The organism is Methylobacterium variabile, from assembly GCF_001043975.1.
In the GTDB taxonomy this organism is placed as follows: Bacteria; Pseudomonadota; Alphaproteobacteria; order Rhizobiales; family Beijerinckiaceae; genus Methylobacterium; species Methylobacterium variabile.
Genome location: NZ_LABY01000150.1, coordinates 1 through 55,182 on the forward strand (window position 1 = coordinate 1; position 55,182 = coordinate 55,182).

Annotated in this window: 54 protein-coding genes (1 of these 54 only partly in view); 15 read left to right on the plus strand and 39 right to left on the minus strand. The window is 70.3% G+C overall.

Annotated features, from left to right (window positions below; all coding sequences use genetic code 11):
• Positions 1-17: 17 nt before the first annotated feature.
• From tssF to tssA, 7 genes are read right to left on the minus strand one after another with little or no spacing between them, the layout of a single operon-like run.
• Complete coding sequence (tssF, locus tag VQ02_RS20345) at positions 18-1,841, minus strand: type VI secretion system baseplate subunit TssF (protein WP_048446039.1); 1,824 nt, start codon at positions 1,839-1,841, stop codon at positions 18-20.
• Between the two features lie 25 nt (positions 1,842-1,866).
• Entirely contained in the window at positions 1,867-2,361 is a 495-nt protein-coding gene (gene tssE / locus VQ02_RS20350; RefSeq protein ID WP_048446040.1) for a type VI secretion system baseplate subunit TssE, read from the minus strand.
• Complete coding sequence (locus tag VQ02_RS20355; protein WP_048446041.1) at positions 2,358-3,143, minus strand: type VI secretion system accessory protein TagJ; 786 nt, start codon at positions 3,141-3,143, stop codon at positions 2,358-2,360. Before VQ02_RS20355 ends, tssE begins: the two co-directional genes overlap by 4 nt.
• Before the next feature lie 37 nt (positions 3,144-3,180).
• The gene (tssC, locus tag VQ02_RS20360) at positions 3,181-4,734 is read right to left on the minus strand and encodes a type VI secretion system contractile sheath large subunit (protein WP_157080729.1); all 1,554 of its coding nucleotides are present in this window, start codon (positions 4,732-4,734) and stop codon (positions 3,181-3,183) included.
• Positions 4,731-6,233, minus strand: a complete 1,503-nt coding sequence (gene tssC, locus VQ02_RS20365) for a type VI secretion system contractile sheath large subunit (RefSeq protein WP_048446043.1) — start codon at positions 6,231-6,233, stop codon at positions 4,731-4,733. The genes tssC (VQ02_RS20360) and tssC (VQ02_RS20365) overlap by 4 nt, the downstream gene beginning before the upstream one ends.
• A 1-nt stretch (position 6,234) precedes the next feature.
• On the minus strand, positions 6,235-6,747 hold the full coding sequence (tssB, locus tag VQ02_RS20370) for a type VI secretion system contractile sheath small subunit (protein WP_048446044.1): 513 nt from the start codon (positions 6,745-6,747) through the stop codon (positions 6,235-6,237).
• A gap of 30 nt (positions 6,748-6,777) precedes the next feature.
• Positions 6,778-7,950: a type VI secretion system protein TssA gene (gene tssA / locus VQ02_RS20375; RefSeq protein ID WP_048446045.1), complete on the minus strand. Its 1,173-nt coding sequence runs from the start codon at positions 7,948-7,950 to the stop codon at positions 6,778-6,780.
• Positions 7,951-8,140: 190 nt separating this feature from the next.
• Between tssA and tssH the strand changes: the two genes are divergently transcribed.
• From tssH to VQ02_RS20395, 4 genes are all read left to right on the plus strand, one after another.
• Positions 8,141-10,786, plus strand: a complete 2,646-nt coding sequence (tssH, locus tag VQ02_RS20380) for a type VI secretion system ATPase TssH (protein WP_048446046.1) — start codon at positions 8,141-8,143, stop codon at positions 10,784-10,786.
• 320 nt (positions 10,787-11,106) lie between these two features.
• Positions 11,107-11,676 (plus strand): hypothetical protein, encoded by a 570-nt coding sequence (locus VQ02_RS37365; protein ID WP_157080730.1) that lies wholly within the window; start codon positions 11,107-11,109, stop codon positions 11,674-11,676.
• Positions 11,677-11,962: 286 nt separating this feature from the next.
• Positions 11,963-12,442: an Hcp family type VI secretion system effector gene (locus VQ02_RS20390; RefSeq protein ID WP_053080470.1), complete on the plus strand. Its 480-nt coding sequence runs from the start codon at positions 11,963-11,965 to the stop codon at positions 12,440-12,442.
• A 557-nt stretch (positions 12,443-12,999) separates the two neighbouring features.
• Positions 13,000-13,308 carry a hypothetical protein gene (locus VQ02_RS20395; RefSeq protein ID WP_425339913.1) on the plus strand — a complete coding sequence of 103 codons (309 nt, stop codon included), beginning with the start codon at positions 13,000-13,002 and terminating at the stop codon, positions 13,306-13,308.
• 104 nt (positions 13,309-13,412) lie between these two features.
• Here the strand turns inward: VQ02_RS20395 and VQ02_RS20400 are convergent, their stop codons facing one another.
• A complete protein-coding gene (locus VQ02_RS20400) occupies positions 13,413-14,462 on the minus strand; it encodes a LysR family transcriptional regulator (RefSeq protein WP_048446048.1) in 1,050 nt (349 codons plus the stop codon).
• A 114-nt stretch (positions 14,463-14,576) separates the two neighbouring features.
• Between VQ02_RS20400 and VQ02_RS20405 the strand changes: the two genes are divergently transcribed.
• Genes VQ02_RS20405 through VQ02_RS20415 form a run of 3 tightly spaced genes read left to right on the plus strand, consistent with a single transcriptional unit; the run spans position 14,577 to position 17,123 of the window.
• Positions 14,577-15,812 (plus strand): ABC transporter substrate-binding protein, encoded by a 1,236-nt coding sequence (locus VQ02_RS20405; protein ID WP_048446049.1) that lies wholly within the window; start codon positions 14,577-14,579, stop codon positions 15,810-15,812.
• Positions 15,813-15,814: 2 nt separating this feature from the next.
• Positions 15,815-16,537 carry a nitroreductase gene (locus tag VQ02_RS20410; protein WP_048446050.1) on the plus strand — a complete coding sequence of 241 codons (723 nt, stop codon included), beginning with the start codon at positions 15,815-15,817 and terminating at the stop codon, positions 16,535-16,537.
• Position 16,538: 1 nt separating this feature from the next.
• The gene (locus VQ02_RS20415) at positions 16,539-17,123 is read left to right on the plus strand and encodes a DUF4863 family protein (protein WP_083469335.1); all 585 of its coding nucleotides are present in this window, start codon (positions 16,539-16,541) and stop codon (positions 17,121-17,123) included.
• A 588-nt stretch (positions 17,124-17,711) separates the two neighbouring features.
• Here VQ02_RS20415 and VQ02_RS34835 read toward each other — a convergent pair.
• From VQ02_RS34835 to VQ02_RS20455, 8 genes are all read right to left on the minus strand, one after another.
• Entirely contained in the window at positions 17,712-18,017 is a 306-nt protein-coding gene (locus VQ02_RS34835; protein WP_053080471.1) for a LysR substrate-binding domain-containing protein, read from the minus strand.
• Positions 18,018-18,088: 71 nt separating this feature from the next.
• Complete coding sequence (locus tag VQ02_RS20425; protein WP_048446052.1) at positions 18,089-18,667, minus strand: NADPH-dependent FMN reductase; 579 nt, start codon at positions 18,665-18,667, stop codon at positions 18,089-18,091.
• 125 nt (positions 18,668-18,792) lie between these two features.
• Complete coding sequence (locus tag VQ02_RS20430; protein ID WP_048446053.1) at positions 18,793-19,092, minus strand: YciI family protein; 300 nt, start codon at positions 19,090-19,092, stop codon at positions 18,793-18,795.
• A gap of 14 nt (positions 19,093-19,106) precedes the next feature.
• On the minus strand, positions 19,107-20,006 hold the full coding sequence (locus VQ02_RS20435) for an NAD(P)-dependent oxidoreductase (RefSeq protein ID WP_048446054.1): 900 nt from the start codon (positions 20,004-20,006) through the stop codon (positions 19,107-19,109).
• Between the two features lie 114 nt (positions 20,007-20,120).
• Positions 20,121-21,404: an MFS transporter gene (locus tag VQ02_RS20440; RefSeq protein WP_048446055.1), complete on the minus strand. Its 1,284-nt coding sequence runs from the start codon at positions 21,402-21,404 to the stop codon at positions 20,121-20,123.
• 90 nt (positions 21,405-21,494) lie between these two features.
• A complete protein-coding gene (locus VQ02_RS20445; RefSeq protein ID WP_048446056.1) occupies positions 21,495-22,358 on the minus strand; it encodes an intradiol ring-cleavage dioxygenase in 864 nt (287 codons plus the stop codon).
• Between the two features lie 60 nt (positions 22,359-22,418).
• On the minus strand, positions 22,419-23,486 hold the full coding sequence (locus VQ02_RS20450) for a maleylacetate reductase (protein WP_048446057.1): 1,068 nt from the start codon (positions 23,484-23,486) through the stop codon (positions 22,419-22,421).
• A gap of 2 nt (positions 23,487-23,488) precedes the next feature.
• Entirely contained in the window at positions 23,489-23,794 is a 306-nt protein-coding gene (locus VQ02_RS20455) for a Dabb family protein (RefSeq protein WP_048446058.1), read from the minus strand.
• A 117-nt stretch (positions 23,795-23,911) separates the two neighbouring features.
• Between VQ02_RS20455 and VQ02_RS20460 the strand changes: the two genes are divergently transcribed.
• Together VQ02_RS20460 and VQ02_RS20465 are read left to right on the plus strand one after the other, a co-directional pair.
• Positions 23,912-24,856, plus strand: coding sequence for a LysR family transcriptional regulator (locus VQ02_RS20460; protein WP_048446059.1), 945 nt, complete (start codon positions 23,912-23,914; stop codon positions 24,854-24,856).
• Between the two features lie 605 nt (positions 24,857-25,461).
• Positions 25,462-26,247: an IclR family transcriptional regulator gene (locus VQ02_RS20465; protein WP_048446060.1), complete on the plus strand. Its 786-nt coding sequence runs from the start codon at positions 25,462-25,464 to the stop codon at positions 26,245-26,247.
• Positions 26,248-26,284: 37 nt separating this feature from the next.
• Here the strand turns inward: VQ02_RS20465 and VQ02_RS20470 are convergent, their stop codons facing one another.
• Together VQ02_RS20470 and VQ02_RS20475 are read right to left on the minus strand one after the other, a co-directional pair.
• The gene (locus VQ02_RS20470) at positions 26,285-27,091 is read right to left on the minus strand and encodes a sugar phosphate isomerase/epimerase family protein (RefSeq protein ID WP_048446061.1); all 807 of its coding nucleotides are present in this window, start codon (positions 27,089-27,091) and stop codon (positions 26,285-26,287) included.
• Between the two features lie 173 nt (positions 27,092-27,264).
• Positions 27,265-27,891, minus strand: coding sequence for a nuclear transport factor 2 family protein (locus VQ02_RS20475; protein ID WP_048446086.1), 627 nt, complete (start codon positions 27,889-27,891; stop codon positions 27,265-27,267).
• Between the two features lie 416 nt (positions 27,892-28,307).
• Between VQ02_RS20475 and VQ02_RS20480 the strand changes: the two genes are divergently transcribed.
• Positions 28,308-29,375, plus strand: a complete 1,068-nt coding sequence (locus VQ02_RS20480; protein WP_048446062.1) for a Gfo/Idh/MocA family protein — start codon at positions 28,308-28,310, stop codon at positions 29,373-29,375.
• Between the two features lie 132 nt (positions 29,376-29,507).
• Complete coding sequence (locus tag VQ02_RS20485) at positions 29,508-30,869, plus strand: MFS transporter (RefSeq protein WP_048446063.1); 1,362 nt, start codon at positions 29,508-29,510, stop codon at positions 30,867-30,869.
• Positions 30,870-30,937: 68 nt separating this feature from the next.
• On the opposite strand, the gene VQ02_RS20490 is transcribed toward VQ02_RS20485, so the two are convergent.
• Positions 30,938-31,609, minus strand: a complete 672-nt coding sequence (locus VQ02_RS20490) for a TetR/AcrR family transcriptional regulator (RefSeq protein ID WP_425339914.1) — start codon at positions 31,607-31,609, stop codon at positions 30,938-30,940.
• A 70-nt stretch (positions 31,610-31,679) separates the two neighbouring features.
• On the opposite strand from VQ02_RS20490, the gene VQ02_RS20495 reads away from it, so the two are divergent.
• Both VQ02_RS20495 and VQ02_RS20500 read left to right on the plus strand, forming a co-directional pair.
• On the plus strand, positions 31,680-32,507 hold the full coding sequence (locus VQ02_RS20495) for an alpha/beta fold hydrolase (protein ID WP_053080472.1): 828 nt from the start codon (positions 31,680-31,682) through the stop codon (positions 32,505-32,507).
• 104 nt (positions 32,508-32,611) lie between these two features.
• Positions 32,612-33,511, plus strand: a complete 900-nt coding sequence (locus tag VQ02_RS20500; RefSeq protein WP_048446064.1) for an alpha/beta fold hydrolase — start codon at positions 32,612-32,614, stop codon at positions 33,509-33,511.
• Positions 33,512-34,026: 515 nt separating this feature from the next.
• Here the strand turns inward: VQ02_RS20500 and VQ02_RS20505 are convergent.
• The 13 genes from VQ02_RS20505 to VQ02_RS20565 all read right to left on the minus strand — a co-directional run bounded on the left by VQ02_RS20505 (position 34,027) and on the right by VQ02_RS20565 (position 46,017).
• Complete coding sequence (locus VQ02_RS20505; protein ID WP_245239799.1) at positions 34,027-34,788, minus strand: SDR family NAD(P)-dependent oxidoreductase; 762 nt, start codon at positions 34,786-34,788, stop codon at positions 34,027-34,029.
• Between the two features lie 466 nt (positions 34,789-35,254).
• Positions 35,255-36,043: a crotonase/enoyl-CoA hydratase family protein gene (locus VQ02_RS20510; protein WP_048446066.1), complete on the minus strand. Its 789-nt coding sequence runs from the start codon at positions 36,041-36,043 to the stop codon at positions 35,255-35,257.
• Between the two features lie 12 nt (positions 36,044-36,055).
• The gene (locus tag VQ02_RS20515) at positions 36,056-37,207 is read right to left on the minus strand and encodes an acyl-CoA dehydrogenase family protein (protein ID WP_048446067.1); all 1,152 of its coding nucleotides are present in this window, start codon (positions 37,205-37,207) and stop codon (positions 36,056-36,058) included.
• 12 nt (positions 37,208-37,219) lie between these two features.
• Positions 37,220-38,284, minus strand: coding sequence for an acyl-CoA dehydrogenase family protein (locus VQ02_RS20520; RefSeq protein ID WP_157080732.1), 1,065 nt, complete (start codon positions 38,282-38,284; stop codon positions 37,220-37,222).
• Between the two features lies 1 nt (position 38,285).
• Complete coding sequence (locus VQ02_RS20525) at positions 38,286-39,071, minus strand: enoyl-CoA hydratase/isomerase family protein (protein ID WP_048446068.1); 786 nt, start codon at positions 39,069-39,071, stop codon at positions 38,286-38,288.
• Positions 39,068-39,943, minus strand: a complete 876-nt coding sequence (locus VQ02_RS20530) for a MaoC/PaaZ C-terminal domain-containing protein (protein ID WP_048446069.1) — start codon at positions 39,941-39,943, stop codon at positions 39,068-39,070. Before VQ02_RS20530 ends, VQ02_RS20525 begins: the two co-directional genes overlap by 4 nt.
• A 14-nt stretch (positions 39,944-39,957) precedes the next feature.
• Positions 39,958-41,106 (minus strand): acetyl-CoA acetyltransferase, encoded by a 1,149-nt coding sequence (locus VQ02_RS20535; RefSeq protein WP_048446070.1) that lies wholly within the window; start codon positions 41,104-41,106, stop codon positions 39,958-39,960.
• Between the two features lies 1 nt (position 41,107).
• Positions 41,108-41,491 carry a Zn-ribbon domain-containing OB-fold protein gene (locus VQ02_RS20540; RefSeq protein WP_048446071.1) on the minus strand — a complete coding sequence of 128 codons (384 nt, stop codon included), beginning with the start codon at positions 41,489-41,491 and terminating at the stop codon, positions 41,108-41,110.
• Complete coding sequence (locus VQ02_RS20545) at positions 41,484-42,521, minus strand: branched-chain amino acid ABC transporter permease (protein WP_063838501.1); 1,038 nt, start codon at positions 42,519-42,521, stop codon at positions 41,484-41,486. Before VQ02_RS20545 ends, VQ02_RS20540 begins: the two co-directional genes overlap by 8 nt.
• On the minus strand, positions 42,518-43,387 hold the full coding sequence (locus tag VQ02_RS20550; RefSeq protein ID WP_048446072.1) for a branched-chain amino acid ABC transporter permease: 870 nt from the start codon (positions 43,385-43,387) through the stop codon (positions 42,518-42,520). The genes VQ02_RS20545 and VQ02_RS20550 overlap by 4 nt, the downstream gene beginning before the upstream one ends.
• Positions 43,384-44,115: an ABC transporter ATP-binding protein gene (locus VQ02_RS20555; RefSeq protein ID WP_048446073.1), complete on the minus strand. Its 732-nt coding sequence runs from the start codon at positions 44,113-44,115 to the stop codon at positions 43,384-43,386. Before VQ02_RS20555 ends, VQ02_RS20550 begins: the two co-directional genes overlap by 4 nt.
• Positions 44,112-44,903, minus strand: coding sequence for an ABC transporter ATP-binding protein (locus VQ02_RS20560; RefSeq protein WP_048446074.1), 792 nt, complete (start codon positions 44,901-44,903; stop codon positions 44,112-44,114). The genes VQ02_RS20555 and VQ02_RS20560 overlap by 4 nt, the downstream gene beginning before the upstream one ends.
• Positions 44,878-46,017 carry an ABC transporter substrate-binding protein gene (locus VQ02_RS20565; protein ID WP_053080473.1) on the minus strand — a complete coding sequence of 380 codons (1,140 nt, stop codon included), beginning with the start codon at positions 46,015-46,017 and terminating at the stop codon, positions 44,878-44,880. The genes VQ02_RS20560 and VQ02_RS20565 overlap by 26 nt, the downstream gene beginning before the upstream one ends.
• Positions 46,018-46,139: 122 nt before the next feature.
• On the opposite strand from VQ02_RS20565, the gene VQ02_RS20570 reads away from it, so the two are divergent.
• Positions 46,140-47,225, plus strand: coding sequence for an SDR family oxidoreductase (locus VQ02_RS20570; RefSeq protein WP_048446075.1), 1,086 nt, complete (start codon positions 46,140-46,142; stop codon positions 47,223-47,225).
• Positions 47,226-47,334: 109 nt separating this feature from the next.
• On the opposite strand, the gene VQ02_RS20575 is transcribed toward VQ02_RS20570, so the two are convergent.
• Positions 47,335-48,597: a CaiB/BaiF CoA transferase family protein gene (locus tag VQ02_RS20575; protein ID WP_048446076.1), complete on the minus strand. Its 1,263-nt coding sequence runs from the start codon at positions 48,595-48,597 to the stop codon at positions 47,335-47,337.
• A gap of 156 nt (positions 48,598-48,753) precedes the next feature.
• Between VQ02_RS20575 and VQ02_RS20580 the strand changes: the two genes are divergently transcribed.
• Positions 48,754-49,563, plus strand: a complete 810-nt coding sequence (locus tag VQ02_RS20580) for an IclR family transcriptional regulator domain-containing protein (RefSeq protein WP_048446077.1) — start codon at positions 48,754-48,756, stop codon at positions 49,561-49,563.
• A 188-nt stretch (positions 49,564-49,751) separates the two neighbouring features.
• On the opposite strand, the gene VQ02_RS20585 is transcribed toward VQ02_RS20580, so the two are convergent.
• The 6 genes in view from VQ02_RS20585 to VQ02_RS20610 are tightly spaced (at most 35 nt apart) and all read right to left on the minus strand, a layout consistent with a single transcriptional unit that may run on beyond the window.
• Positions 49,752-50,672 (minus strand): SMP-30/gluconolactonase/LRE family protein, encoded by a 921-nt coding sequence (locus tag VQ02_RS20585; RefSeq protein ID WP_048446078.1) that lies wholly within the window; start codon positions 50,670-50,672, stop codon positions 49,752-49,754.
• A gap of 35 nt (positions 50,673-50,707) precedes the next feature.
• Entirely contained in the window at positions 50,708-51,592 is an 885-nt protein-coding gene (locus VQ02_RS20590; protein WP_048446079.1) for a crotonase/enoyl-CoA hydratase family protein, read from the minus strand.
• On the minus strand, positions 51,582-52,637 hold the full coding sequence (locus tag VQ02_RS20595) for a phosphotransferase (RefSeq protein ID WP_048446080.1): 1,056 nt from the start codon (positions 52,635-52,637) through the stop codon (positions 51,582-51,584). The genes VQ02_RS20590 and VQ02_RS20595 overlap by 11 nt, the downstream gene beginning before the upstream one ends.
• Entirely contained in the window at positions 52,630-53,868 is a 1,239-nt protein-coding gene (locus VQ02_RS20600) for an acyl-CoA dehydrogenase family protein (protein ID WP_048446081.1), read from the minus strand. The genes VQ02_RS20595 and VQ02_RS20600 overlap by 8 nt, the downstream gene beginning before the upstream one ends.
• Before the next feature lie 32 nt (positions 53,869-53,900).
• A complete protein-coding gene (locus VQ02_RS20605) occupies positions 53,901-54,899 on the minus strand; it encodes an NADPH:quinone oxidoreductase family protein (RefSeq protein ID WP_048446082.1) in 999 nt (332 codons plus the stop codon).
• Positions 54,899-55,182: the final stretch of an acetate--CoA ligase family protein gene (locus VQ02_RS20610; protein WP_048446083.1), read on the minus strand. The gene runs 1,870 nt beyond the window's last position; 284 of the gene's 2,154 nt are visible here — the last part of the coding sequence; the start codon falls outside the window, past its right edge; it ends in the stop codon at positions 54,899-54,901. The genes VQ02_RS20605 and VQ02_RS20610 overlap by 1 nt, the downstream gene beginning before the upstream one ends.

Sequence of the window (55,182 nt, forward strand, 5' to 3'; positions counted from 1 at the left end):
GTCGGGAGCCGGACGGCTCACAGCAGCACCTGCGCTCCCGCGCGCGGCGCGAACCGCGCCACCGTGCCGGACCGCCCCTGCAGCACCGCCTGCGTGCGCGTGAAGGAGTTGACGGTCGCATGCAGGGCGAGGAACCGTTCAAGCACCGCCGCGAGCAGGTAGAGGCCGCCGCTGGCCCACAGCCCGCGATCGAAGGTGAGCGTGACGTCGAGCCCTCGGCAGAAGCTCCCGAGCCGCGCGCCCGGCACCCGGGCGGTCGCCTCGCTCGCGCTCACCTCGAGCAGGGCCGCTATCGCCGCCCGGGTGTGCGGCGTATCGCGAACGTCGTAGAGTTGCAGCATGTCGCGCATCGCCGCGGCCGCATCCGCTCCGCCGACGATCGACAGGTGGCCGAGCGAGAGATGCGAGATCAGCCTCCAGTTGCGCTTCCGGCGCAACCGCGGACGCCAGCTCGCCGTCGGCGCGGTCAGGCAGGTGATCCGGGCGATCGAGCTGAGGCCCTCCGCCGGAAACAGGCGCGGCTGCCCGACGCCGAACGGCAATTGCGCCGGCAGGTCGCGGCTGGTGCAGGTCGCGTCGACCGACAGGACCCGGTCGGCCGGGCGGTTGACCTGCAGGTCGGGATCGAAGGGCGCGAGCAGGACGTCGCTGCCTCCGAGCCCGTCGGTGGCGTCCCGCCGCACGATCGCGTAATAGCCGGCGGTCGGCTCCTCGCCGCCGAGCGCGGCGGGCCGGCGGTAGAACGGGCGCCAGGGCCGGCCCGCGCCGTCGTCGGCAACCTCGTGCACCGCCTCGACGCTCCACACCTCGTAGGCCTTCGGACGCCGATAATCGGGCAGGATCGGGTACTCGGTGCGGGTGCCGTCGAGGGTGATCGGCTCGCAATGCCGGGTGAACAGGTTCACGATCGGCGTGCACCCGAGCGCGAGGCAGTCCGGCCGCAGCCGGCGCTCCAGCTCCGGCGCGGCCTGGTCGAAGTACACGAACAGGTCGAGCCGGTCCGAATCCTGGATCAGCGTGCGGGCGTCGAGGCCGACGAGATCGACGAACAGAAACTTCTCGGGGAGCGCGAAGTACTCGGTCAGAAGACGGAAGCCCTCGAAGGAACGCGCCGTCCACGGATAGAGCGCCTCCTCGGGAGCGAAGCCGGCCGGTCGGATGCTGTCGGGCGGCAGCAGCGTCGGGCGGTCGTCGTTGGGGCCGTCGGCGAGCGCGACGCCCGCGACGTGCCCGCCCAGGAGTTCGTAGAGCGCCAGCGCCTGCTCGATCGGCCCGCGCAGGAACACCCGCAGGGCCCGCGGCTCCAGTTCGGCGAAGGTCGCCTCGGGATCGGTCAGCCGCAGGCTCACCCTCAGGCTGGCGCGTGCCCCCTGCGCCCGGGGGTTGACCGGAGCGGCCAGCGGCAGGCCGGAGAGGCGAACGGCCTCGATCTCGATCGGCCAGAGCGTCGTCGCGTAGGCGGTCCGGAAACGGACGGGATCGCCGGCGACGGGCTCGCTCTCCAGCATCGTGCCGGCCGGGATGGTCACCGGAACCCGCAGCTCCGGCTTGCAGGCGAGCTGGACGATGGCCGCGGAGGGCACCGGCGCGAGGGCGTGCGGGGAGAGGACGCCGAGCAGCGCGTCGGTGATCTCCGGCAATTCGTCATCGAGCCGCTGCTGGACCCGGGCCGAGAGGAACGCCACCCCCTCGAGGAGGCGTTCGACATGCGGATCATCGATGATGTCGCCGTTCAGCCGCAGCCGGCCGGCAACCTTCGGGTGGGCGTCCGCGAAACCCTGCGACAGGTTCCGCAGCGCGTCGAGCTCGCGGTTGTAGGCAGCGAGAAATTCCTCGTCCATGCTCCGTCCTCGCGGTCCGACCGCGTCAATCCTCGCGGGTCGGGCGCACCACGATGTCCGCCGTCGTGGTGTCGACCAGGGTGTCGAAAGCGATCGCCTCGGGCAGCGGGTCGATCAGCAGCAGGGCGTCGATGTGCAGCCGCAGCACCGCGCGCAGGGGCGTCGGCGCGTCGGCGATGCGCACCTGCACCTGGGCGAGCCGCGGTTCGAAACGGCGGATCGCGTCCTCGATCTCGCGGCGCAGCCGCTCCTGCCCGGCCGGATCGTTGGAGGCGCCGGCGGTGAGATCCGCGACGCCGTAACCGAGCGGCGAGCGCTCCAGCGCCGGCCAGGACGGCGTCCGCCACGGACGCCGCGCATTGAGCAGGTGCTCGATGTCGCGATGGACCGCGGCGCGGACGATGGAGATCGCCTCGGACACGCCGTGCGGGGCGTCCTGCAGGCGGTCGGGATGCGCGTCGAGGAGCCGGTCGAGCACGGAGAGGCGCGGCTGGAGGCCGCCTCGGGGCGGGAGGCTCATGCGAACTCGACCGTTCGCAGGTCGGTGATCGCCAAGCCCTCGTCGCCGACGAGGAAGATCCGTTGCCCGCAGCCCCGCACCGGGGCCTGCGAGCTCCATTCGGTCCGGCGGCCCATCCGCAGCTCGTCCTCCGCCGCAGGCGTGTCGTAGAGGGCGGGCAGGTAGACGTCTCCCTGGAGGCCGTCCCGCACGATCATCGTGCAGCGCCGCCAGAACAGGTCCCGGGGACGCCGGGGCGGGTGAAACTCCATGCTGACGAGCCGCGCCGCCGGGATCCAGTAATACCGGCCGGTGGTCGTCAGGACTTCCAGGCTGCCGCCGGCGAGATCGTCGGCATCGCGGAAATCCTCGACCTCCCGGTCGTTCGCGACGCAGCGCGTCGCCGTCCGGGCCGCTTCCGCCGCCACCGCCGCGGCCGCGGCCGCGGCTTGGTCGCCCGCCCGCAACGCGACGACCATCGCCAGCGCGGCCTCCTGGTCCGGCGTCGGGCCGTCCACGAAATCCGGCAGACGGCCCTCGGTTCCGAGCTGGCGCCGCGCGGTTTCGGCCCGGAGCAACTGCCGGAACTCGGCGACCGCGAGCGCGCTGTCCGGGTCCAGCGCCTCGACGGCGGCGACCAGGGCATCGGCCCGCTCGAACTCCGCCGCAAACAGCAGGAATTCCGCCAGGAGCAGGCGCGCGGCGACATCGGTCGGCGCCTGCTGCACGGCTCGTCCGGCCGCCGCGACGGCATCCGCGAGGCGCCCTTGCCGGAAATGATGGCCGGCCTCCGTTCCACTCATCGGCCGATCTCCTTTGTGAACAGAATCCCGCGGTGTCTTATCGAGCGGCCCCGGCGGCGGCGAAGCCGGTCACGAGCCGGAACGTTGTCGAGACGTCGTCGAGCTGGTACGAGGGCTGCAGGTGGACGACGCAGCCGTAGGAGCCGGGACGGCCCGGCATCTCCCGAACCTGCACGGCGCTCGAGAGGAGGGGGTAGCGCGCCCGGCTCTCGGCGGAGGCGCCGGCACTCAGGTTGGTGTAGCCGGCGAGCCACCGCCCGAGACGCCGCTCGATCGCCTCCGCATCGACGAGGGACCCGGTCAGTTCGCGGCCGAGCACCTTCACGTAATGGGCGAAGCGCGAGACGCACAGCATGGCGCTGATCTGCGCCGAGACGCGCCGGTTCGCCTGGGCCGAGGTCGGTTCACGGTCCGGTGCATCGGGCGGGTTCGCCTGCAGGCTGCGGACGGAGGCGAAGGCCGCGCCGCCGTGGGGCAGGGTGTTCAGGGGCATGAAGCCCGCATCCACAAGGTCGCGCTCCTGCCGGTCGGTCAGGGCGAGATCGACCGGCGCCCGCGCCCAGCGGGTCTCCGCGCCGAACACGAAATCCTCGTGGGGCAGGTCGAGCACGAGGCCGCCGCCGACCCGGTCGGTGTCCACGCCGCGCACGTCGGCCGGCCACCCATAGGTCAGGACAGCGCGTCCCACGACCGCCGCGAAGGCGTAGCCCGCGACGAACCACGTCCGCTCGGCCGGACCTGGCGCATCCTCGACGTACCAGCGGCTGGCGATCGCGCGCGACCAGGGCGCACGGGCCAGGATCCGGGGCATCGTCGCGCACAGGAAGCGGGCCTCCTCGCGGCTTGCGAGGACCCGCCAGCGCCGGTGGTCCTGGCCGTTCAGGAGCGCCGTCACGTCGTGCGAGAGCGCGAGATCCGCGAACCGATCCACCCCGAGAAGGGCGGGCGAGGCCGCCAGCACCGTCGGCACGAACGCCGCGGCGGCGATGTCCGCGAGCCCGCCCGCCACGGTCACGTCGTCGACCGGGGCAGGGGCGCCCGGCTCCCGCCGTTCGGGCCGGTGGCGGACCTCGTGATCGACCACGAGCAGGCCGAACGGCTCGCCACCGGCTTGGCCGAACTCGTTCTCGTAGATCTTGCGGAACAGCTGCGACTGGTCGAACTCGATGGTTCGGGTGAGGTCGCGCTCCAGCTCGCGCCAGGTCGCCGACAGCAGCGTCACCTTCAGCCGCCGGTCGGGTTCGAAGCGGCCGAGGAGCCAGGCGAGCCCTCGCCACGAGCCCTCGAGGCGCTGGAGCCGCGGATGGTGGAGCACCGCGTCGAGCTGCGCGGAAAGCAGCCGGTCGATTGCCGCGATGTCGCGGTCGAGCCAGCCGCGCAGCCTCTCCGGATGGCGGCGCAGCATCGCGGCCGCCTCGGGGCCGAACCAGCGGGCAAGGGCGCCCGCGTCGGTATCGAGGAAGCGCGCGAGCGCGTGACCCGCCGGCTCGCCGCCGGGTCGGCTGTGGCGTCCGGCCAGCATCGCCACGCGCAAGCCGGGTGCTGCCGGCTCATCGGCGGCCGGGCCGGACGGGGCGCCGGCTCCGCTCACACCCGCTCCGGGATGCGCGCGACCATGCGCATGCTGGTCGTCAGCTCCTCCAGCTGCAGCCAGGGGCGCATGTAAGCCACAGCGTTGTAGGCGCCGGGCCGGCCGGGGATCTCGCGAACCTCGATCCGCGCCTCGCGCAGCGGGAAGCGGGACTTGCTCTCGGGCCCCGCGTTCTCGTTGGTGTTGACGTAGTTCTGGATCCAGCGGTTGAGCCAGCGCTCGCAATCGTCGACTTCCATGAAGGAGCCGATCTTGTCGCGCGCCATCACCTTGAGGTAATGGGCGAACCGGCTGGTCGCGAGGATGTAGGGCAGACGCGCGGAGATCCGGGCGTTGGCGGTCGCCTCCGGCCGGTCGTACTCCTTTGGCTTCTGCGTTGTCTGGGCGCCGAAGAAGACGGCGTGATCCTGGTTCTTGTAGTGGCACAGGGGCAGGAAGCCGAGATTCGACAACTCGTACTCGCGCCGATCGGTGATCCCGATCTCGGTTGGGCACTTGGCGTCGAGATCGCCGTCATCGGACCGGAAGATGTGGGTGGGCAGATCCTCCACCTTGCCACCGCCTTCCGCGCCGCGGATCGCGGTGCAGAAGCCGTATTTGGCGAAGGCCTCGGTCAGCCGCGTGCCGAGGACGTAGGCGGCGTTCATCCAGCAGTAATGGTCGTGCGCGAGTTGCATCGGCGACCCGTCCGCGTCGAACGGTGCCTCTTCGTACGCGAAGGCGTCGATGGGCCGGGTCCGCTCTCCGTAGGGCAGGCGGGCGAGCACGCGCGGCATCGCCAGCGAGACGAAGCGGCTGTCGTCGCTGTCGCGGAAGCCGCGCCACTTGATGTACTCGACCGTGTCGAAGATCTTGGCGAGGTCGCGCGGGCGCGACAGCTCGTTCCAGCTCTCGAAACCCATCAGCGAGGCGCCTGCCGCCGAGATGAAGGGCGCGAAGGCGGCGGCGCTCACGTTCGAGATCAGCCGCAAGGCCTCGATGTCCTCGGGGTGGTTCGTCCACTCGTAGTCGCCGATCAGCGCCCCGTACGGCTCCCCACCGGGGGTGCCGAACTCGTTCTCGTAGATCTTGCGGAAGAGAAGGCTCTGGTCGAACTCGACCGAGCGGGTCAGGTCGCGGTGCAGCTCGCGCTTCGAGGCGTTGACCATCCGGATCTTGAGGTTCGTGCTCGTCTCGGTGTTCATGACGAGGTAGTGCAGGCCGCGCCAGCTGCCTTCGAGCTTGGTGAAGCGCTCGTCGTGCAGGATCGCGTTGAGCTGAGTGGAGAGCGCCGCGTCGATCTGCGTGATGGCGGCCTCGATGGTGCGGCTGAGGTTGCTGTCGAACCGGACCGTGCCGCGACTGGCCTCCTCGATCAGCGTCCGCACCAGGGCCTCCGCCCGGTCGGGCTCCGTCTGCCTCGTGGCCGACACCACCCGGTCGAGCAGGCCGGCGCCCTCCACGATCGGGAGCTCTGTGTCCTGCGGGTGCGTGCCGTTCAGCGGCTGCGCGTCCGACATCTCAGTTCTCCTTGCTGTCGGCGGCGATGCCGAGTTCGCCCGAGATCGTCTCGAAATCGGCCCTGTTCCTCAGGATCTGCTCGAGCAGCAATTCGAGGTTCTCGGAGCGGTCGGCCTTGCTCATGAGGTCGCGCAGGCGGTCCCGGGTCTCCAGCAGCGCTCGCAGGGCCGGCACCTGCTCGAGCACCCTGCCGGGCTCGAAATCCTCGATGCCGTTGAAGGCGAGATCGACCGCCATCGTGCTGCCGTCCCCGGCGAGCGTGTTCTCGACCTTCATGTTCAACCCCGGCGAGAGCCTCCGCATCACGTCGTCGAAGTTGTCCCTGTCGATCTGGATGAACTTGCGGTCGGAGAACGGCCGGAGCGGCTTGGTCGGATCGCCCGAGAAATCGCCGATGACGCCGACGACGAACGGGAGTTCGCGGACGATCTCCGCCCCTTCGGTCTCGACCTCGTAGGTGATGTGGACGCGCGGGCGACGCACCCTCGCCAGCTTCTCGTGAATGCTCGGCATGCTGTTCCGGTCTCCCTCTCAGGATGGCTGTCAGGACTGCGCGGCGGGGACGGCCGGATCGGGCGACCGCATGCCCACCGAGGTGATGGCGGCGGTGCGGGCGGCCGGATCCGCCACGAGCTCGCGCAGGAGCTCGGGCCAGGGCAGGCGCGCGCGGCGAACGGCCTCCTCCAGCGTGAAGCCGATCGGCGAGTTCGGCTCTCCGAGCCGGAACACGGCTGCGATCCGCAGGATCTCGTCGAGCAGCGCCTCCCGCCCGGGCGGCAGAAGCCGCTCGCCGCCCGGGGCCGACGGCTGCGGGTGTCCGGCCGGCGCATCATCCGACCCAGGGGTGGCGGCCCCCGTCGCGGTGGCGGCCCCCGTCGCGGTGGCGGTCCCCGTCGCGCCGGAGGCCGGCGCCGCCTCGGGCGGCAGGTAGCGGGCCGTGGTCTGGTGCAGGGCCTCCAGGACGCTGCGCACGCGACCGGTCGAGGGCTGCGCCCGCGAGGGGATCTCCCGGGCGATCGCCTCCTCCAGCCGCGTCCAGCAGGTCCTGGCGCGGGCAAGGTCCCGGTCGAGCGCCCGGAGCGCGTCGAGGCCGCCGCGGGCCGCCGCTTCGAGCTCGCCCAGGGGAATGATGCCGGCGGTCGATCGCGACCCCGGCTTGGCTCCCGACACGGCGAGGCCGGCCGACCGCTCGTAGTCCCAGAAGGTGACCGCCGCGCCGTCCGGGCGCTCGAACAGCACGGTCTTTCTGAGGGGCTGAAGCAGAGTTCCGTCCCGATCCTGCCCGCTGAGCCCGGTGATCGCGGCGAGCCGGGCCTCCGGATCGTCCGCCTCCTCGGCCGGGAACAGGCCGCGCGACCAGAAGCCCTCGATCAATCCTGCCAGCAGCACGGCACCGGCGGCGAGGCCGGCGAGGCCTTGCCGGCGGCACAGGCTCTCGGTCAGCCAGCAGGCGACCTCGATGTCCTTGCCGCGCGCGGCCAGGGCCTCCGTCGCCAGGCTCTCCACCGCGCGCCATTGCGGCGGCGGACCGTCGCCGAGCGTCGGGTCGTCGTCGACGGCCCGCTCCGCCGCCCGGGCCTCGGCCCGCGCGTCGCGCAGCCGGTAGTACAGCGACTGACCCGATGCATCCTGCCGGATGTCCTCGCCGGCCGGACTCTCGCCCGGAAACGGCAAGAGGAGGGGTCCGATCGCTTCGCTGTCGTCGAATTCACTCATTCGGCTGACGTTCGGCTCCGATCGCAGGCGTCCTTCCGGATCTATCGAAAGTTCTGACCGAGGAATACTACGTGAATGTTTCAGCCTGGAACTTCAGCATTACATCTGCAACCAAACGAATGTAGACATGAATTGATGCAGCTCTCTAGCCTTGCGCAATGCGGATCCGTCGTGGCGGAGAGGAGCAGCCTTGGCGACCATCGATCTGACGCGGCTCATCGGCCGTCTGAGCGAGGCGGCCCGGCGCGCCCTGGAGGCGGCGGCCGGCAGCGCCCTGTCGCGCACGCATTACGACGTCGAGGTCGAACACTGGCTCGTGCAGCTGCTCGACCGGCCGGATCTCGACGTCGTGGCGATCCTGCGCGCGTCGCAGGTCGATCCCGACCGGGTCATGGGCCGGCTGACCGCCACGCTTGACCGCGTCGCCAGCGGCAGCGGTCGCACGCCGAGTCTCGCCCCGGAGATCGTCCGCGTCATGAAGGACGCGTGGCTGTTCGCTTCCGTCGAGCATGGCGCTCCCGCCATCCGGTCGGGCCATCTTCTATGGGCGCTTCTCTCGGACGAGACCGTCGCGACGCGGCTGATCGAGGCCGCGCCCGAGTTGCGCCGGGTCGCGCCGGACGCGCTGCGCCGGGATTTCGCGGCGCTGGTCGCCCGCAGCACCGAGGGGGGCGGCCTCGGCCGCAGAGTCTCCGAGGCCGGCACGAACGCTGTGGCCGAGGGAGCGCCGGCGCGCGGGAGCGAGGCCTTGTCCCTCGACCGCTTCACCACCGACCTCACCGCGCAGGCCCGCGCCGGCGCGATCGATCCGATCCTCGGCCGCGACGCCGAGATCCGGCAGGTGATCGACATCCTCACCCGCCGCCGCCAGAACAACCCGATCCTCACGGGCGAGGCGGGCGTCGGCAAGACGGCCGTGGTCGAGGGGCTGGCGCTGCGGATCGCGGCCGGCGACGTGCCGCCGCCGCTCTCCGCCGTGTCCCTTCGGACGCTCGATCTCGGGCTGCTGCAGGCGGGGGCGGGCGCCAAGGGCGAGTTCGAGAACCGCCTCCGCCGCGTGATCAGCGAGGCACAGGCGGCCCCGACGCCGGTGATCCTGTTCATCGACGAGGCGCACATGCTGATCGGCGCCGGCGGTGCTCCGGGGCAGGGAGATGCCGCCAACCTGCTCAAGCCGTCGCTCGCCCGTGGCGAGTTGCGGGTGGTCGCGGCGACGACCTGGGCCGAGTACAAGCGCTACTTCGAGAAGGACGCGGCCCTGACCCGCCGCTTCCAGCCGGTCAAGGTCGAGGAGCCGGCCGAGCCGGTCGCCATCGACATGGTGCGCGGTCTCGTGAGCGCGCTCGAAGCCCATCACGGCGTCCGCATCCTGGACGACGCGGCGCAGGCGGCGGTCCGCCTCTCGGCCCGCTACATCCAGGGAAGGCAGCTTCCCGACAAGGCCGTGAGCCTCATCGACACGGCCTGCACCCGAGTCGCGATGAGCCAGGCCGCGACGCCGCCCGCGGTCGAGGATCGCCGCCGCCGCTTGGCGGCGCTGGACACTCGGACCCGCATCCTCGCGCGCGAGGAAGTCCTGGGGGCCGACCACGCCGCTTTGCGCGCGGAACTGGCGCGGGATCGGGAGGCGCTGGCGAGCGAACTGGCCCGGTTGGAGGAGCGTCACCGGGAGGAGCGGCGCCTGTTCGACGATCTCGCGGCACTCCGGGACGAGGCGGAACGCACGCCCGGCGCCAGGGAGGTGCGCGGCCGCATCGCGGATGCGGCGGCGGCCCTCCGGGCGTTCCAGGATGAACGGCCGATGGTCCACCCGGTGGTCGATGCGCAGGCCGTCGCCGAGGTCGTCGAGAACTGGACCGGCATTCCGGCAGGCCGGATGCGGACCGACGAAGTCTCGACGGTGCTCTCGCTGCGCGAGGCGCTCGGCCGCCGGGTGATCGGGCAGGATCATGCCCTCGAGGCGGTGTCGCAGGCGATCCGCACCTCCCGGGCCGGCCTCACCGACCCGCGCAAGCCGGTCGGGGTTTTCCTGATGGTCGGCACGTCCGGGGTCGGCAAGACCGAGACGGCGCTTGCCCTGGCCGACATCCTCTACGGCGGCGAGCAGACCCTGACGACGATCAACATGAGCGAGTTCAAGGAGGAGCACAAAGTGTCGCTACTGACGGGCAGCCCACCCGGCTACGTCGGCTACGGCGAGGGCGGCGTCTTGAGCGAGGCGGTGCGTCGGCGTCCCCATTCGGTGCTGCTCCTCGACGAGATCGAGAAGGCGCATCCGGGCGTGCAGGACGTGTTCTTCCAGGTCTTCGACAAGGGAACGATGAAGGACGGCGAGGGCCGCGACATCGATTTTCGCAACACGATCATCATCATGACGTCGAACGCCGGCACCGCGCTGATCGACAGCCTGTTCGCGGATCCGTCGACCGCGCCGGATCCGGACGGCCTCGCCGACGCGCTGCGGGGCGAGATGCCGAAGCACTTCAAGCCTGCCTTCCTCGGGCGCGTCAGCGTCGTGCCCTATCTGCCGCTCGGCCCGGATGCCCTCGACCGGATCGTCGGACTCCAGATCGACCGCCTCGCCGGGCGGGTGGCTGAGCGCTACGGCGCACGCGTGACGGTGAGCGACGCGGCGCGCGCGGCGATCCGCGCCCGCGCCAATCTCGGAGGGGCGGGCGCGCGCAGCATCGAGACCTTTCTCGCGCAGAGCGTGCTGCCGGACCTCGCGGCGGCCTTCCTCGCGCGGTCGGCGGAGAGGGATGCCGTCGCGGAGGTGCGGATCGACAGGAGCGGCGCCGACAATCCGTCCCGGACACTAACCTGCACGATGATCTGATCAAGCTTCGCGGACGTGGCGACCAGTTCTGTGACGACGCCCTGCGTCCCACCACGAGCCCCGGCAGAGGAAGCGTTGGCCTGCCAGAGCGGCGACCGCCGGGCGCGGCGTCCGAACCGAATGGACGACATCATGCCCCGACAGAGGCCGGACGGCGACGGGCCAAGCCGCAACAGGCCATCGAAGTCTTCATGCCTTCTTCGAGGGCACCGGCATTCAGTGTCGACAAGGAGTGAGGAATGAAATCTTTTCGAGGCGAGAATTTCTATAGCATCGTCGCCAGTTGTTTCACCGATTGCTTCTCGGGATCCAGCAATCGTATGAGCAGCGTCGACATCCGGACTGCAGGCAATCTGGCGAGATCGAACATTCGCACGAAACTTCCCGATGAGGACGCCCTGAGGACGGCGCTCCGCAGCCAGGACTTCGACGGCAGCTTGCAGTCCTGCGCCGCCACTGCTTCTGTTCTCGGAGACGTAATCGCCAACGGGCAGAATAATCCGTGCCAAATACGAGGCCTTTCACCCCAGGCGATCGCCGGGAAAATCTCCGATTTGCTGAGCAGAGGTATGATGGTCGCGATCTCGTTGCTGCCGGACCATCACTTCATCGTCATTCCTGTCGATGATGATCACGTCTGCCTGTATCAGGCGTTTCAGGATGCGTATAGCTTGCATGATTGGATTAAGGCCGATCAAAATAGTACGGAAGGGTCGCGCAGCAAAAATGTCTTCGTGTCGCAAATCGTCGATCTGGTTTCGGAGGATGAGCAAACCCGCATGAGCGCAGCGCGGTATCTTTTCTCCTTTGATGGGCAGCACCATCATATCGATAGATGGTCGAGGAATCGGATTCAAATCAACGCCGTAGTTTACAAGAGCATCATTTAGTTGTGTCAGCTCAGTGGCGAGAACGCAATGACATGGGTTCAGTGTCAGGATCCGGCGGATCATGCTGTCTGGATCCGCAGGCGAAATTTCGATCACGCCGGAACTGGCGTGCCACAGCGCGGCGTCATCGCCGGACGGCGTCGGCTTTGATCAGCATCAGTGGCACGATCCACGAGCCGATTGCACTTGTAATCCAAAAGACGTCACGTGCAATCATTGTGGAACATCGCGATGCCATTAACAATTCGACGCAGTATCGCGTCTGTACTGACCAAGGACGTCGCCGATGGCCATCTACTTGAAGATCGAGGGTGCGGAAGGTGATGTCACCGAGTCTGGGCACAAGAGCTGGGTCGAGTTGCTCGACGTGCGCTGGCATATGTCGCGCACGATCCGCAGCGCGGTCGGTGTCGGAACCAATCGCGAGTCGACGTCGGCTTACGTCAGCGAAGTGACCGTCAAGAAGTACGTCGATAGTGCGAGCAAGGGCATCGCGAGCCTGGCGTTCGTCGGCACGGCCAAGGACGCGACCATCGAGTTCACACGTGTCGATAAGGGGCAGGAGGCCACCTACCGCAAGCTCGTCTTGACGGACGCGATCATCAGCGGCCTCGCCAACGAGGCCGCGGGTTCCGCCAGACCGGAAGAAATCATCACGCTGAACTTCACCAAGATCGCGATCACGGACACCGATCAGAAGGACGACGGCACGCAAGGTTCCCCCGCGACCACGACCTACAATCTCGCGACCGCTCAGACCGAGTAGGGGCGCCGCCGCGACGGTCCGGCGCCATCACCGGTCCGTCGGTCCGGAACGGTTCCGCCACCGGGGCGTGCCCGCGGACGAGCGTCATCTCTGTGATGATCCTCCCTCGAGTTGATGGACACCTCACACCTCCTTGGGGAGCGAGGAAGGCGTTCAATGGCGACAAAGACGCGACCCGAGTTCACGCGTGAGGCCGTTGCCTTCCTCGAGAGCAGCGGGCGCCCGCAGATGCAGATCGCGGCCGAACTCGGCATCGAGCCCTCGATGCGGCGCACCTGGCGCGCCGTTCTCAAGGCGAGGCGTTCCGCTTGCGGACGGCCGCTCCGGCAGCACCGCCCGCCTCACCCGTGGCCTCACCTGCCGATCAGGTCGCCGAGATCGCATGGCTGCGTCGCGAGTTGGAACAGGCCCGCACGGAGCGCGGCATTCTAAAAAAGGCCATCGGCATCTTCTCGGAGACGCCGCGATGACGTTCCATTTCATCGACGACCACCAGGGAACCTGGCCGTGCGCATGCTCTGCCGCGCGCGGCCGGTCTCGCCATTCGGCGACTACGCGTGGCGCTCGCGGCCCGAGAGCACCCGGGCAGCCGAAAAACCGCGAGCTCCCGCCAGTATTCCGACGTCGAGCGCGAGACGGTCGTCTCGGCTTATCCCCGCACGTCAGGCTTCAGGGAGAAGATCATCCAGATCTTTAACGACGGCATCAAGCACAAGCCCGACACTGCCTTCGACCACGTGAAGGCCGACGTGACCGCCGACAAGGAGCCGAGCTTCCGCAGGGGGAACGTCTGCGGCGTGATCCGGGCCTCCCGCTGGCGCGACGGCACCCATGCGCCGGGTTGCGGATGCGGGCACCACGACTGACACGCTTGCCAGACGATAGCATCCGGAAGCCGCATCTGTCGCTCCGCGCACGGCCCGGCGCAGGCAAGTGAAGGCCGGCCAACGTCGGAGACCTCGGCTTCGTATCATCGCCGAACAGACGATGACTTCGACGAAGACTGTTGGCCAGGCCCGACGACCCCTGCAACACGTCGACTGGCACGGAACAGTGCCTCTCGAAGCCAGGTATGGGCCGGATCCTGCGTCCATCGCTCGTGCCAGACCATCTGCACGGTCATCGGACGTGGGTTCCAGGGCGGCGGGGACACCCGTACGACGCCGGCCGCCTCGAAGCCTTGCGCCAGCGACGCCGGAACGATCGCCACGCGGCGCGAGTGCGCGAGCAGGCTCGGCACCGCGAGGAAATGCGGCTGGAGGACACTGAGGCGAGGCACCAGGCCCGCCGCCCTGAAGGCCTGGTTGAGGGCGTCGCGATCGAACATCTCGGTCTGCCGCGTCAGGCCGCGCTCGGAGAGACGTCCGTCCGGCAGGCCGTCCTCGGTCCCGCCGACCGTGACCACCACCAGCGGGTCGCGCGCCAGCGTGCGAATGTCGATCGTGCTCCCCGCTTCCGGATGATCGGGCGCGGTGACGAGGACGTCGCGGTCCTCGAACAGGGTTCGCGCGTGCAGGCGGTGCGGGATCTGAGAGAAGAGGCCGACGGCGATGTCGATCTGGCCGAGATCGACCTGCATGGTCAGGTCGATCCGCGTCGCGGGCCGGATCAGGAGAGAGGCCAGCGGCGCCTCACTCTCGACGATCCCCACCAGGGCCGGGGCGACGACGGCCGTGATGTGGTCCGTCGCGGCGAGCCGGAACTGCCGCGTCGAGCTGGACGGGTCGAAGCATTGCGGCCCGATCGCCCCTTCGATCGCCGTGAGCGCGTCGCGCACCTGCACGGCGATGGCCAGCGCCCGCGGGGTCGGCTCCATGCCCTGCACCGTCCGCACGAACAGGTCGTCCCCGATCAGCGTGCGCAGGCGGCGCAGGCCGTGGCTCACCGCCGACTGGCTGAGCCCGAGGGACTGGCCGGCCCGCGCGACGTGACGCTCGCGCATCACCGCGTCGAAGAGCCGGATCAGGTTCAGGTCGAGCCGGTTCAGGATGCTCGCGCGCGTCCCGACATTCCTCGTCATGACCGCTCCTTCATCTCGCACGATGAATGCCAGTCATAATGAGATTGGCGAACTTGCACTTCCGCAAGTGCCTTTCGGCCAGGCATCGTTCCTCGTCCTCGAAGGAAACGCGCCATGCCGGTTGCATCCGTCCACGCCCGACGCCTCCTCAGGCGGGGATCCCTGGCACTGACGGGCCTCTGGCTCGCCCTCTCGCCGGTCGCCGCGCAGGGCGGACCACCCGTGAAGATCGGGGTCCTCACGGATCTCTCCTCTCTCTATGCGGATAACGGCGGCAACGGCTCGGTCGTCGCCGCGCGCATGGCGGTCGAGGATTTCGGCGGCCGCGTCCTCGGGCGCCCGATCGAGGTGGTCGCCGCCGATCACCAGAACAAGACGGATGTCGGCGCGGCGCTCGCGCGCCGGTGGCTCGATGCGGACGACGTCAAGGTGATCGTCGACGTCCCGAATTCCGCCATCGCGCTCGCGGTGCAGGACATCACCCGCGAGCGCGGCCGGATCTTTCTTGCCTCGGGGGCGGCGACCTCCCGGCTGACCGGGGACGCCTGTTCGCCCACCGGCATCCACTGGACCTACGACACCTACGCTCTCGCACAAGGGACGGCGCGCGCCGTGACCCGGCGCGGCGGCAAATCCTGGTACTTCGTCACGGCGGATTACGCGCTCGGCACGCAGCTCGAGGAGGACGGCCGGCGCGTGATCCAGGCGTCGGGTGGTCGCGTGCTCGGCTCGGTGCGCCATCCCATCGGCAGTTCGGACTTCTCCTCCTACCTCCTGCAGGCGCAGGGCTCGGGAGCGCAGGTCGTCGGGCTGGCGGATGCGGGCGGCGACCTCATCCTCGCGCTGAAGCAGGCTGCCGAGTTCGGGATCGTGCAGTCGGGCCAGACCCTGACGGGCCTGCTCGTCTTCATCGCCGACATCCACGGTCTCGGCCTGGCGGCGGCGCAGGGCCTGATCCTGAGCACCGCCTTCTACTGGGACCTGAACGACGAGACCCGGGCCTGGTCGCAGCGCTTCGTCGCCCGCACCAACAAGGTGCCGACCATGATCCATGCCGGCACCTACGGCGCGGTCACGCACTACCTCAAGGCGATGGCCGCCGCGAACACGGATGATGGTCCCGCCGTCGCAGCGCAGATGCGCAAGATTCCGGTCAACGACTTCATGACCCGCGACGGCCGCATCCGCGAGGATGGGCGCTTGGTGCGCGACATCCACCTGATGCAGGTCAAGGCGCCGTCCGAGAGCAAGGGACGCTTCGACTACTACAAGCTCCTGGAGACGATCCCGGGCGAGGAAGCGTTCCGGCCGCTCTCGGCCGGCAGCTGCCCGCTGGTCAGGCGGGGGTGAGCATGACGCCTCCCGATCTCGTCCAGGCGTTCGACAGCGTGATGAAGGGACGCTACGCCAACCGCTTCTTCACCGACCAGCCTGTTCCCTACGACACCGTGCACGACATCCTTGAGGCTGCGAGCTATGCGCCGAGCGGCGCCAACATCCAGCCGTGGCAGATCCACGTGCTGGCTGGACAGGCGAAGGCTGACATCTGCCGCGACATCAGCGCGACGCACGCCAGGGAGGCGGCGCAGCATGCCTCCGAGTACACCTACTACGCGCCGGATCTTCCCGACCTGTACCAGGGCCGCAAGCAGGAATTCGGCCGGGTGTTCTACGGCGCGCTCGGCATCGCTCAGGACGACGCGGCTGGACGGGCCGCGCAGACCGCCAAGAACTATCAATTCTTCGGCGCACCGGTCGGCCTGATCGTAACGATCGACCGGCGCCTGGAGAAGGGCAGCTGGCTCGATCTCGGCATGTTCCTGCAGAACGTGATGCTGGCGGCCAAGGTGCGCGGCCTCGACACCTGCCCGCAGGAGACGCTGGCGAAGTACCACCGCGTGCTGCGCCGCCACCTCCCGATCGCACCCGAGGATGTCGTCGTGTGCGGCATGGCCCTCGGTGTCCGCGATGCCGCCCTGGCGGCGAGGCGCGGCGTCATGGAGCGCGCGCCGGTCGAGGCGTTCGCGAGCTTTCACGGTTTCGAGGCGCCACCGGCGCGTGACACAGGAGAGTGAGATGGACGGGCGCGAGCAGCTGATCGAGCGGAGCATCCCCTTCCTCGACGAGGTCAAGAACATGACCGCGGGGCCCGAGGTCGAGCGTTGGCTCAACGAGACCTACGGTCCGGGCAGCGCTCTCTACGAAGACCTGTCGCGGCTCATCAAGCAGGGTGTCGAGGAGGGCTGGGCGGCCAACGTGGAGGTGGGCGGTCAGCGCTACCGCCGCAGCCGGTTGTGCGAGCCAACGGAGCGGACGCTGAACTTCAGCATCACCGCCGTCTACATGGACAGCCAGGACGGCCGGATGGTGATCGACGACCACGACGACGGGCCGGGCGACGCGGATGCGAGCTTTCGCGGCGACTATCACGGCCACCCCTACGGCGAGCTGAACATGGTCGTGCCGCTCGATGAGAAGGCCGTGCTTGCCGGACCGAGCGGCTGGTGCCACGCGGGCTGGACAGCACCTGGCCCAGGCAGCCACCACTATCCGGAGGTCAAGGGCGGCGCGCTCATCGCCCTGTTCTTCCTGCCTGCCGGCCGCATCTCCTATGACGTGAAACCGCCGGCTGACGAGCAGGCACGATCAGCTCAACCATGAGGGACGACAGGATGTAGGTGCCGGTATCTGGTGTAAGCCAGCGCCTGTCGCATGGACCGACCCGGCGGCTCCGCCATGCAGCCTGCGAACCGGGTCGGCACGACTGCATCAAAGCCATGGCTCACCATGCTTCGGAGATCTTTTCGGATTTTTGATGGAATCGATCATAGATTAGAGACATGGCCTCCGGTCAGGATTTTTTGTGATATCTGCACGCAGGAGTATTTGCTCGCACGTTAATTTGTCAGTGCCGAAACGATCCAAATCATCGGTTGTCATTCGCACAAAAATCTTGCGCGCCTGCTCGAACATTCTGACGATCTCATCGGCGACATCGCGGATCGACCGATCCTTTCTGTCTCGCCCGCGGGTCAGTAGAAAGATGTCTTTGCTCGGGGGTATCGATCTAAGATCACTGATCTTCATGAGCGAGTCGCTGCGGCCGATGAACTGTGGCAGAAGCGCAAGTCCGGCGCCTTATCTCGCGGCAATTGAGTGCGCGAACTGGTCAGCCACCCGACAGGCCAGCGCCCGCGCGCGAATCGTCTCGTCATCCAGGTTGCTTCGGGCAGATGCGCATCTGCTTGGTCAAAACCGATGAAGACCGGATCCGCTCCGCCTGCACCAATCGACAGGCCTCATCTGTTCCATAGAATCCGTCCCCACGATCACGAGCGGTTGCGCGAGCACATCGCCATTCTCAGGCTTCCCGAAGCGGATGGCGATATCCGCCTCATGCCGCTGCAAGCTGATCGAGCGGTGGTTGGCTGCCGACTCGATATCGAGCTTCGGATGACACGAGGCCAACTTCGCGAGACGCAAGGTGAGAAAGCCGCTCGACAGCGCCGGTGACGCGTTGATTCGGACGAAGCCGCTCGGCGCTCCATCCATCATGGCGCGACCGAGGATATGGGCCGCTTGCTCCGGATCGCTCGCCGCTTCGAGAGCATGCGTTCCAGCCGGCGTCAGGACGTAGCCGCCGGCTGGCGCAGCGGCTTGAGCGCTTGGGCCCAGCGGTGAAGCTCGCTCAGCATGGTCGTCGCGGAGGTCTGGTGGATCTCGGACGGCGAGAACTGCTCGGCCTTCACGTGCTGGGCCACCATCTGGATCGTGACCGCCTCGACGATGGGCACCATCTTGAGCGTCGTCAGAGTTTGCTTGGCGAGCTGAACCGCGCGCAATCCGCCCGAGACCCCGCCATAGCTGACGAAAGCGGCGGGCTTGTAATTCCACTCCTTGTAAACGTAGTTCAGTGCATTCAGAAGCGCAGGTGGTGGGCCGAAATTGTATTCCGGCATGACAAGGACGAACGCGTCCGCCGCACTGACGCTCGCGCTCCAGCGCCTCGTATGCTCGTGCTCGTACTGCTGAAGAACGGGGTGCTTCGGTTCGTCGTAGATCGGCAGGTTGAACTCGGCCAGATCCACGAGCCTGGCATCGAATTGGCCGTTCTGCTTCGCGATTTCGTCGAACCATCGTGCGACGGGCAGGCCGACCCGACCCGGGCGCGTGCTGCAGACGACCGTATGGAGAATCAGAGACATCTTTGCATATCCTCGGTGACAATCAGGCCCTTCGGTCGGCGCCGCTCGGGTTGTCGCGGTCGTCTGAGGCCTTCTCTGCCGGCACCCGTCCCGCGCCGTCTCCGAACGGGCGCGGGGCCGCGTCCCTAGCTGTGCGGCAAGGCGACCTGGCGCATCCGGAACCCCGTGATCTCCACCCGGGCCCAGATCCCGGCCGCCTTGAACGGGTCGGCAGCGTGGAAGGCTTCCACCGCGGCCCGGTCGGGCGCCTCGACGATGAACAGGCTGCCGATCATGGTCTCGCCGTCCTCGGCGAGCAGCGGGCCCGACACCACGATCCGCACCGGGAGCGGCCCGCCGAGATAGGCCTTGTGCGCTTCGTAGTGGGCGAGCCGCCGCTCGAGCGCGCCCGCGTGGTCGAGGGCATGGATGGCGTAGTGGGGCATGGGGCGTCTCTCGGTCATGCGGGCTCGCCGAGGCCGGCGCGGCGCTCGGCGGCGAGCAGGGCGGCGAAGAAGTCGAGGTCGCGCAGGTCGGTCCCGTCCTGCTCGGCGTAGAGGTCGCGCACCAGGGCCGCCACCGGCATCGCGACGCCGGCCGCCTCGCCCGCCGCGACCGCGAGGCTCATGTCCTTGAGCATCTGGGCGATCGAGAAGGCGGGGGCGAAGTCGCGCCGCCGCAACGGGTCGAGCTTGTAGGCGACGAGCGGCGAGGCGGCGACGGAGGATCCCAGCACCGCCAGGATCGTCTCCCAGGCAACCCCGCCCTTGCGGGCGAGCGTCAGCGCCTCGGCGGCGATCTGCGCGGTCGAGCCCACGAAGTGGTTGATCGCGAGCTTGAGGAAGCGCGCCTCCTCAGCCTCCCCGACCGCGTGGATGGCGCGGGCGAAGGTCGACAGTAGCGGCCGCGCGCGCTCCAGGGCCGCCTCCGGTCCCGAGCAGAACAGGGTGAGGGCGGCGGCCTCCGCGGTGGCGGTCGAGCCCGAGACCGGAGCGGCGAGATAGAGCACGCCCCGCGCGTCGGCCGCCTCGCGCAACGCGGCGCTCGTCTGCGGCGAGACGGTGCTGGTCTCGACGAGCACGCCGTCCCGCGTCATCCGGGCGAGAAGGCCCTCCGTCCCGAGGGCGACGGCGCCCAGGCTCGCGTCGTCGGGCAGGCTCGTGATCACGACGCGGCAGGCCGCGACGCGGCAGGCCGCGACGCGGTCGAGGCCGGCGGCCTCGGCCCCCGGCACGGCGGCGAGCCGGCCGGGATCGCGGTCGAGGGCCAGAAGGGAATGCCCCTCCGCCACGAGGTGGCGCGCCAAGTGACGCGCCATGGGCGCGCCGAGTTTGCCGAGGCCGATCCAGCCGGTCTGCATCTGCGTGTCTCCCAAGCAGATTTCGCAAAGGTGGTTGCCGGTTCTGCGAGAAAAATCTGCGGCCAGGCAAAGATAAGCAGGCTTGCGTCGGCTATCCGACGCAAGCCTGCTTGTTCAGGCCGTCAGGGCCTTGCCCTTGGTCTCGGGCAGGAGGAACGCCGCGACCGCCATGGTGGCGTAGGCGGCGGCCGCGAACAGCCCGATCGCCTGGCCGAGCGGCATCGTGGCCGACATCACGCCGACCAGCGTCGGGAACACCGCCCCGATCGCCCGGCCGAAATTGTAGGCGAAGCCCTGGCCGACGCCGCGCACGCGGGTCGGGAACTGCTCGGTGAAGAAGGCCCCCATGGCGCTGAACACGCCGGACGCGAAGAAGCCGAGGGGGAAGCCGAGCACCAGCATGGCGGCGTCGCCGAAGGGCACCATCGTGTAGGTCGTCACCACCACGCCCGCTCCGACCGCGAAGACCAGGAAGGTGGCGCGCCGTCCGATCCGGTCGGCGAGGTAGGCCCCCGCGAGGTAGCCGAAGAACGATCCGACGATCAGGACCGCGAGGTAGCCGCCGGAATTCATCACCGAGAGGCCGCGCTCGGTGCGCAGGAAAGTGGGCAGCCACGTCGTCACCGCGAAGTAGCCGCCCTGCGCCCCCGTGCTCATCAGCGCGCCGAGGAAGGTGATGCGCAGGAGCGGCGGCTGGAAGATCTCGAAGAAGGACGGCTTGTCGCCGGTCTCGGCGATCCTCGCCTGCGACTCCCGGTAGACTTCCGGCTCCTCGATGTAGCGGCGCAGGAAGAACACCAGGAAGGCCGGCGCGATGCCGACGAAGAACAGGGCGCGCCACGCCGTCTCGGGCGGCAGGAGCGAGAAGAACAGGGTGTAGAGCAGGGCCGCCGCGCCCCAGCCGATGGCCCAGCCCGACTGCATGGTGCCGAGCGCCTTGCCGCGGTGCTCGGGCCGGATGGTCTCGCCAAGCAGCACCGCGCCCGCCGCCCACTCGCCGCCGAAGCCGAGGCCCATCAGGGCGCGGGCGGCGAAGAGCTGCTCGAAGCTCTGCGCGAGGCCCGACAGGAAGGTGAAGCCGGCAAACCACAGGATCGCGATCTGCAGCGTGCGCACCCGCCCCCAGCGGTCGGCGAGGAAGCCCGCGAGCCAGCCGCCGATGGCGGAGGTGAGGAGCGCCGCGGTGCCGAGCGCCCCGGCCTCGGCCCGCGTCACGCCCCAGGTGGCGATCAGCGTCGGGATCACGAAGCTGTAGAGCTGGACGTCCATGGCATCGAGCGCCCAGCCGCCGACGCAGGCGCCGAGCGTCCGCTTCTCCTTCGGTCCGAGTTCCGAGATCCAGCTTCCCCGGCCCTCGGCCGGGACGGCGCCGACGGCGCCGGTCGTTGCCTCGCTCATGGTGGTGACCTCCCTGATGAATCATGCGACGGCCCCGTTCATCGGGGTCTTCGTCCGGGTGCGGGCCCCTGCGGGCCGAAGGCTGCCGGATCAGTCGGCCTTCAGTCCGAAATCGTAGGCGAGGTGGCGGAAAGGCCGCTCCATCGCGCGTCCGTCCGGCGCCGGTCCCGCCGGATGCTCGGCGAATGCCGCGATCAGCGAGGTCTTCACCCCGAACACCGCGTCCGAATCGAGCCACGGGCTGTCGGCGGCGAAGACGTGGGTGATCAGGGTCTCGTGGCCAGGCGCCGCGATCATGAAGTGCACGTGCGCCGGCCGGTTCGGGTGACGGGCCGTGGCCTTGAGCATCTCGCCGACCGGCCCGTCGGCGGGGATCGGGTACCAGGCCGGCATGACGGTCCAGAAGTGGAAGCGGCCCTCAGCGTCGGTGCGGAACTGCGCCCGGCCGGCGAGCCCGCCCAGCGCATCGAGCTGCTGCACGTCGTAGGCACCGTCGTCATCGGCGTGCCAGACGTCGACAGTGGCCCCCGCGAGCGGCCGTCCGTCCGCGGAGGACACCGAGCCGGTAACGAGGAGCGGCGTGCCTTCGAGCGGGCCGGAAATGTCCGCGCCGTTCGGCCGCTCGGGCGCCTCCTCGACGTAGAAGGGGCCGAGCACCGTGGTCTCGGTCGCGCCCTCCGGCATGCGATGGTTGATGGCGTCGACCAGCATCGAGACGCCGAGCGTATCGGACAGGAGGATGAATTCCTGCCGGTGCTGGTCGCACATCTGGCCGGTGCGGGTCAGGAAGGCGATGCCGGCCTGCCACTCCTCGAAGGTCAGGTCGACGTCGCGCACGAAGTCGTGCAGGTGGCGCACGAGGCTCGTCAGGACCGCCTTCAGGCGCGGATCCGGCGTCTCGGCGAAGCGGTCGACCACGGCCTGCGTGATGGTGTGCTCGTTGAAGTCGCGCATCGGCGCCTCTCCCGTCCTGGGCGTTCCCTCTCGGGCGCTGTCCCGCGCCCGCCCATGATCTTACACCGCGGCGTCCGGGCGCCGCCCGTGGAACGCGTCGTCGAGCAGTCGGCGGATCGCGCCGCGCTCCAGCGGCCGCGGGTTCCAGTAGGGGTTCGCCACCGCCGCCTCGGCGGCCCGGTCGAGCCCCGCCTCCGGCATGCCGATCGCCTTCAGGGCCGTCGGCGCGCCGAGCGAGGCGGCGAGGTCGTAGAGGCCTTGGGGCCCATCCGCTGCCCCGAGCGCACGGGCGACCCGGGCCATGGCCTCGGGCGCGGCCGGGGCGTTGTAGGCGGCGGCGTGGGGCAGCACGACCGTGTGGGTCTCGGCATGGGGCAGATCGAACGAGCCACCGAGCACGTGGCAGAGCTTGTGATGCAGCGCCATGCCCACCGTGCCGAGGCAGGCCCCGGCGAGCCACGCCCCGTAGAGCGCGTCCGCCCGCGCCGCCCGGTCCTGCGGCGCGGCCGCGATGACCGGGAGGGCCCGGGCGAGCGCCCGGATCGCCTCCTCGGCCATCAGCGAGACGATCGGGTTGCGGTCCTGCGCGTAGAGCGCCTCGACCGCGTGCGCGATGGCGTTCAGGCCCGAGGTCGCCGTGAGGCCCGCGGGCAGGCCGAGCGTCAGGTCGACGTCGTAGACCACCACCTCCGGCAGGATTTTTTGGGATTTCTGCGTCGTCTTGGCCCCGTCGCGGGTCTCGCCGAGGATCGGCGTCATCTCCGAGCCCGCATAGGTCGTCGGCACCACGATCTGGTCGAGGTCGGTGCGCAGCGCGATCGCCTTGCCGAGCCCCGTCGTCGAGCCGCCCCCGACCGCGATCACGCAATCCGCGTCGAGCGCCCGCACCCGCGCCACCGCGGCCTCGGTCACCGCCACGGGCGTGTGCATCACCGCCTCCGCGATCACCCCGACGGCGCGATCCCCCAGCAGGCCGGCGAGCGCCTCGGCCTGTCCCCGCTGCTGAGGCGTCGAGAGCACGACGGCGCGCCGGCGCCCGAGGGCCTCCATCTCGCGCGGCACCTCCGCGAGGGTGCCGTGGCCGAACACCACGCGGGTCGGCAGGCCGGGAAAGCGGAACGCGTCCATCGTCAGGCTCCCACCGCGTAGTCGACCTGGTGCCGGCTGATCCGCAGGCCTTCCAGCTCCGCCCGCACGCGGCCGTGCTCCGGGTGGTCGCGGTAGACGTCGAGGGCTGCGGGGCTGTCGAACTCGGTGTAGAGGACCACGTCGCAGGCGTAGTCGATCCGGCTCTCGTCGAGACCGACCTCGAGGTGGAGGAGCCCGGGGATCCGGCCGCGCAACCCCTCGAAGGCGGCCCGCACCCGCTCCGCATTGCCCGCCTTCTCGGCCGGCGAGGACCCGGCAACCCGCCACATCACGATGTGCTTGATCATCCGGCTCGATCCCGCTCCGCGGCCGGCTCCGGCCGCCCCGTTTCCGGGTTTTTAAGTTTTCCGTTGTCAGGGCATAAGATGGTCTGCGCGTGAATCAGTTTTGCAGGATCTGAGAAAATGGACCGCCTCGGCCAGCTCGACCTGTTCGTGGCGATCGCCGAGACCGGCAGCATCAGCGGGGCGGCGCAGGCCCGCGGCCTGTCGATCGCCGCGGCGAGCCGCACGCTCGCGGCCCTGGAGGAGCGCCTGGGCGTGCTGCTGGTGCGGCGCAGCACCCGCACCCTCTCGCTCACCGACGAGGGCGGCAAGCTCCTGGTGCGCGCCCGCAGCATCCTGGCGGACGTCGCCGACAGCGAGGCCGAACTCACGGGCGCGGCGCTCGATCCGAGCGGCCTGCTCCGGGTCAGCGCCTCGCTCTCCTTCGCGCTTCTGCACATCGCGCCGCGCCTGCCGGCCTACCACGCCCTCTACCCGAACGTGCGCGTCCACGTCGAAGTCTCGAACCGCTACGTCGACCTGATCGATGCCGGGATCGACGTCGCCATCCGCACCCGCGAGTTCGAGCCCGACCGCGCCATCACCATCCGGCGCCTCGCCGAAACCCGCCGCATCCTCACGGCCGCCCCGTCCTACCTCGCGAGGGCGGGCGCGCCGGTCCATCCCCACGACATCGCGCGCCACGCCCTGCTGCTCTACGTCTACGCCAACAACCCGAACGAGCTCAGCTTCACCCGCGCTGGCGAGACGGTGCGCGTGCCGGCCCACGGCCTGCTCGAATCGAACGACGGCCAGATCCTGCGAGCGGCGGCCCTGAACGGCCACGGCATCCTCGTCCAGCCGACCTACATCGTTCACGACGACGTTGCGGCAGGGCGCCTCGTGCCGGTGCTCGACGACTGGGACCTGCCGCGGCTTCGCATCAACTTCGCCTACCCGACCCGCAAACACCTCTCGGCCAAGGTCCGATCCTTCATCGCCTTCGTGGCCGCCGATTTCGAGGCGAACGACTTCACCGACCGCTGGACCGGGGCGACGCGGCAGCCCGCCGCCGGGGCTCCGTAGCCCATGGGGCGGTGGATGCGGGTCGGGCGCTGACCACGATCGAGCTTTGCGACCATAGGCGTGCCGCCGATGGACGAGGCCGGCGCCTGGAGCATGCTCCGACGGAGCGGATACCGGTTCGTCGAACAAGAATTAGCACAATCAAAGATCCAGAGCCGCGCCCGGTGCCGGCACCACGGTACACGACAGCCGGCAAAGGCCGAACTTGTCAGTGGACGTTCGTCGTGGGCCCACCCTTTCCCGGATCTCCTTCCACTTCGTTGCAGTCGTCCGGGAAAGGGAGATGCTTACGAAGCCCAGCAGCCCGTGCGACACGCCTGAGCCACCGTGTCGTGTCCCGTGTGCCAGCGCGATCGGGCTCTGCTTCCGGCCGGCGACCGGAAGGCCCGGTCGCCCCGCAGGCTCGTGATCTCGTCGATACATGCCGAGCCAGAGTGTCGCTCCTTGCCCGACACGATCGTCGGGCCAGGCGTTGCGGCTGCATCGACATGATGCGGGCGGCCGGAAGAGCACGTCGCGGTTCGCCCTGCCATCCTCCTGGCGAGCCGGAGCGGCCGCAGCGGCACGCCGTTGCTCGTCCTTCTGGAATTCAGATATATGAACGGATGAGCCGCGATGCCGATCACACCCCTGCGACCGTCAAATCCGCCGACCGCGTGCTGACCTTGTTCGAGTTGCTTGGCACCGGCAGCCGGGAGATGTCGCATACGGACATCGCGGCCGCGCTCGACATCCCGAAGAGCAGCCTGACGCAGCTCTTGAAGAACCTCGTCGGGCGCGGCTGGCTCGCCTACTCGCCGGGCACGAAGGGGTACTCTCTCGGGGACGCCTTCACCAGGCTGGCGCGTCGCGCGGGTCGGGCGCGCGATCTCGTCGAGTGCGCCGGACCGGTGCTCACGGAACTGACGGCCCGCACCTCGGAGTCGAGCGCGATGAACGTGCTCAAGGACGACAAGGCCGAGGTGGTGGCGACGGTGCTCGGCCCGCAGCGGCTGGTGTCGCACATGCGGCTCGGCGACGTGGCTCCGCTCTACGCGACCTCCGGCGGAAAGGTCATCCTCGCCTATCTCTCGCCGGAGCTGCAGGAACAGTACCTGAGCCGGGTGGCGTTCGTCCGGGCGACCCCCACCACCATCCACTCCGCACAGGCGCTCCGCGAACAGCTGCACGAGATCAGGCGGCAGGGCGTCGCCTTCTCGTTCGAGGAGTGGACGCCCGGGATCACCGGCGCCGCGCGCCCGGTCCTGTCCCGGTCCGGCGAGGTGATCGCCTCGATCAACGTCGCGGTCCCGTCCGTCCGCTTCGACGACAAGCTGCGCAAGAAGATCGCCGCCGCGCTGCTCTGGGCCGTCGAGGCGGTGCAGAGCGAGTTGTGGCAGGACGCGGCCTGACGACACGGTGACGGATTTGGTCGAGGCCCCGCGTGCCTCAGCGGCCGAGACGTGCCAGCAAGCTCCGGCTGGCCGCGAAGGCCGCCTTCGCGCGCGCGGCGGGAGGCAGGCCGGCCGCGGCGGCCGATGGCGCCTCGACGGCGGTGACGACGTCCGGCGGCACGGCTTGGAGGAGGGCCATGAGCGGCAGCCCGCCCTCGCCCGGAAGTAGCCGGCCGCCGCGCGCCTCGTCCCGCAACGCCGCGGGCGCCGGGATCGTGGCCGGGGCGTCGCAGAGATGGACGAGGCTGAACAGCCCGGGATCGTAGCGGGCGAGATCGGACGGGCTGCTTCCCGACCGGCTCAGATGCAGTGCGTCGACGAGGATGCCCGCGTCGGCCGGCTTCACCTGGGTCAGCAGCGCGTGGGCGTCGCCGAGCGTCCGGACCTGCGTGTAGGGCAGGAATTCCAGCATGACGCGCAGGCCGCACCGGGCGGCCGCCTCGCAGAGGTGCCCGAGATTGTCGACCAGGCGCGAGTCGTCGGGGTCGTTGCCCGAGACGATGACCGAGCGCGCACCGAGTGCCGCAGCGACCTCCAGAACCGGCGCGAGATCCGTCACCCGGGTCTCCGGCGTGATCCAGATCGCCTCGACGTCCAGGAGCGCCACGGCGCGCGCCCGCAGCCGCTCCCGGATCGCGCGCTGCAGGGCGGCGTCGCCGACGACCGGAACGATGGGCGCCGCTCCGGGTGGCGCGACGAGCCGCAGGCCGACCCCGTCGAACCCGGCATCGGCCGCGACATCGATCAGTGCGAGTGGATCGGCATCGATCACGGTGAAATGCGCGAGCGACAGCGGGGACATCGGATCCTTCCTCCGCGAATCTTGAGCGACCGCCCCGAGGCGGGACCTCGCGTGCGGGCGCCCGGATCCGCCCTCGCCTCCAAGGCCCCTTCGCCTCCAAGGCCCCTTCGCCTCCAAGGCCCCTTCGCCTCCAAGGCCCTCCCGCCTCCAAGGCCCCCTCGGCTGCGGGACCATCAGAGCGCCAGCGGCTCGCCCCGTAGCCAAGCCTCACCATGGCGGTAGAGCGCCGCGACCTCCGGTCCTGCCAATCCCGGCATGCTCCGCTTGACCGTGTAGCCGATGCGCGATTGCAGGTAGGCGAGGTGGCGGTAGCCTTCGGGAAAACTCGCGAGCAGCGCGTGATCGAGTACCGGCACGGCACCCGGCGTCACCGGGTCCATGCGGTCCTTCTCGTAGATTGGTTGACGCAATACGATCCCCCAGCGCCCCTGCCGTTTGCGCAGAAAATCGTAGAATCGGCCGGTACAGACGACGTCGACCAGCACACCCTCGACCTGGGCGCGTTGCGAGATCGTCATCTTCGTCTGTGAGATCGCGCGCTCCCCGGCGAGATCGATCGAGATACCGCCGAGAAAATGCAGAATATTGACGCCCTTGGCGAAGCCCGCCTGGCTCATGGCAATGAACTCGTCGGCGGTGCCCTGCGTCCAGGTCGCCATCATGCGGCCCTCCGGGTCCCACACCGTGCGGAACCGCTCCCAGTCGCCCGCATCCCGCCAGACGACCCAGTCCTGCAGGAGGTCGCGGATCTGACTGCGATCCGCAGCCTCGCTCTCGGGCCCATGCTCGACGACGCTCATCCGCATCCCTCAAAGTTCTGATGTAAGAACTATTCCTATATGTGATATGCGCGATCGCCTCTGTCAATGCGGTCGGGCCTGCCTAACGTCCGCTCCACGGGTGTGGCTGCTTCCCCCCTCTGCTCGAGAGCCTCAGGGCAAAAGCGACACGGCAAGCGCGCCAGGGCGTGCCGCATCTCTCCTGCCCGGCAGGGGCCGTTGCTGCTTGGCGGCGAGTGTCACAACACGTCTTGACGATCTGTTCCTCAAATGGAACAGTTTAAGAATGGAAACCAACTTCACGGCTGGGTACCTCGCGTGAGCGAGCCGCCAGACGGCTTCGAGACGTGCCGACAGGACGTGCGCCGCGCCACCCCGCCTATGCCTCGATCCACGTCAAGGCGGCCGTAGCGCCGTTATCGAGAAGGAAACGTCACGTGAGGACGCCACGCACGCTTCACATCGGCATCGTCGGCCTCGGCGCGATCGGTCGAACCCACGCCAGGGTTCTGCGCACCGTGGATCCGACCGTCGTCCTGTCGGCCGCCGACCCGGGCACAGGGGCCGCGGCGACGGCGGGGAGCCTCGGCATCACGCATTACGGCGATCTCGACGGCATGCTCGACGCCGCGCGGCTGGATGCCGTGGTGGTGGCCGCCCCGACCGATGATCACCTGGCGATCGCGTCGGCGTGCATCGCACGGGGCATTCCCGTTCTCGTCGAGAAGCCCATCGCCACGAACGTCGCCGATGCCGCACTCCTGACGCGCCGCGCCGCCGATGCGGGTGTGCCACTCCTGGTCGGTCATCACCGCCGCTACAATCCCGTCGTGCAGGACGCGGCCCGTCACGTGGCCGGAGGCGAGATCGGACGTGTCACGGCCGTGACGGTGATGTACGCGTCGCGCAAGCCCGACCCGTATTTCGACATCCCGTGGCACCGCGAGCCGCAGGGCGGCGGTCCGATCCTGATCAACCTGATCCACGAGATCGACCAGCTGCGATTCATCCTGGGTGAGATCGTCAGCGTCCAGGCCATCGCCTCGTCGAACGTCCGGCAACTCCCGGTCGAGGACACTGCGGTCGTGCTGCTGCGCTTCGCCTCGGGCGCGCTCGGAACGATCACGCTCTCCGACTGCGTCGCTTCACCGTGGTCCTACGACCTCGTGTCGGGCGAGTTCGACCTGATCGCGGATCGTCCCGGACTGATCGGCCGCGGGACCGACGACACGCATTTCATCATGGGAACCGAGGGATCGCTGACCCTCCCGCGGCTGCGGCGCTTCCGCTTCGGCGGCGAGCCCGGATGGCATCAGCCGCTGGAAGTGCGCGAGGCGGGCCGGGTCGGCGCCAACGTCTACGCCCTCCAGGCCGCTCATTTCCTCGACGTCGTGAGCGGCGCGGCCTCGCCGCGCGTCACGGGTGAAGACGCGACCCGTTCCCTGGCCGTGACGCTGGCGATCAAGGAGGCGGCCGCGACGGGCCGCAAGGTCCCGGTGCCCTAAGGCGTCGTCCCGTCAACCTGACGCCCATCGCGCCGGTGGCCCAGGCGCGAGCCGGCGCTCCGATCGGCATGCTCACGATCACGGCAAGTCGTATCCGCCGGTTCTCATAATAGATTGGGAGGATAATCCGTTATGGCGGTATCAGCGTGCATCGATATTCAGGATTTCGTCGACCAGCGTCGCGTCGGGCGATTCCAGTGGCGGGTCTTCGCCCTGTGTCTCGGCGTGCTCGTCCTCGACGGGCTCGACGTCGCGGCCGTCGGCTTCATCGCGCCCGCGCTCACTCACGCCTGGGGCATCTCGCGCGAGGCCCTGGGACCGGCTCTCGTCGCCGGGCTGCTCGGCATGGCCCTGGGCGCGATCGCCGGCGGCCCCGCGGCCGACCGCTTCGGGCGACGACGCGTCATCATCGCCGCCATGCTGGTCTTCGGCGTGATGAGCCTGGTCTCGGCCCTGAGCACCGGTGTCTGGGAACTCGCTCTGTTCCGCTTCCTGACGGGGCTGGGCCTCGGTGCGGCGCAACCGAATGCCGCGACGCTCGTCGCGGAATACGCCCCGCAGCGGCGGCGCTCCCTGTTCGTGTCGCTCCTCTACAGCGGCCTCACGCTCGGCGCCGCCGGCGGCGGATTCCTCAGTGCCGCGCTCGTCGGCCATTACGGCTGGCAGTCCGTCCTCGTGGTCGGCGGGATCCTCCCGATCCTGCTCGGGGTCGCCTGCATCGGGTTCCTGCCGGAGTCGATCCGGTTCCTGGCGCTGCGCCCCGAGCACCGCGCGGCCCTGATGACCGTCGTCAACCGTATCGCGCCCGGCGCGGCGGACGAGAGGACTGTCTTCGTCATCTCCGAGCCGGTCGACCGACGGCGGAACGCCGTCGCCCTCATCGTGGCGCAGCCCAACCGGCTGCCGACACTGGCGCTGTGGGTCGGCTTGTTCATGAACCTGCTGACGGTCTACTGGCTCAACAGCTGGCTGCCCATCATGGTCCGGGATGCCGGTTTCAGCCTGTCGGAGGCGGCCGTGATCGGCGCCATGATGCAGGTCGGCGGGACTCTCGGGAACCTCACGATCGGATGGGGGATGGACCGTTTCGGGGGCCATGCGACGCTCGTCGGGATGCTGTGCGGCGCCGGGTTCTTCGCCCTGCTGGTCGGTGCGGCGCCGGCCGACGGCCATGTCCTGACGGCCCTGCTGTTCGGCCTGGGGTTCTGCATCAACTCGGCGAATACGGGCTGGACCGCGCTCGCGGCGGCGTTCTACCCGACCGAGATGCGGGCCACCGGGATGAGCGTGATGACCGGCATCGGTCGCTTCGGCGCGATCTTCGGTGCCACGGTGGGCAGCCTCATCCTCGCCGGAGGCTGGAGCTTCGGTCAGATCTTCCTGGTGCTGACCGTGCCGATCGGCCTCGCGGCCGTCGCGGCGGCCACCAAGGCGCGCACGACCGGTCACGCGCTGGCCGCCACCGGGCCGGTCGCGGTCGGCTCGACCCGCTGATCCTCGAAGGGGAGGGGGCCTTCGACGACGGTGGCCTGCCCTTAGGGACGGTGTCGGGGAGGTCGGCCTCAGTCCTGCGCGGAGGGATGGCTGCTGCGCGAGCCCTTCCGCCCGTGCGGGCCGTGACCGGCCGTACCACCCCGTGGACGACGCACCCCGATCCCGGCCATGACCTGCGCGACAATGCCCTCGAGCGCGGCGCGGTCGGTGCCGTCGCGGGCCTGCACCGCGAGGCCCTGCAGCACGGCGGCGAGGTAGTCCGCCATCGCGCTCGCCTCCGGCGGGGTGAGCCAGCGGGCTAGGCTTCGGTCGATGGCATCCCGCATCGCGCGCCGCCGAGCCAGGAGATCGCGCGCCAGGTCGCCGTGCTCGGCCGCACACTGGACCAGGCCGGACGAGATCATGCAGCCGCGCTCGCCATCCGGATCGCTGATCGCCCGCACGGCCGCCCGCAGGAGCCCGCCGACCGCCTCCTCCAGGGTCTTCGCCTCGCCGAGGCCGTCGAGGGCGCCCGGGCGCAGCGCGTAGCGGTCGAGCGCCTCGCGGAAGAGCCCGGCCTTGCTGCCGAAGGCGGCGTAGAGGCTCGGCGGCGCGATCCCGATCGCGGCGGTCAGGTCCGCGACCGAAACGCCCTCGTAACCGTGCCGCCAGAACAGGCGCATCGCCGTCTCGACGGCGCCGTCCCGGTCGAAGCTGCGCGGGCCCCTTCGCCCGTCGCGGACCTTTTTATCCATAGCGATCACTAAAGTCCCCTTGACCGGTCCGCACAAGCGGATATCGTTTAGCGATCACTACAAACAAGAGGCGACGATGGTCCCTGCACCCAACGGCGAGCGCTTCGGCGTCCGTACCGTCGACGGGCTCGAGCTCGTGGCGGAGCGTCACGGCAATCATTCCGGTCCGGAGATCGTCCTGGTCCACGGGCTCGGCCAGAGCTGTCTCAGCTGGTCGCGGCAGACCGAAGGGCTCCTGGCCGAGACCTGTCACCTCGTGGCCTATGATCTGCGCGGGCACGGGAACTCGTCGAAGCCGGCCAGCGTCGCCGCCTATGAGGATGCCGCGCTCTGGGCCGCCGATCTCCACGCCGTGATCGAGGCCGCCGGGCTGCGCCGCCCGACCGTGGTCGGCTGGTCCCTCGGCGCGCTCATCGCCGGCCACTACCTGCAGCGCTATGGCCACGACCGCGTCGCGGCGGTCAACGTCGTCGGGGCGGTCACGAAGCTGGTGCCCGAGCTTCTCGGCGTCGCGGCCCTCGCGCACCGCGATCTGCTCGCGTCGCCCGACCTGGCAACGCGCAGCGACGCCATCGCCAGCTTCCTGTCGGCCTGCTTCGCCGTTCCTCCGCCCGAAGCCGAGTTTCGTCGCATGCTGGCCTTCAACGCCATGGTGCCGCGCGAGATGCATCAGGCCGTGGGACGCATCGGCCACGAGGGATTGGACGAGGCTTGGGCCGCGGTGCCGCGCCTGTTGGCGACCTGGGGCGACGAGGACCGGCACGTGCGTCGCGAGATGTCGACCCGCCTGCTCGCCCTCAACCCAGCCGCCCGCCTCTCCGTGTACGAGGGCGCCGCTCACGCTCCCTTCTACGAGCGCTCGGAACGCTTCAACCGCGAGCTCGCCGCCTTCGCGGCCGGCTGAGCGCGGGCGGCCGAACGGCACCTCTCCGACCGATGGCGGTGCCGCAGCTCTCACCGTCCCGCGGACCCGGTCCCGGTTGCGCTCTCGAGCAGGATCTCTCCCCGATGCGTGCGTCTCCCGACACCTCCCCCGCCTTCTTCCCCGAGTTCCGCCACCTCGACGTCGAGGCCGGCGAGGTTCGCTTCGCCGGTGCGATCGGCGGTCACGGGCCGCCGGTGCTGCTGCTCCACGGCTATCCGCAGACCCATGTCGCTTGGCGCAAGGTCGCCCCGGCCCTGGCGTCCCGCCACACGGTCGTCATCCCGGACCTGCCGGGCTACGGCGCCAGCCGGCCACTCGGCTCCGCCCGGCGCTGGACCAAGCGGCGGGTCGGGGATGCGCTCGTGGCGCTGATGCGGAGCCTCGGCCACGATCGCTTCGGCCTCGTCGGTCACGACCGAGGCGCGCGGGTCGGCTACCGCCTCGCCCTCGACCATCCGCACCACGTCACCGCCTTCGCGTCCCTCACGGTCGTGCCGACGCTCGATGCTCTGGCGGGCGTCGACCATCGCTTCGCCGCGCGGCACTTCCACTGGTTCCTGTTCGCCCAGGAGGCGGATCTGCCCGAGCGCCTGCTCGCGGCTGATCCGGACGCCTTCCTCGATCGCGCCCTGGACCGGATGACGGGCGGGCGCGACATCATCGAGGCGCCCGCCCGCGAGGCCTATCGGAGCGCTTTTCGCGATCCTGTCGTGCGGCACATGATCTGCGAGGATTACCGGGCGGCCCTTGATGAGGATCTCGCGCTCGACGCGGCGGACCGGGCCGCAGGACACCGGCTGTCCTGCCCGGTGCGGGTGCTCTGGCCCGAAGCCGAGGCCATCCCTGGGCGTCCCTCCCCGGTCGAGATCTGGCGCCGCTGGGCCGACGACGTCGATGGCCGCGGGATACCGGGCGGCCACCTGCAACCGGAGGACGCGCCCGACGAGGTGCTGGCGCAGCTCGGCCCCTTCCTCGACCGATGAGGGATGACGGCAGCCCGATCCCGGCCACCGGGGAGACACCATGCCCGACACCGACGGCGGCGCAACCCGTGCCTCCTTCATCGACGGTCGCCCGATCGCTCAAGTGAAGGCATCTCACGTGAAGGCATCTCACGGGATCACGAAACTCCGTGCTGAGAATGGACGCAACGCGATCGTCGTGCCGGTCGACGTCGAGCCGGAGGATCTCGACGGCTCCATCATCGGCGTCATGCGCAAGATCCTGCTCGCCATCGCGTACGTCGTTGTCTCGACCGGCAGGCGCCTCGCGGACGAGCCGCTCTTCCAGGAACACGCTGATGCAGTCTACCGCGCAAGGCCCGGTCGGACGTCTTCGCCCCGCCGAGTCCGAGCCACCTGCGCCTCCGCCGCTGCCGCACTCAGAAACCCGAGCAGCAGCGCGAGATCGACGACTCGTTTCATGATGGTCCTCCCCGGGTCTTGTTGTGATGGTCTTCGTCTCTGCCACGGCCCTCCCGCGGCGGAGGCGGTCTTCGTTAGGCGTTCATCTCGCTGCCGCCGTTCACCGACAGCGACTGGCCGGTGATGAAGGAGGCGGCCTCGGACAGAAGGAAGCAGACCGGCGGCGAGACCTCCTCGGGCGTGCTCCAGCGGCCGAGCGGGATCTTGGCCAGGTAGGTGTCGCGGAACTTCTCGCTGCGGACGACCTCGGTCATCGGCGTCTCGACGACGCCGAACGACACCGTATTCGTGCGGATCCCGTAGCGGGCCCATTCCCGGGCCGCGCTCATCGTGGCGCCGAGGATGCCGGCCTTCGCGGCGCTGTAGTTGATCTGGCCGATCGTCCCCTGGCGCCCGGCATCCGACGACACGTTGACGATCGCTGCCGGCACGGGCTCGCCGGCCTTGTGCCGGGCGATCAGGCGGCGTCCGACGGCCTGCATGCACAGGAACGCGCCGGTGAGGTGGACCCGCAGCACCTGGTCCCACTGCGCGAGCGTCATCTTGTCGATCATCGCTGGGCGCGTGATGCCGGCGGTGTTCACCAGCCCGTCGACCACGCCGAAGCGCGACGACGCCTGCGCGACCAGATCCTCCACGAAGTCCGGATCCGCGACGTCGCCCGCCCCGGTGAGGACGCGCTCCGGGGAGAAGGCGGCGCTGGCCGCCTCCAGTCCGGCGGCGTTCATGTCAGCCAGGACGACGTTCGCGCCCAATTCCGCCGCGAGCGTCGCGACACCGAGGCCGATGCCCTGGCCGGCTCCAGTGACGAGCACCGTACGGCCTGCGAGGGACATGGGGTTTCTGGTAGTCATCGTCGATGCCTTTTCTTTGTGACACTGGTCGGGGTGTCCGGCTTGATTTGACCGGCGTGAGGCGATGGAATCGATGATCAACAGTCTGCTCCCGGGGGATGAAGCGGAGCCCGGAAACCAGTCATGACAGAGCAGAGCGGACGCGGACGATTCTGTGTTGGGCTGTCGGCGCAAGTCGATCTCGCTGCTACCACGATCCACCGCACGCCGATGCAGGTGCGCTTCACGAACTGACGTTTTCTCGTGGGCCACGCCCTTTCCCGGGCGACTGGAACGACGCGGAGGGAGATCCGGGATCCAGCACAAGAAGGCGCGAAGCGGCCTTGTGTCTGCAACGGTGTAGCAGACTGAGCCGCTTCGCGGCACGTCTCCCCTGGATCCCGAATCTTCTTCCGCTCTCGCTCCAGCCATCCGGGAAAGGAGGCGAGCAGTGTGACTGAACGATGCTCTAGCCCTTCGACGCCCGTGCCAGCGCGCGGGCGAGCGCCTCCCGGTGCTCCGCGGTGGTGTGCGCGATGGCTTGCGCCGTGGCCGAGAGCTGGAGCAGCGTCGGCAAGCTGGCGAAGCGGCCTTCGCGCAGCAGGCGCTTCGTCGCCCGGACTGCCTGGGGCGGGTTGACGGCGATGCGCTCGGCGAGCCGCCGGCTCGCCGCCGTCAGCTCGCTCGCCGGCACCACCTGCGAGACGAGCCCGCAGGCAAGCGCCTCCTCGGCCGAGATCGCGTCGCCGGTGAGTGCCATCTCGCAGGCCTTCGACCAGCCGACGATCCGCGGCAGGAGCCAGGCGCCCCCGTCGCCCGGGATGATGCCGATCTTGACGAAGCTCTCGGCGAAGCGCGCCGTGTCCGCGGCGATGCGCAGGTCGCACATGCAGGCCAGGTCCGTACCGGCGCCGATCGCCGGGCCGTTGACGGCGGCGATCACCGGCACGTCGAGGGCCTCGAAGGCGAGCGGGATGCGCTGGATGCCGTCGGTGTAGTAGGCGATCGTGGCACTGGGATCCTGGGCGCGCTCCTCCAGCGCGTCCTGCATCGCCCGCAGGTCGCCGCCGGACGAGAAGGCGCTGCCGGCCCCCGTCAGGATCGCCACCCGCACGGAAGGATCGGCGCCGATCTGCCTGAGCGCTGCGACGAGGCCGTCGACCACGTCGCGCTCGGAGATCGGGTTGCGCTTCTCCGGCCGGTTGAGCGTCAGGGTGACGATGCCGCCATCCTGCTCGTAGAGCACCGCGTCGGTCATGGCTTTCTCCGATTATCTCAGCCCGAGGCCGCGGGCGATGATGCCGCGCAGGATCTCGCGCGTGCCGCCGCGCAGCGAGAAGGACGGCGCGTGCAACGTGGTGTAGGCCAGGACCTCCGCGAAGGTCCGGCTCTGCGGCGTCGGCGGACCCTCGGCGACGAGGTCGCGGGCGATCTCGGGGATCTCCTGCTCGACGAGCGCACCGAGATCCTTGACCATCGCGGCCTCGAGCGCCGGATCGGCCCCGGCCTGGAGCAGGCCCGCGACCGAGCGCGACATTCTTCGGAGCGTGATGAGCTGCGCCCCCAACCGGCCGAGGGCGATCTCGGTCCGCGCGTCCGCCACGGGCTGCAGCGCCCGCACCAGCTCGACGAGGAGCCAGAACGACGACAGGAAGCGCTCCGGCCCGCTGCGCTCGTAGGCGAGCTCGCCGGTGACCTGGGCCCAGCCCTCGCCCTCGCGCCCGAGCAGCGCGTCCTCCGGCAGCAGCACGTCCTCGAACACCACCTCGTTGAAATGGTGCTCGCCGACGAGGTTGCGGATCGGCCGGATGGTGATGCCCGGCAGGCTCAGGTCGACCACGAACTGGCTCGTGCCGGCGTGCCGGTGCTCGCGGTCGAGCGGCGCGGTGCGGCAGAACAGGATCATGTAGTGGCAGTGCGTGGCGTTGGTGGTCCACAGCTTGGTGCCGTTGACCCGCCAGCCGTCGCCCTCCCGCACCGCCTTGGTGCGGACCGAGGCGAGGTCGGAGCCGGAATCGGGCTCGCTCATGCCGATGCAGAAGAAGCACTCGCCGGCGGCGATCCGGGGCAGGATCGCGGCCTTCTGCGCCTCGGTGCCGAAGCGCAGGAGGCTCGGGCCGCTCTGGCGCTCGGCGATCCAGTGCGCGCCGACCGGCGCACCGGCGGCGAGCAACTCTTCGAGCAGCACGTAGCGCTCGAGCGCCGAGCGCTCCTGCCCGCCATAGGCCTTCGGCCAGGTCAGCCCGAGCCAGCCCTGCTCTCCGAGCCGGCGCGAGAAGGCGGGATCGAGGCCGTTCCAGCTCTGGGCCCGGTCGATCGGCGCGCGGTCCTTCAGCTCGGTCGCCAGGAAGGCCCGGATCTCGGTCCGGAGGACTTCCGCCTCGGGGGAGGGGGGCGGCGACGGGAAGGTGAATTGCGACATGAGAACGATCCCTCAGGCGGCCGTGATCGCGGGCCACAGCCCGTCGGGCCCGGCGGCGATCAGGTGGCGGCCGAGCACCTGCGCCCACTCGGCCTCGCGTCCGAACGCGTCGCGCCAGGCCCAGAGCCGGCGCGTGTAGTGGTGCAGCCGGTGCTCCTGGGTGAAGCCGATCGCGCCGTGGACCTGATGGGCGATGGCAGCAGCCTGACCCGCCGCCTCGCCGGTGCGGACCTTGGCGGCGGCGACCGCCGGCAGCAGCCCCGGCCCCCAGGCCGCCACCGCCTCCGCCGCGAGGCCGGCGGCGGCCGCCGCCGAGGCCGCCTGGCCGGCGAGCACGGCGAGGTTCTGCTGCACGGCCTGGAACTGGCCGATGGCGCGGCCGAACTGCCGCCGCTCCCGGGCGTAGCCCGCCGTCATGGTGCTGACGGCACCGAGCGCGCCAGCGATCATCAGGGCGCGGGTCGCGGCGCCCGCCGCTCGTAAGCAGGCCGCGCTGGGCGGCGCCGGGGCGCTCGGCGCGGCGACGGCCTCGAAGCGCACCGTGTCGCTCGGATCGCCGGCGATGTCGGCGCCGGGCTCGACCGTGAGCGCGGCCTGCGGCAGCGCGACGAGGACCGGCCCGCCGGGGCCGTCCGCCAGGACCACGACCGCCCGGGCGTGCCGGCCCCACGGCACGCCCCAGGCGTGGCCGGTCGCGCGGCCGGCCGGGTCGAGCCTCGCCTCGCAGCCTTGGGCGACGGCGAGCGGCCCGGCCGGAACCTCGATGCCGGCGCGGGCCAGGACGAGGCCGGCCAGCATCGTGTCGGCCAGCGGCAGCTGCAGGGCATGGCTGCCTGCGACCGTCAGGAGCGATAGGGCGTCGGCGACCGGCACCCCGAACCCGCCGGCCTCCTCCGGCAGGATCGCGGCCGGCAGGCCGACCTCGTCGAGGGCCGCCCACAGTTCGTCGGGCCACTCGCCCGCGGCCGACCGGGCCCGGGCCTGCGGGGTGAGGCGGTCGGCGAGCAGGCGGTCGGCGGTCTCGCGCAGCATCGCGCCGGCATCGTCCGCCTGGAGATCCGTGTGGGCTTCCATCATGTCAGCGTCCCTGGAAGGCGGGCCGGCGCTTCTCGAGGAAGGCGGTCTTGCCCTCGTGGTGGTCGGCGGTCTGGAACAGGGCGGCCTGCGCGCTGCGCTCCCAGTCGAGGACCTCGTCGATGCCGCGCGCCAGCCACTCCTTGGTCATCGCGGTCGAGAGCGGGGCCAGCCCCTCGAAGGCCCGGGCGAGCGCGATCGCCCGGTCCAGCGTGCTGCCGTCCGGCACGACCTCGTCGACGAGGCCGATCCCGAGGCCGTCCCGGGCGCCGATCGGGCTCGCCTGGAGCAGGATCTGGCGGGCGCGGCCCTGGCCGACCCGGGCCGGCAGGGTGTGGAGCAGGCCGGCATCGGCCACGAGCCCGACCTTCGGGAACGAGGCGACGAAGCGCGCGCCCTCAGCCGCGACGATCGTGTCGCACAGGAGCGCGAAGCTGAAGCCGGCGCCGGCGGCCCAGCCCTCCACCGCCGCGAGGTAGGGCTTGCTCGACTTCACGATCGCCCGGACGATGCCGTGCAGCAGCCGGAACCGGTCGCGCCCGCCGGCGAGCCCGTCGGCCTGCATCGCCGTGAGGTCGCCGCCGGCACTGAAGACCTGCGGCCCGCCGGTGATCACGACCGCGCGGATGGCGGGGTCGCGCTCGATGCGATCGATCGCCTCGGCGAGCGCGACCCGGATCGCCGGTGTCAGCGCGTTGCGCTTTCCCGGCTCGTTGAGCGTCAGGATCGCGACCGCGCCGTCGCGGCGATCCAGCAGCGCGGCCTCGTCGGATAGGGTCGTCCCTCTCATCGCGCCACTCCGTCGCCGGGACCCGCGAACACGGCGCGCCCGTTGTTGATCGCCACCACGTCGCGCTCAGGGACGAGTGCCCGGAACGAGCCGTCGCGCCAGATCTCCACCCGGATGGTCTCTCCCGGATAGACCGGCGCGGAGAAGCGCATGGCGAGCTCGCGCAAGCGGGCGGGCTCGTAGTCCCCGAGCGTCCGGAGGAGGGCGTGGCCGACGACGCCGAGCGTGCAGAGCCCGTGCAGGATGGGGCGCGGGAAGCCGGCCCTCGCCGCCACTGCGGGATCGGCGTGGAGCGGGTTGTCGTCGCCGTTCAGGCGGTAGTACAGCGCCTGCTCGGGGCGGGTCGGCATCTCGACCACGACGTCGGGCGGGGTCTCGGGCAGGCGGTGCGGCTCCGCCACCGGGCCGGAGGGACCGCCGAAGCCGCCGTTGCCGCGCAGGAAGGTGGTGCTCTTCGTCGTCGCCAGGAGAGTGCCGGTCTCGGCGTCCCGCACCTCCTTCTCCGAGTACATCAGGGCACCCCGTCCCTCGCCCTTGTCGACAAGCCCGGTGATGCGGGTCGTCCCGATCACCTCGCCCTCGACCGGGAGCGGCCGGTGCAGGGCGATGCGCTGCTCGCCGTGGACCACCCGGACCGCGTCGATGCCGGTCGCCGGATCGGCCATCCAGAAGCCCGGATGAGCGAGCACCACCGACATGGTGGGTACCGCCTTGAGCGGCCGGTGGCCGTCGACGAAGTCGAGTTGGCGGGTGTCGAGCGGGTCCTGACCGAACCCGACGGAGAGCGCGTAGAGCACGCTGTCGCGCTTCGTGAGGCACTGGCGCACCTCCGGGATGCGGTGGCTCATCAGGGAATCGGTGGTGAAGGCCATGTCGGAGCGTCCCGTCAGAGGGTGTCTCGGCTGCCGAGGATCGCGGTGGCCTGGCTGGAGAACGTGCCGCCGTTGCCATGGCAGAGGGCGAGCTGCGTCGGCACCTGCCGCTCGCCGGCCTCGCCGCGGAGCTGGGTCACCGCCTCGACGACGAGGAACAGCCCGTACATCCCGGGATGCACGCAGGAGAGCCCGCCGCCATTGGTGTTGACGGCGAGCGACCCGCCGGGCGCGATGGCGCCGCCCTCGACGAAGCGCCCGCCCTCGCCCTTCGGGCAGTAGCCGAGGTCCTCCAGGAAGAGGATCGTGGTGATGGTGAAGGCGTCGTAGAGCATCAGGAGGTCGATCTCCCGGGGGCTCGCGCCCGCCATCGCGAAGGCGCGCGGCCCGCTCTCGCGCGTGGCCGTCACCGTGAGGTCCGGCATCTGTGCGAAGGACCGGTGCGAGGCCGCCATGCCTGCCCCGAGCAGGTAGGCCGGCGCCCGCCGCAGGTCCCGGGCGCGCTCGGACCGGACCATCACGCAGGCGGCGGCCCCGTCGGTGACCAGGCAGCAATCGAGCACGCTCAGCGGATCGCTGACGATGCGGCTTGCCAGCACGTCCTCCACGGTGAGCGGCCCGCGGGCGAAGGCGGCGGGGTTGCGGTTCGCCCATGCCCGGGCCGCGACGGCAACGGCGGCGAGCTGCTCGCGCGTCGTGCCGTACTGGTGCATGTGCCGGGCCGCCGCCATCGCGTAGCCGGTGATCGGGTGGCGCGGCCGGTAGGGCGCCTCGTGCCATTGCGGCTCGCTCATCGAGACGAGGCGCCCGCCCGCCGTGCGCTGGTTCGAGCCGTAAGCGATCAGCGCGGCGTCGCAGAGGCCCGCGTCCAAGGCGAGCGCCGCCTGGAGCAGGTGGATCTCGAAGGAGGAGCCGCCGACATTGGTGCCCTCGATCACCCGCGGCCGGATTCCGAGATATTCCGCCGCCGAGAGCGCCGGGAGCCCGTGTACCCCGGTGGCCGCGAAGATGCCATCGACCTCCTCGAGGCGCAGGCCCGCATCCGCGAGCGCCGCGAGGGCGGCCTCGCCGAGGAGCTCGATGGAACTGCGGCCGGGCGCCTCGCCGAGGCCCGCCGTGCCGATGCCGACGACCGCCGCGCGGCCGCGAAGGGGATGAGCCATGTTAAACGGGACCCTGGCTGGCGACGGCGAAGACGATCGCAGGCGCACTGTCGATCACGGTGATGCGGGCCGTCACGCGGGTGCCGATCGGCGCCGTCTCGACCCCCTCGATCCGCGACAGCATCCGCGGCCCCTCGGCGAGGTCGACGAGCGCGAGGTTGTAGGCGCCCTCGCGGGTGCGGTTGACCGTGATGCTGTAGACCGTGCCCTCGCCCGAGGCGGGGACCCAGTCGAGGTCGGTCTCGCCGGTCCCCGGGACGGCGCCCCGCGGGTAGAAGACGTGGCGGCCCGTCGACCGGCTCCTCTGGATCATGAACCGTCCCTCGGCGAGGAAGGCCTTGAACTGGGCCTCCGGTCCGAGAGGTGCGTCGGTGGCGTCACGCATGGCGGGTGCTCGCAGCTGGGATCTCGGTCGGCGCAGCGTCGGCCGCGGCTGGGGATTGGGATTGAGATTGGGCGGGCCGGCGCGTGAACCCGCGGACCTTGGGCCACAGGCTCGCCAGGCCCCGCGGGCAGAGGCAGAGCACGGCGACGAGGACCACCCCGAGGACGAGCTTGTCGCCGTAGGCGCCGAGCGACGCGAAGCTCTTCTGGGAGAGGAGCAGAGCCGTGCCGAGGAGCGGCCCGAGCAGGATGCGTCGCCCGGCGAGGATCACCCCGGTCAGCATCAGGACCAGGAAGTAGGTCTCGAACAGGTCGGTGCCGACATAGGCGCGCTGGAACGCGTAGAGCCAGCCGGCCGCGGCGCTGATCACCGCCGAGAGCAGGAAGACCTGCAGCCGGATGCGGTTGCCGTCGAGGCCGCACATCGTGGCCAGCCGCGGGTTCATGTGGACCATGAGCGCCGCCTGACCGAGGCGCGAGCGCCGGAAGCGATGGACGACGTAGAGGGTGAGCAGCAGCAGGAGGTAGGCGAAGGGCCAGAACTCGGCGCTGCGCCCGGCCGTCAGCTCGATCGGCCCGATCGACAGGTCGAGGGGTGGGATGCCCACGATGCCGTCGGAGCCGCCGAGGAAGTCCCAGTTCGACGCCACGTTCATGCACACCACCGCCGCCGCGTAGGTGACGAGCGAGAAGGCGAATTCCCGCGTGCGCAGGGTGATCACCCCGAGCACCAGGGCGAGCAGGAGGGCCGCCAGCACCGCGCCGGCGAGCGCCGTCCAGGCCCCGAACCCGTAGGTGACGGTAAGGATCGCCGCCGCGTAGGCGCCGGTGGCGAAGAAGGCGGTGTGGACGAGGCTGATCTCGCCGAGATCCGACAGGATCACGTCGAGGCCGTAGGACATCGCCGCGAAGATCGCGATCGCCACAAGGGTGTCGTAGACGAGCGTCGAGCCGCCGAGCAGCGTCGGGAGGAGGAAGCCCAAGGCGGCGAGGAAGGCCGCGAGGGCGAGGCGGGCGAGGGAATGGGTCATCGGGCGAAGCTCCCCGAGGCCGACAGCGCGCCGGGCCGCAGCACCATCGCTGCGATGAGCAGGGCGAAGACCGCCGCCGTCGTGTAGGCCGGCGAGACGAGGGCGCCGAAGAGCGCGGTGAAGAGGCCGATGCCGAGCCCGGCGACGTAGCTGCCGAGCACGCTGCCGATGCCGCCGAGCACCACCACCACGAAGGTCATCACCACCTGGTCGAAGCCCATCGAGGTGAGGATCGGCGTGCGCGGCGCGACGAGGGCCGCCGCGAAGGCGACCGCCGCGCCCTCGAAGGCGAAGATGCCCATGTAGATGCGCGAGACCCGCAAGCCCCCGAGCGTCGTCAGCCGCGGGTCTTCGGCCACCATCCGGACCGCGGCGCCGAGCCAGCTCCGGTGCAGGGCGAGGTAGAGGCCGGCAAAGACCAGGATCGTCGCGCTGACCAGGATCGCGTCCTGCACGGTGAACCAGACCGGGCCGAGATGGACGCTCATCTCCTGGAACGGGCTCGCCAGGGTCTGGGGCTTGGGCCCGAAGGCGAGGCCGGCCGCGCCCTCGAGCGCCTGGCCGAAGCCGAGGGTGACGATCATCAGGCTCACCAGGTCCTGCGAGAGCGTGAGCCGCAGGAACAGGCGCTGCATCACCGCGCCGAGGACGGCGCCGAGCAGGACCGCGGCCACGACCGCGACCGGATAGGGCAGGCCGGTCGCCGCCATGACCCACCAGGCCACGAAGGCGCCGATCATGTACATCTGGCCGTGACCGAAGTTCACGAGCCGTGCGGCGCCGAGGAGCAGCGTCCAGCCGACCGCGACGAGCGCGTAGGCGTGGCCGATGATGACGCCGTTGACGAGTTGCTGGGCGACGTTCATCCGTGACTCGCTCCGAGATAGGCCTCGACGATGCGCGGGTCGTTCCGCATCTCGGCCACCGTGCCGGTGGCCACCACGCGGCCGCGCTCGAGGAGATGCAGCACGTCGGTGACCTCGGCCGCCGCGTGGACGTTCTGCTCGACGAGCAGCACCGTCAGCCCGCCCTCGACCAGCTCGCGGATGGTGGCGAGCAGCGTCGAGACCAGCCGGGGTGCGAGCCCGATCGAGGGCTCGTCGAGGAGCAGGAGCTTCGGCGCCATGCGCAGCGCCCGGCCGACCGCGAGCATCTGGCGCTCGCCGCCTGAGAGCGAGCCGGCGAGGTTCGTCCGGCGCTCGCGCAGGCGCGGGAAAAGGGCGTAGACATCCTCGACCGCATAGGAGCGTCCGCCGTGGCCGCCGCTCGGGCGGGCCACCGCCTTCAGGTTCTCCTCGACCGAGAGGCCCATGAACACGCCGCGCCCCTCGGGCACGAGCTGGACGCCGCGGCGCACGTGCTGGTCGGCGGAGAGCCCGGTCAGCTCCTCGCCGTCGAGCCGGACGGAGCCGCTGATCCGGGGCTCGGCCCGCGACCAGTTGGCGACCGCGTTGATCAGCGTCGACTTGCCGGCCCCGTTGGCGCCGATCACCCCGGCGAGCGTGCCGGGCTCGACGACGAGGCGGTCGACCGCGACGCCCTCGGCCTGGCCGTAGGCGACCCGCAGGCCGCCGATCTCGAGCCTCGCGCTCACGCCGCCCTCCCGAGATAGGCTTCGAGGACGCGCGGATCGGCCTGGATGTCGGCGGGCCTGCCCGTGGCGATGACTTGGCCGAGTTCGAGGACGACGACCTCGTCGGCAATCGCCATCACGAGGTCCATGTGATGCTCGATCAGGACCACGGCGAGGCCGGTGTCGCGCATCCGCTCGAGCACGCCCCTGAGCGCGATCATGTCGGGGCCGCCCAACCCCGCCGCCGGCTCATCGAGGAGCACGACGCGGGCGCCGGGGGCGGCGGCGAGCGCGATCGAGAGCATGCGCTGCGTGCCGTAGGACAGCTCGCCCGGCAGCCGCCCATGGGTGCTCTCGGGCACGTGATAGGCGAGGAGATGGGCTCTCGCCTCCTCCTCGATCGCGCGCCGCCGCCGCGCCTCGATCCAGGGCAGGAACACCGATTGCGCGAGCGGGCTCGGGCGGCTCTCCATGAGGGCCGCCGCCATGTTCTCCAACACCGTCATGCCGCCGAAGAACGCGTTCTGCTGGAAGGTGCGGCGCAGGCCCGCCCGCGCCAGATCGTGGGCCGGCCGGCCCGTGACGTCCGCCCCGTCGAGCCGGATGCTGCCGCCATGCGACACCATGTTGGTGACGGCCATGAAGCAGGTGCTCTTGCCCGCCCCGTTCGGCCCGATGATGCCGAGGATCCGCCCGGCGGAGACGGACCACGACATGTCCTTGAGGGCCTGGAACCCGCCGAAGCGGACCGACAGGTCGCGGGCTTCGAGGACCGGCCTCGTGTCAGCTCTCGACGACAATCTTGCCATCCTTGACCGTGAACACGAAGTGCCGGTGCTGCATCTGGCCGTTGGGCTCGAAGCGCACGGTGCCGAAGATCGTGCCGGGGATCTCCTGGCCGCGGATCGCGCCTGCGACCGCCTTGCGCTCGAGGCTGCCGGCCTTGGCCGCGGCCTTGGCCCAGACCTGGAGCGAGGCGGCGCCGAGCGCCATGAACTTGTCCGGCTCGGTCTTGAACTGCTTCTGCATCTGCGCGACGAAGCGCTTGTTCTCCGGGTTGCTCGCGAACGGCTCGGTCTCGGGGAAGTAGATGTCGGCGCTGTGCAGCCCGTTGGCGGCCTTGCCGGTGGTCTCGATCACGCTTGGACCGACCGTGCCGACGGTGCAGATCACCGGCACGCCGACTTGGCCTTGCGCGTATTGCTGCAGGAAGGCCGGCAGCCCGGCGCCCTCGTTGGCGTTGATGCTGATGACGTAGTCGGGCTTGGCGTCCCGGATGCTGGTGATCTCGACCCGGAAGTCGGTCTGCGGAAAAGGAAACTTGAGCGTCTGGGCGATGGTGTAGTCGAGGCCAGCCTTCTTGAACTCGGCCTCGATGCCCTGCTGGGCACCGTTGCCGTAGGCGTCGTTCTCGGTGACGAAGACGATCCGGGCTCGTCTCGTCTTGCTGCCGAGATACTGCGCGATGATCGCCGCGTCCTGCACGTTGGCGCTGTTGAGGCGGATCGCCAGCGGGTTCGAGGCGCTCGCCAGGATCGCGTCGGCCTTCGAGATCATCGTGATGTCGAGGATGCCGGCCCGCGCCAGGACCGACTGCATCGCCAGGGTCACCGGGCTGTTCCAGCCCTCCAGCACCACCGCGACGCCGGCCGCCGCGAGTTCGTTCGCCTTGGCGACGCCGATCGCCGGCGTGCTCTCGTCGTCGCGCACCAGGATCTCGACCGGCCGGCCGAGCACGCCGCCGCTCTCGTTGATGAGGGCCGCCATGCCCTGGACCGCATGGGTGACGTCCTGCCCCTGCCGGCCGGCGCCGCCGCTGAGCGGGATGATGAGCCCGACCTTGATCGGATCCGCCGCCCGCGCGAAGGCCGGCACGAGCGGGGCCGAGGCGAGCCCCGCCAGAACGCTGCGTCTCGATAACACGTTCGTTCCTCCCAGAACTGAGAAAATATTTTTTGGCGTTACTTGCTCGTTTTGCAAGTACTAACATTGTTTTTTGATGCTGTCTATATGTATATGTTCGCGTTCGCAACGCGGAGGACGCGATGAGTCGAAGGGGAACAGTGCTGGTTGCCGGCGCCGGTGGGCTGGTCGGGCGTGCGGCGATCGATCATTACTTGAGTGAGGGATGGGAGGTGATCGCGCTGTCGCGACGCCCGCCCGAACCGGCGACGGGTGCGGCGCATCTGGCGGTCGATCTGGCAGACGGCGCCCAGTGCCGGGCACGGCTCTCGGAGGTCCGCAACCTCACCCACGTGGTCTACGCGGCGCTGTTCGAGAAGCCGGACCTCACCGGCGGCTGGCTCGACGACGACCAGATCGCCACCAACCTGGCGATGCTCACGAACCTCCTCGACGCGGTGGAGCCGCAGAACCCGGGGCTGCGCCACGTCGCCCTGCTCCAGGGCGCCAAGGCCTACGGGGTCCATCTCGGCCAGATCCCGGTCCCGGCCCGCGAGAGCGCGCCCCGCCACATCCATCCGAACTTCTACTGGGCGCAGGAGGACTTCCTGGCGGACCGGCAGGCCGGGAAGGAATGGAGCTGGACGATCTTCCGGCCGCAGGTGGTGTTCGGCTTCGCGGAAGGGAGCGCCATGAACATGATCGCGGCGGCAGGGGCCTACGCGGCGATCAGCCGGCAGCTCGGCCTGCCGCTGGTCTATCCGGGCGTCGGCACCCGCGTCACCGAGGCGACGGATGCCCGTCTGCTGGCCCGCGCGATCGCCTGGGCCGGCCGCGCCGAGGCGGCTGGAAACCAGATCTTCAACGTCACCAACGGCGACGTCTTCACCTGGGAGAATCTCTGGCCGGCCATCGCGCGGGCCTTCCGCATGGAGGTCGGCCTGCCGCACCCGATGCCGCTCGCCCGCATCATGCCGGGCCGGGCCGCCACCTGGCAGGCGGTTGTCGCCCGCCACGGCCTCCGGCCCCTGTCGCTCGACCGGCTGGTCGGCGCCTCGTGGCAATTCGCCGACTTCGCCTTCTCGCGCACCCACTCGACCTCGTCGCTGCTCAGCACGATCAAGATCCGGCAGGCGGGGTTCGGCGAGTGCATCGACACCGAGGCGTCGCTCGCCTGGTGGCTGGCGCACCTGCAGGAGAGGCGGGTGCTGCCGGGGCCGCAGGGCTGACGGGACACGAGGCAGGCGCAGGATTTCCCCTCTCCCCGCCCGCGGGGAGAGGGGGAAACCCGCGTCTCCCTCGCTGCGGACGGCTTCCCGGGTCCGGCAGGGGAGGGGGTCAGTCACGGATGACCCCCTTCTCCCGCAGGCTGGCCCGCTCCGCCTCCTCGACCCCGAGCGAGGCCAGGACGTCGGCGGTGGCCTCGCCGAGGGTCTGCGGGGCGATCCGGTAGGTGGCGGGCGTGCGCGACAGCTGGCTCGGATAGCCGATCACCGTGACGGGTGTGCCGTCCGTCCGCTCCATCCGCTTGAGCAGGCCGCGGGCCGCGATCTGCGGATCGGCGAGGATCTGGTCGATGCGGTTGATCGGCCCGCCCGGCACCCCGGCCGCCTCCATGGCGGCGAAGAAGTCGGCGGAGGTCCATTGCCGGATCGCCGCGCTCAAGCTCGCCTCGAGCTCCTTGCGGTCGCGCAGGCGGCCGACATTGTCGCGAAAGCGCGGGTCGGCGGCGAGCACGGGGAGGTTCAGGAGCCCGCACAGGCTGCGGAACTGCCCGTCATTGCCGCAGGCGACGAGCACGTAGCCATCCGCCGTCTGGAACTCGCGGTAGGGCACGACGTTCGGGTGCGAGTTGCCGAGCCGGCCGGGCGTCAGCCCGCCGACGATGTGGTTCATTCCCTGGTTGACCAGGACCGCGACCTGGCTGTCGAGGAGGGCGCAGTCGATGTGCTGGCCCTCGCCGGTCGCGGTGCGGTGGTGGAGCGCGGCGAGGATCGAGATGGCGGCGTAGAGGCCGGTGAAGAGGTCGCTCACCGGCAGCCCGACCTTGATCGGACCGGCGCCGGGCTCGTCGTCGGGCCGGCCGGTGACGCTCATCAGGCCGCTCATGCCCTGGATCAGGAAGTCGTAGCCGCCCCGCGAGGCGTAGGGCCCGGTCTGGCCGAACCCGGTCACCGAGCAGTAGATCAGGCCCGGATTGGCGGCCGACAGCGACGCGTAGTCGAGGCCGTAGCGGGAAAGCGCGCCGGTCTTGAAGTTCTCGACCACGATGTCTGCTTGCTCGGCCAGCCGCCGTACCAGGGCTGCGCCCTCAGGGGTGCCGAAATCGATGGCGACGCTGCGCTTGTTGCGGTTGGCGCAGAGATAATAGGCGGCGTCCGAGGGCCCGTCCGGTCCCTGCACGAAGGGCGGGCCCCACAGCCGCGTGTCGTCGCCCGTCTCCGGCCGCTCGATCTTCCAGACCTCGGCGCCGAGGTCGCCGAGAACCTGCGAGGCCCACGGCCCGGCGAGCACGCGGGAGAGGTCGAGGACCTTCAGCCCGTGCAACGGGCCCTGCGGCGCCCGCGGCGGTTCCGCCTCCGGCGCCGGTCCTGCCGCCACTCGTGTCTGATCCGCGCCCGCCAATGCTGCGCTCCTCCCGTTCGCATTCTTTCGTATTTCATTGCTTGAAATACGTGTTCAAAACAGTGTAGACCGATTAGCGGCGGATGCAACGCCGACTTCGATTCCCGATGCATCGATCGAGAGAGTTTTTGGATGCCGTCCTTCGAGCCCGTCACGGCGGCCCTGCGGGTGCTGGAGGTCCTGTTCGCGCTCAACCGCCTCAAGGAGGCGAGCGTCGGTGACCTCTTCCGCGAGACCGGCCTCAACCGGCCGACGATCGTGCGGATGCTCGAGACGCTGATCCATGCCGGGCTGGTGGCGCGCCACCCGTCGAAGCCGGTCTACGTCACCACCGGGCGCACGCTGGAGTTGAGCAGCGGCTACCAGAAGCACGAGGAGATGGCGCTCGCCGCCGCCCCGATCCTGGCGCGGCTGCACACGGCGCTGCAATGGCCCTCCGACGTCTCGGTCTTCGACGGCGACGCGATGGTGGTGGCGCGCACCAGCCGCAGCGAGGGCGTACTGCACTTCAACCGCCGGCCTGGCTACCGGGCGCCGCTGCTCGGCACCTCCCTCGGGATGGCGTTCCTGGCCTTCTGCGACCCGAGGACCCGCGCCCAGGCGCTCGCGGCGCTCGCCGGGTCGGACGACCCGTGGAACGCCGTCGTCCACGATCCCGAGACCCTCGAGCGGCTGCTCGCGACGGTGCGGGACAACGGATACGCCAGCATGAACAAGGACTACTCGCGCACGTCCTACAACGGCGTCGCCTCGGCGATCGGCGTCCCGGTCCTGATCGGCGGGGTGGCGGTCGGGAGCCTCAACCTGATGTACCTGCGCAATTCCCTCGACGAGGCCGACGTGGTCGCCCGCTTCGTGGCGCCGCTACGGGCGGCAGCGGCGGAAATCGCGGACGCGCTCTCGGCGATGCGCGGCCGCCAGGGCAGCGGCGGGATCCCGTAGCAACACGGTGCCGTTCAAGTCGTCCGGGAAAGGGCGGAGGCTCGCGAAAGGTGGTCAGTCCGTGGCACACGGCCGAACAAGTCGGTCATGTGCCACGACGTTGCGATCGGACGGGTGCCTGAGGCCTTTGACCTTGCCGTCTTTTCAAGACGGATCGCTACCTGCATCGTTAGACGACGCTCGGACGATCAGGGCGCGAAGTTCAACCGCAGCCCCGGCCGCTTCCACGGCACCAGCACCAGCTGTCCGATCCCCGACAGCGTCACGTAGGCAGTCCGCAGGTCGGGCCCGCCAAAGCAGATATTGGTGGTGTAGACGTCCGGCATCGGAATGCTCTCCACCAGCTCCCCCTCCGGCGAGATCACGGTGATTGCCCCGGTCATCAGGGTCGCGACGCAGATGTTGCCGGAGGCCTCGACCGCGAGGCTGTCGTAGCGCTCGTAGCCCGCCTGGTTGAACAGGAAGCGGCCGCCATGCGGCGACGGGAACGGGCGGCGCCGGATCTTGCCCGGCTCGGCGAGGTCGAACCCCCAGAGCCGCCCGCCCTCGGTCTCGGCGACGTAGAGCACCGTCTCGTTCGGCGAGAGCCCGATGCCGTTCGGGGTGAGGATCGGGTGCACCACCTCGGTGATGAAGGAGCCGTCGGCCTTGGCGTAGTAGACGCTGCCCTGGTCGCGGTCGCGGTGGCGCGCCTTGCCGAGGTCGGTGAAGTAGAAGCCGCCCGCGCGGTCGAAGACGATGTCGTTGGGGCCCTTGAGCCTCGTGTCGCCGCACCGGTCGTAGAGCACCGTGCAGGCGCCGGTGCGCGGGTCGATCCGCTCGATCCGGCCGCCGGAATAGTCGTCCGGCGTGCCGATCGGCCGGATCATCCCCGACTCCTCGTGCCAGGCGAAGCCGCCGTTGTTGCAGACGTAGAGCATCCCGTCCGGCCCGAGCGCGAGGCCGTTCGGCCCGCCGCCCGGCTCGGCGATGACCGAGACCGTGCCGTCGAGGGCGACCCGCGAGACCGTCCCGCGGGCGATCTCGACGAGGGCGATCGTCCCGTCCTCGAGGACCACCGGCCCCTCGGGGAACCGCAGTCCCGTCGCCATCACGGTGATGTCCGTCATCTCGTTCCTCCCATCTTCTCTGACCAAGCAGTCTTTCAGTCCTCGCAGTAAGGACGCTCTCGCCACCACGGATAGGAAGCCGGCATGTCGGCGGAGACTTTTCCCGAGAAGGCCGGTGCCCGCTTCTCGAAGAAGGAGCTCACCCCCTCCTTGACGTCGGGGCTGCGGCCGCGCTCGGCGAGGAGACGGCTCTCGATCCGGTGCGCCTCCATCGGGTGGTCGGCCCCGAGCATCCGCCACATCATCTGCCGGGCGAGCGCGACCGAGACCGGCGCGGTGGCGTCCGCAATTTCGCGCGCGATCGCGCGGGCCGCCGGGAGGAGGTCGTCGGGCGCGTGCAGGCTGCGCACGAGGCCGCTTGCCAGCGCCTCCTCGGCCGGGATCAGCCGGCCGGTCGCGACCCACTCCATCGCCCGCTGCATGCCGACCGCGCGGGGCAGGAACCAGGACGAGCACGCCTCCGGCACGAGCCCGCGCCGGGTGAACGGGAAGGCGAAGCGGGCAGTCGCCGCGGCGAGCCGGATGTCCATCGGCAGCAGCATGGTGGCGCCGACCCCGACCGCCGCCCCGTTCACCGCCGCGATGACGGGCTTCACGCAGTCGAAGAGGCGAAGCGCCAGGCGTCCGCCGGAATCACGCATCGCCTCGCTGTCGGCGGAGGAAGCGGCCCGGCCGGCGACGTCGAAACGGGAGGCGCCGGCCGACATGTCGGCGCCGGCGCAGAAGCCGCGGCCGCTGCCGGTCACGATCACGGCCCGCACGGCATCGTCGCGGTCGGCCCGGTCGAGGCAGGCGATCATGCCCTCGCGCATGGTGGCCGTGAAGGCGTTCAGCTTGTTCGGCCGGTTGAGCGTGATCGTCAGGATCCCGTCGTCGAGGTCGGACAGGACTTCGGCGCTCGTCGTCGTGTCAGCGGCCATAGGCGATCTCCTCCCCGCGGCGGGCGAGCCGGCGGAACTTCTCGCCGGCGACGTCGACGGCTCTGGCGTCCGAGGCGTTGCCGTCGAGGGCGCGCCGGTAGACGCCGGCGACGATCGCCGCCCAGCGAAACAGCGAGAACACGACGAAGACGTCGAGGTCAGCCGGCACCGGGCGGCCGGCCGCCGCGCTGTAGGCGGCGACGAACTCCGCCTCGTCCGGCAGCCCCGGCACGTCGAGCCCGACGAGCCCCTGCTCGGCGGGCGTGGTGCGCCACGGCAGCAGGCAGTAGGCGAGGTCGGCGAGCGGATGGCCCAGCGTCGAGAGCTCCCAGTCGAGGACGGCGATCACCCGCGGCTCCTCCGGATGGAGCATCAGGTTGCCGAGGCGGTAGTCGCCATGGGCAATGGCGGTCTCGTCGGGGACGTCGGCATGCGCCTCGAGCCAGGCGATCAGCCGGTCCATCGCCGGCTCCGGCGCGAGGTCGGCGGCGCGATACTGCTTCGTCCAGCGCGCGATCTGGCGCCCGACATAATTGGCGGGGCGGCCGTAGTCGCCGAGGCCGATGGCGGCGGGATCGAGGCGGTGCAGGCGCCCGAGCACCCGCGCCGCGTCGAGGAAGGCCGCCCGGCGGTGGCCGGCCTCGACCCCCGGCATGTCGCGCTCCGCGTAGATGCGCCCGACGAGGTAGTCCATCACGTAGAACGGGGTGCCGATGACGCCCGGGTCGTCGCAGTAGAGCCGGACGCGGGGGACGGGCACGTCGGTTGGGCTCAGCGCCCCGAGCACCCGGTACTCGCGGTCGACCGCGTGGGCGGAGGGCAGGAGCCTGCCGCCCGGCTTCTTGCGCAGCACGTAGGTCCCGCCGGGCGTGGCGAGGTGGAAGGTCGGGTTGGACTGCCCGCCCTGGAACTGGCGCACCACGAGCCCGTCCGCCGCTCCCGGAAGGAGCGGGGCGAGGTAGCGCCGGAGCGCCGCCTCGTCGAAGCGGTGGTTCGGCAGCACCGGAACCAGGGCCGGTCCGCCGATCGCGGGCGCCTCAGCCATCGGCGCGCGCCGGACGGTGCGTTGCGGGATACTTGGCCAGTTCGAGGCGCCCGATCTGGTGGCGGTGGACCTCGTCCGGCCCGTCGACGATGCGCAGGGCGCGGGCGTACTTGTACATGTAGCTTAAGCCGAAATCCGTCGTGACGCCGGCGCCGCCGAAGGCCTGGATCGCCCGGTCGACCACCGCGCAGGCCATGTTGGCGGCTGCCACCTTGATGCCGGCGATCTCGGCCCGCGCGGCCTTGTTGCCGACCTGGTCCATCTTCCAGGCGGCGTGCAGGACGAGAAGGCGCACCTGGTCGATCTCGATCCGGCTCTGCGCGATCCGCTCGATCATCACGCCCTGCTGCGCCAGCGGCTTGCCGAAGGCGGTCCGCGCGCTCAGGCGGCGGCACATCATCTCGAGCGCCCGCTCCGCCAGCCCGACGGCGCGCATGCAGTGGTGGATGCGGCCGGGCCCGAGCCGCCCCTGCGCGATCTCGAAGCCGCGACCCTCGCCGAGCAGGATGTTGTCGACCGGCACGCGCGCGTTCTCGAACACGATCTCGCCGTGCCCGTGCGGCGCGTCGTCGAAGCCGAAGACCGGCAGCATCCGCTCGATCGTGACGCCAGCTGTGTCGGTCGGGACCAGGATCATCGATTGCTGGCGATACTTGTCCTCGCCGTGCGGGTCGGTCTTGCCCATCACGATCAGGAGCTTGCAGCGCGGGTCGCCCGAGCCGGACGACCACCACTTGCGCCCGTTGATGACGTACTCGCCGCCGTCGCGGGTGATCGTGCAGGCGATGTTGGTGGCGTCCGACGAGGCGACGTCGGGCTCGGTCATGGCGAAGCAGGAGCGGATCTCGCCGGCGAGCAGCGGCTTGAGCCAGCGCGCCTTCTGGCCTTCCGTCCCGTAGCGCTCCAGGGTCTCCATGTTGCCGGTGTCGGGCGCGGAGCAGTTGAACACCTCGGAGGACCACTGCACCCGGCCCATCATCTCGGCCAGCGGCGCGTATTCGAGGTTGGTGAGCCCGGCACCCGCGCCGCTCGCGGGCAGAAAGAGGTTCCAGAGGCCGGCCTCGCGCGCCAGGGGCTTCAGCCGCTCGACGACCGGCACGGGCTGCCAGCGATCCGTGAGCGCGGCCTGCTCGGCCTTGTAGGTCGCCTCGTTGGGATAGACGTGCTCATCCATGAAGGCCTGCAGCCGCTCCTGCAGGGCGGTCACCTTCGGCGCGTGGTGGAAGTCCATCGCGTGTCCTCGCAAAGATCAGGAAATGAGTGTCACGGGGTCTCGTGCTCGCGGCGGCGCGGCGTCAGCAGGAGCTTGCCCACGCTCCGCCGGCCGGCGAGTTGCGCCAGCGCGGCCGGCGCCTCTTCGAGGGGCAGGCGGCCGCCGATCAGCGGATCGAGGCGGCCTTGCGCCTGGAGCGCCAGGAGGGCGTCCTGGACCTCGCGGAGAAGGTCGGGATCGCGCCTTTTCACCTCGCCCCAGAAGACGCCGAGGGCCATGCCCTCCTTGAGGAGGAGGCGGTTCGCGGGCAGCTCGGGCGGGGCGCCGCCGGCAAAGCCCACGATCAGGAGCCGGCCGTGCCAGGCAAGGACACGCAGGCTGTCGAGGCCGACCCGGCCGCCGACCGGATCGTAGATCACGTCGGCGCCGGCGCCGCCGGTCGCGTCCCGGACGGCCTCGACCCAGCCCGCATCCTCGTAGGAGATCGCGACCTCGGCGCCGAGTCTCAGGCACACCTCCAGCTTCTCCGGCGAGCCGGCAGTGGCGATCACCCGGCAGCCCGCCGCTAGAGCGATCTGCACGGCCGCGCTGCCGACGCCGCCGGCCGCGGCATGGACCAGGACCGTCTCGCCCGGCCGGATCCCGGCCCGGCGGTGCAGGGCGTACCAGGCCGTCGGGTAGTTCACCCCGAGCAGGACCAGGCCCGTGTCCGACGGCACGCCGGCCGGAATCACGGTCGCGGCCGCATCCGGCACCAGCGCCAGCTCCGCGAAGTCCCCGGTCGGGACGCTGGCGCAGACCCGCTCGCCCGGCGCACGGGCGCAGCCGGGCCCGGCGGCCACGACCTCGCCCGACACCTCGATCCCGGGCACGAAGGGCAGGTCGGGCTTCCTCTGGTAGCGGCCGCGCACCATCAGCGTGTCGGCGAAGTTGACCCCGGCGGCCTCGACGCGCACCAGCAGCTCGCTTGGCCCCGGGACCGGATCCGGGCGCTCGGCCAGGACCATCCGTCCCTCGTCGGTGATCGCCTCGACGACCCAGCAGCGCATCAGTGGCGTCCGCCCTTCACGATGAGGGCGTCGGCGGCGACGATCCGGCCGCCCGCGCAGATGAGCGGGTTGATCTCCGTCTCGGCGACCGCAACGCTCGCATCGGCCGCGAACTCGGAGAAGCGACACACGATCTCGGCGAGCCGCGCGACGTCGACCGCCGGCGCGCCGCGAAAGCCGTCGAGCAGGGCCGCCCCCTTGAGGCCGCGCAGCATCGCGTCGGCCTCCGCGCGTCCGACGGGCGCCAGGGAGAGCGCCGTGTCGCGCAGGACCTCCACGAGGA

Excerpts from the sequence above, each read along its gene's own strand:
- tssF (WP_048446039.1), bottom strand. The coding sequence starts at position 1,841 with ATGGACGAGGAATTTCTCGCTGCCTACAACCGCGAGCTCGACGCGCTG.
- tssE (WP_048446040.1), bottom strand. The coding sequence starts at position 2,361 with ATGAGCCTCCCGCCCCGAGGCGGCCTCCAGCCGCGCCTCTCCGTGCTC.
- VQ02_RS20355 (WP_048446041.1), bottom strand. The coding sequence starts at position 3,143 with ATGAGTGGAACGGAGGCCGGCCATCATTTCCGGCAAGGGCGCCTCGCG.
- tssC (WP_048446043.1), bottom strand. The coding sequence starts at position 6,233 with ATGTCGGACGCGCAGCCGCTGAACGGCACGCACCCGCAGGACACAGAG.
- tssB (WP_048446044.1), bottom strand. The coding sequence starts at position 6,747 with ATGCCGAGCATTCACGAGAAGCTGGCGAGGGTGCGTCGCCCGCGCGTC.
- tssA (WP_048446045.1), bottom strand. The coding sequence starts at position 7,950 with ATGAGTGAATTCGACGACAGCGAAGCGATCGGACCCCTCCTCTTGCCG.
- VQ02_RS37365 (WP_157080730.1), top strand. The coding sequence starts at position 11,107 with ATGAGCAGCGTCGACATCCGGACTGCAGGCAATCTGGCGAGATCGAAC.
- VQ02_RS20390 (WP_053080470.1), top strand. The coding sequence starts at position 11,963 with ATGGCCATCTACTTGAAGATCGAGGGTGCGGAAGGTGATGTCACCGAG.
- VQ02_RS20400 (WP_048446048.1), bottom strand. The coding sequence starts at position 14,462 with ATGACGAGGAATGTCGGGACGCGCGCGAGCATCCTGAACCGGCTCGAC.
- VQ02_RS20405 (WP_048446049.1), top strand. The coding sequence starts at position 14,577 with ATGCCGGTTGCATCCGTCCACGCCCGACGCCTCCTCAGGCGGGGATCC.
- VQ02_RS20410 (WP_048446050.1), top strand. The coding sequence starts at position 15,815 with ATGACGCCTCCCGATCTCGTCCAGGCGTTCGACAGCGTGATGAAGGGA.
- VQ02_RS20415 (WP_083469335.1), top strand. The coding sequence starts at position 16,539 with ATGGACGGGCGCGAGCAGCTGATCGAGCGGAGCATCCCCTTCCTCGAC.
- VQ02_RS34835 (WP_053080471.1), bottom strand. The coding sequence starts at position 18,017 with ATGATGGATGGAGCGCCGAGCGGCTTCGTCCGAATCAACGCGTCACCG.
- VQ02_RS20425 (WP_048446052.1), bottom strand. The coding sequence starts at position 18,667 with ATGTCTCTGATTCTCCATACGGTCGTCTGCAGCACGCGCCCGGGTCGG.
- VQ02_RS20430 (WP_048446053.1), bottom strand. The coding sequence starts at position 19,092 with ATGCCCCACTACGCCATCCATGCCCTCGACCACGCGGGCGCGCTCGAG.
- VQ02_RS20435 (WP_048446054.1), bottom strand. The coding sequence starts at position 20,006 with ATGCAGACCGGCTGGATCGGCCTCGGCAAACTCGGCGCGCCCATGGCG.
- VQ02_RS20440 (WP_048446055.1), bottom strand. The coding sequence starts at position 21,404 with ATGAGCGAGGCAACGACCGGCGCCGTCGGCGCCGTCCCGGCCGAGGGC.
- VQ02_RS20445 (WP_048446056.1), bottom strand. The coding sequence starts at position 22,358 with ATGCGCGACTTCAACGAGCACACCATCACGCAGGCCGTGGTCGACCGC.
- VQ02_RS20450 (WP_048446057.1), bottom strand. The coding sequence starts at position 23,486 with ATGGACGCGTTCCGCTTTCCCGGCCTGCCGACCCGCGTGGTGTTCGGC.
- VQ02_RS20455 (WP_048446058.1), bottom strand. The coding sequence starts at position 23,794 with ATGATCAAGCACATCGTGATGTGGCGGGTTGCCGGGTCCTCGCCGGCC.
- VQ02_RS20460 (WP_048446059.1), top strand. The coding sequence starts at position 23,912 with ATGGACCGCCTCGGCCAGCTCGACCTGTTCGTGGCGATCGCCGAGACC.
- VQ02_RS20465 (WP_048446060.1), top strand. The coding sequence starts at position 25,462 with ATGAGCCGCGATGCCGATCACACCCCTGCGACCGTCAAATCCGCCGAC.
- VQ02_RS20470 (WP_048446061.1), bottom strand. The coding sequence starts at position 27,091 with ATGTCCCCGCTGTCGCTCGCGCATTTCACCGTGATCGATGCCGATCCA.
- VQ02_RS20475 (WP_048446086.1), bottom strand. The coding sequence starts at position 27,891 with ATGAGCGTCGTCGAGCATGGGCCCGAGAGCGAGGCTGCGGATCGCAGT.
- VQ02_RS20485 (WP_048446063.1), top strand. The coding sequence starts at position 29,508 with ATGGCGGTATCAGCGTGCATCGATATTCAGGATTTCGTCGACCAGCGT.
- VQ02_RS20495 (WP_053080472.1), top strand. The coding sequence starts at position 31,680 with ATGGTCCCTGCACCCAACGGCGAGCGCTTCGGCGTCCGTACCGTCGAC.
- VQ02_RS20500 (WP_048446064.1), top strand. The coding sequence starts at position 32,612 with ATGCGTGCGTCTCCCGACACCTCCCCCGCCTTCTTCCCCGAGTTCCGC.
- VQ02_RS20505 (WP_245239799.1), bottom strand. The coding sequence starts at position 34,788 with ATGTCCCTCGCAGGCCGTACGGTGCTCGTCACTGGAGCCGGCCAGGGC.
- VQ02_RS20510 (WP_048446066.1), bottom strand. The coding sequence starts at position 36,043 with ATGACCGACGCGGTGCTCTACGAGCAGGATGGCGGCATCGTCACCCTG.
- VQ02_RS20515 (WP_048446067.1), bottom strand. The coding sequence starts at position 37,207 with ATGTCGCAATTCACCTTCCCGTCGCCGCCCCCCTCCCCCGAGGCGGAA.
- VQ02_RS20520 (WP_157080732.1), bottom strand. The coding sequence starts at position 38,284 with ATGATGGAAGCCCACACGGATCTCCAGGCGGACGATGCCGGCGCGATG.
- VQ02_RS20525 (WP_048446068.1), bottom strand. The coding sequence starts at position 39,071 with ATGAGAGGGACGACCCTATCCGACGAGGCCGCGCTGCTGGATCGCCGC.
- VQ02_RS20530 (WP_048446069.1), bottom strand. The coding sequence starts at position 39,943 with ATGGCCTTCACCACCGATTCCCTGATGAGCCACCGCATCCCGGAGGTG.
- VQ02_RS20535 (WP_048446070.1), bottom strand. The coding sequence starts at position 41,106 with ATGGCTCATCCCCTTCGCGGCCGCGCGGCGGTCGTCGGCATCGGCACG.
- VQ02_RS20540 (WP_048446071.1), bottom strand. The coding sequence starts at position 41,491 with ATGCGTGACGCCACCGACGCACCTCTCGGACCGGAGGCCCAGTTCAAG.
- VQ02_RS20545 (WP_063838501.1), bottom strand. The coding sequence starts at position 42,521 with ATGACCCATTCCCTCGCCCGCCTCGCCCTCGCGGCCTTCCTCGCCGCC.
- VQ02_RS20550 (WP_048446072.1), bottom strand. The coding sequence starts at position 43,387 with ATGAACGTCGCCCAGCAACTCGTCAACGGCGTCATCATCGGCCACGCC.
- VQ02_RS20560 (WP_048446074.1), bottom strand. The coding sequence starts at position 44,903 with ATGGCAAGATTGTCGTCGAGAGCTGACACGAGGCCGGTCCTCGAAGCC.
- VQ02_RS20570 (WP_048446075.1), top strand. The coding sequence starts at position 46,140 with ATGAGTCGAAGGGGAACAGTGCTGGTTGCCGGCGCCGGTGGGCTGGTC.
- VQ02_RS20580 (WP_048446077.1), top strand. The coding sequence starts at position 48,754 with ATGCCGTCCTTCGAGCCCGTCACGGCGGCCCTGCGGGTGCTGGAGGTC.
- VQ02_RS20585 (WP_048446078.1), bottom strand. The coding sequence starts at position 50,672 with ATGACGGACATCACCGTGATGGCGACGGGACTGCGGTTCCCCGAGGGG.
- VQ02_RS20590 (WP_048446079.1), bottom strand. The coding sequence starts at position 51,592 with ATGGCCGCTGACACGACGACGAGCGCCGAAGTCCTGTCCGACCTCGAC.
- VQ02_RS20595 (WP_048446080.1), bottom strand. The coding sequence starts at position 52,637 with ATGGCTGAGGCGCCCGCGATCGGCGGACCGGCCCTGGTTCCGGTGCTG.
- VQ02_RS20600 (WP_048446081.1), bottom strand. The coding sequence starts at position 53,868 with ATGGACTTCCACCACGCGCCGAAGGTGACCGCCCTGCAGGAGCGGCTG.
- VQ02_RS20605 (WP_048446082.1), bottom strand. The coding sequence starts at position 54,899 with ATGCGCTGCTGGGTCGTCGAGGCGATCACCGACGAGGGACGGATGGTC.